This is a genomic window from Priestia sp. D51, from assembly GCF_053345675.1.
The window spans coordinates 1-56,755 of the sequence record NZ_JBLTIR010000010.1; the positions used below are offsets into that span (position 1 = coordinate 1).

The following is a 56,755-nucleotide window of genomic DNA, read 5'->3' on the forward strand; positions in this document are numbered from 1 at the left end:
TTAGTACATGTACCATGTATTAAATAAGTTGTTCGGATAAAAAGAAGGCTTGAGCCGTATGACGGGAAATCTGTCACGTACGGTTCTTAGGGGGGCGGGCGCTCGTGAGAGTGCCTGCCTACCCGACGTAACTAGAAATGAATATAGTATATAACGTCAATTAAATCCATTTTCTGATAAAATAGTAATTAATAGTAATGTTATTGCCTGATGGAGGAGTGGATTAGTATGTCTGATAAAGAGAAAAAGGAATCAGAAATTGAAAAGCCTAGCCTAGATAGAGCAGGGATGAGGTCTTATATGGGGAACCCAGAGAAATTTGAGTTCTCGCTTTATGGAATTTTAATGGCTTGTGTGCCTTTAATAATAGTCGGAATTTTTATTTGGTATAACTGGTAAAGAGCTTGGATCAATTGATCCAAGCTCTTTTTTGCTACTGGTAAGGTACATTATGTGAACTGTATTGGTATCAGGTTACAACTTATTGAAATAAAGACATGTGTATTTAGTACAGAATCTTTTTCATTTACCGTATTCTTTTCCATTCAAAATATAGGATTCCAGAATAACCTTATTGTTTTTAGCGTTTTTGTAATAGTAATATTTCTTTTTGTCACCTTTAATTTTCACATAAACCAACCAATTTTTATCACCCTGGAGATTCCCCATAAAGGGACTTATTTTTTCAATATTATCTTCACTTATATGCTTCTCGTTTACCAGATAATTTTCTACTGCTGCTTTAGCAGAATGTTTTTTGTAATTTATATAACCAGAAAAACCAGCTATTCCAAGTGCTAAAAATAAGATTATAATTACTATCTTTTTCATTACATTGACTCCTCTTTATGATCAAAATAAATACTCCATTTTAGTGTAATTTTACACTAAAATGGAGTATTTGGATACTCTTAATCTAATAATTCAATTTGTTCCGGTAAAATGTTTTATGTTAACTACAATCCTATAGGGTATATACTCATAAAACAGAAAACTACCATCGGGGAAGAAGCGTTTTTTCTGTTTTTGGATGTTATACAGTATTCGCCATATTGGATGCCTCAGGGCGTACAAAGCGTCTTAAGTAGCTTGTTCAAGTGTCACAGCATGTATGCCATTTTCACAGAGCAAATTCGCAATATCTTATTACATAGAATAAAGAAAAAAGACTACCTTCTGAATAGGAAGATAATCTTTTTTTCTGATTTTATTTAAGTGAGTTCTACGAGTATATGCCCTAAAACATCTCGAATAGCTTGCTCATGTTGGTCTGCCTTATTCGTTTTATAAATAAAAACAGCAAATGCTCCTGGTTCCTGCTGAGGAGCGTTTACTGATATGAACGTGACTATTTTTAGACGATGCTTGGAAGCGTAATTTTTAAATTATAGAAATAGTAAGTATCAATGTTATACGTTTTTCTTTATTATACGAGTGGTCTTATGACTCTGAACATTTGGATAAGCAATTCCACTTAGAATGACAATTACACCAATCCATTGAAGGAAGGTGACGGTTTCGTGGAGAACAAGTGTAGACAGAATTACGGCCGTTGGTAACTCTGATGCACTTAGAATCGTTCCTAAGCTTCCGCCTACTTTAGGCATGCCGATATTAAATAAAAGAGGTGGAACAAGTGAACCGAATAGTCCAGTAAGAAGACCGTACATAAATAGCCCACCTGTAAGCTCACCATTTATAAGAAATACTGGTGGTAAACAAATAAAGATAAGTAATGACGCTCCGGTTGTCATAATAGCGCTTTTATAAATAGGGTGCACAGGTATATTGGTGTTTCCACTTATCAAAATAAAAAAAGAAAAGGAAATAGCAGCAAGTATCCCCCAGCCAATTCCAGCCAAAGAAAAAATGATTCCTGTTTGCAATAATCCAGAAGCTAGGACAGAGCCGAAAAGAATAATTATCGTTGACATTAAGCTTTTTCGACTTGGTGCTTCTTTTGTAAAGACATATTGCAAAACCATACTTATCCATGTAAATTGCAATAGAAGAATGATAGCAAATGAGGCATTAATATAATCAAGTGCTTGATTATAAAAAATACCTGTTAGCCCCATCGGTATGCCTCCTATGGTCAAAGTAAGCCATTGTTTACATTTCAAACGTTTCTTTGGAACAAAGATTGCAATAATCCACAACATGATAGCACCAAAGAAGTATTGACTTCCTGTCACTTCACTTAGTCTAAATCCCTTACTGTACCCCAATTTAACAAACGTTGATACGAATCCATAAGAGCACCCCCCTAGAAAAACAAGTAAGGCATAGTTGAAAATCTTCATTATAAAATCCTCCATAAAATACAATAAAGCCACCCATCTCCTATAGGAGATGGGTGGCGAAAAGTAAAAGAATCAATTTAAACGAAAAATCCACCTGCTGTAAACAGACTTTTACAGCTTTTAGTTATTTTAATAACTTATATTATAGAATTACCACTCCTAAGTATCAAGCTGAAATTTAGAGGAGACGATGGAAGAATAATAATTTCCGATAAAAATGTTTCATATTTTAAAAATGTATATAACATACATTTTTAAAATATGAAAATGTGTTGTAAACTAATTATCTAGAAAAAATATCATATTTTGTTATTTTTTGTAGTTTTAAATCAAATTATTCCAAAGGGAAGAGAGTGAGAAAAAATGAGTTTAGATCCAAACAAAACATATCATCTTGTTGATGTACATTCTGGAAAAGGGTTATCTTACGAAGTTTATGCAAGTTACGATTATGTTCGAGAAGTTGAAGGAGCAGGAACAGCATTAAAATTTGAACCTGTGGACGATTTTGGATCATATAAAATTCGAATGACTGGTTCTCATTGGGATAACTATAATTATCTAACAAAATCAGGTAAGGAATGGATTTATCTTGATACAAAAGATAATGCAACTGTTTGGACCTTCCAACGTGATAATGAAGGAGATTTAACTCGTATCTGGCAACAAGGTCATGGACGTACAGCTAATTGGAGATATTACGAAAGTGGTTCGAAAAAATGGCTTGGAACGGATGAAGATACTGACGATATACATTCACCTACAAAAAGATTTAAAATTATTGCAGCAGGTTAATAGAGCTTATTTTTATATTTCTATGTTAATGACAAAGAGCAAACTCATAAAAATATGGGTTTGCTCTTTTTATTTTAATAAACTTCCTAGAGTATGGATTATGGTAATTAGATTTGTAAAGCTTATAAGATATAAGAATCAATCTTCATATTCCACCTCAGCCCCTTTAATATTTTGGGGAAAGGAGCTAATAATTGAATTAGTTGAAGAAAATAAATCGTCATTAGATAGGGAAACAACAGATGCACCATCGTAAAAAATCCAAAACACTGTGCAATCTTTTCGTAATGTAACAATAGGCATTTGAACCTTTTTTCTCCCAAATAAGGTTTTCATATCCCGTTTTTCAAAGCTAAATAAATCTTCCGAAAGAGACCAAGCAGCAAAGCAATTCATACTTCCTTGGCTATATAAAAAAGGCATAACGACTTTAAAGTGTGTATAATCTTCAATTTTAGCTTTAATAAAAGTCTCTCTGTCTACTTTTAGTTTTACATATTCAATATTAGCAGATGAAAATACATTACCTATTTCTTCTGCATCGTAGCTTATATATGTAAAAAGTGCATATATCGGAAAACTGTTTAATTCTTTCATCCATTTATTAATAAAGGTTTCTATGTCTACATCATGACCTTCATACTCTACAATGTAAGGTGCATCGCCATCTATTCCGAAGGGAAACAAACCACCCCATGAGGGAATATCACCTATGTAGCTTTTGGAAAGAAACCCTACTTCAATATCCATTATATATTCTCCTTCAATACTTAAAGTGTATTTTAAGTATAATTATAACTGATATGTAAATAAGTTCCTATAAGCTACGTTATGGTAACTAAAGGTGTATAGCGCATACAAACTGTTTTTAGTGAGAGGGAACCGTTTTAAATACATATTTCAATATAATTGAGCTGATTCCAAAGGGGACTGAGCAACTTAGGGCAAGAATAAGAAATGGTTTAAATTCTAGGAAAATGCTTATACCATCACTTAGCGAAAATATTAATAAAATGATTGAAGTCCCTACAACTCCAGAAAGGACGTACAGTAGGAATTCAAATAAAGCTTTATACTTCTTTGTATCTCTTATAATCGTGTCAATCATTATAGAAAATGGAAGGCCAAATACTATAACAAATGGAATAAGGATCAATCCAGTCACGAATTGGTCAATAAAATCAGTAAAATCTATATATCTGCCTTCCAGGAATAAAATTGAAAAAGCTAAACTACCGCAGATGGATGAAATAATCACTGGTATAATCTTTGTTTTCATAAATGTAGTCTCCCAATAGAGTTTTATTATTTATATTAGGACCTTAAGTAAATAAACATTTTATTTCTATTTACTACCGAGTAATATGGATAATGTTTATCTACTGTACAGAACTCTTTTTTAATCTATAGTTCAATAAAATCGAACAAATCCCGAAGGGAACGGAACAACTTAAAGCGAGAATACAAATAGGTTTGAATGCCAACAGATTTATACCGTTTGTACCATCATCTAATGAGATAATAAGTGAAACTATCGTTGCACCTATCATTCCAAAAATAATGTATAGTGCTATTTCAATTAATTGTTTATATTTCTTATCTCTATTTTTAATTACAATATCAATTAAAATAGATGAGGGGATGCCTAAAACAATAACGACTGGAACAACATACATTAATCCAAGAACTAACCCAGCTATCAAATTACTAAAAGTAAGTTGTTCATAGGAAGAAGTATCAAGGGCTCCTACAGCAACTACTAAACTACCACATAGAGAAGAAATTAGCACTGATATGATTTTTTTAAACATAATATAATCTCCTATTAAATTTCTTAATTTATATATAATAGCATTTTTAGTAAATAAACACTTTATTTTTATTTACTACGGAGAATATGGATTATGGTAATTAACAATCTATTGGATAAATGTGTTAAATTTAATAATATCGGGGGGATATACTTGATTTATTTAGTTTGCACAATTATAGTTTCAATAATTTTTATCTTCAACATTGTTAAAGATAGAAATTTTATATGGTTATGTATGTTTATACCTATGTTGATAGACATTCTTATAGGGAAGATTCACTTTTTAGATTTTATAACCAATGGTTACAGGACTGCTATTTTTATAATTCTTTATATTTCAATATATTTCACTGTATTTTTATATGGCATTGATAAAATAGATCTTGAAGAACAACCTGACAATTAAAATATATTTTAGTTGTCAGGTTGTTTTTTGTGTCGATAAAAAAACATTATGGTAACTAGAAGTAAATGTTCTATACATATAAAATATACCTAACTAAGTACATTAAAAGGAGATGTTCCTATATTGTTGGATTATATACGGTTAGACTGGGATTTACCTATTTTACCTCAATTACCTAATGGCTTTAAGTCTGCTGCTATTCTATTTCATCCTTTTATTCAGATGCCCTATGGTTGGGAAAAAACAAAGAGAGAAAATCCTTATCAGCATATATATCCTAGTGATGAAGAAATGATTAACCTTGGCGAACCAATATCATGGATAGAAGTAATGTCTAACAGTGGCTTAAAGTCTTATAAGGAATTATCCTTAGCGTTGCAAACTTCTACTGGTGCGCTTGGATATAAATATGAAAGGGAGGATTTAGCCAATCTATTAAATTCCTATCTTGAAACTATTCCTGATTTATATTATCCAGATTCTGATTGCACTTCACTATTTATAATAGATAGTTTATTAAAGGTTCTTTGTTCAAAAGGGGCAAATACTTTATATTTTTCTGAACCTATTCATGACACAAATGGTTCATTTAAAGTCATTGATATCTCACCTTTAGAAATAGCTAACTTATCTCCTAACGAGTCAATTATCACAGATGAAAATATGGATTTTGCATTTATGGGGATCTATGATTCGTTTATAACATTGCTTTTAGCTAAGGATACAAATATTGAGGATATAATTAAATCCCACAATCTTGAAGCTTTAATATGTGATAAAGAAGTATCCCCTAGTTTGTTCCTTTAGTAGGGGCCTAGAATAGATTTTATGATAACTAGAAGACTATAGTATATAGGCTTAGGGCTATTACAAAGAAAAGAGTAAGGAGTGCTAAAGTGTCTGTTGAAAGAGATAATATGATTAATTCTTTAAGAAAAAATGTTATTCCTACTTTGAGAGATCGTGGTTTTAAAGGTTCCTTTCCTCATTTTTATCGAAAACTGGAGAATCGTGTTGATTTGTTAATGTTTCAATTTAGTGCTTGGGGTGGAGTGCTCTACGTAGAGGTTTCTAAATGTTCTCCAGAAGGTCATATAGATGTATCTGAAACGTTTTATACACCTAGCAAGGTAAAGGTCTATAATATTGATACCGCCCATAGACAAAGGTTAGGAAAAGAAATAGATGAAATGTTTAAATTTAATAAAGATAACACAGAAGTGATTTCATTGAACGTGAGAGAATCATTGAAAGAAGGGGAAGAATGCTGGAATTCTTCTGCTAATTGGTGGGTTTAATATACATAATTAAGTAACGATAAGAGTTGTTGTGTACACTTAAGTTGTATATGATATTCATAGTTATAAGTGCTTAAAAGGTGGGGATATTGTATGAAAGATAATTTGATAAAGAAGATATATGAACAGGGCTATCCTAATGCACAAACTGCACCTTTAGTGTGTCTAGAAGAGTTTTTTAAAGGTAATGAAGATGAAGGTTCTATTGGCTGTAATCTTATGGACCATCCAGGAATTGATACTTTTTATTCTGTTTTACTGGAAATTAAAAGTAAGCCAAGTGTACAAGACGTACTTGTTGAAATTATGGAAGTGGAAGACGAGGAACATTGGCCATTTTCGGAAAGAATATATATCCTATCAAGCGCTAATCCCGAAGAAATAGAGGAATGGGTTAAAATCTTAGAACCTGACGAAATAGAAGAAGATTATATGTTTGGTCCCCCCCCTATTGCTCCAGAGTTGTATCCTAATCATAAAGTGTTCGGAGTTTGGTGGGATTGATAAATAAAGCTTTATCTAGTGCTTACGAAACTGGTTCTTTTTATGAAGGCAATATGGACTTTAGAGAATCAATTTTTAATTTAGAGCCAAAATTGATAGAACTCGATGATCTTGAAACTTTGAAGTATTTATATTTCAAAGTAAAGGACATTTCTCTACGTCATAAATTACTCTTGGTGTTACGAGATATCTATAATTCTCAGCTTGGTGAATTTTTTCAAAAGGCCTATAAGAAAGAGCGAGATTTAGAAATGAAATTAATAGCTGTACGTGGTTTAGTGAAATACGTTGAAGAAAATGAAATACGTAAAATTATGAATCATTTCATGAAAATCTTGATAAAGAGGCCTAAACACACTCCTTACAATTATAAAGAATATGAATATTTGCGTTCACCAAGTGGATTACCTTATCTAATTAAGGAATATAATTATAACTGCTTTCATCAAGTATTAGAGCAAGTAGAAAAACAGTATGAAGCTATGCCCTTCCAGTTTAAGAATCATTATACGTACGATGAAAATGATAACATAGTCGAACTACGAAGCCCTGATGAGACTAATCAAATAATTGAAGACTTCTTTAAAATAAATTAACTTCTAAAAGACGTTAGACTAATGTTCTAACGTCTTTTGCTACCTAAAATACATTTTATATAAATAAGATATACATATTCAATAGAATTATAGTATCTTAAATAAAGCTGAATAGATGATAGATTAATTGAGGAGCATAAAACATGTTTAATTTTAGAAAAAAAGAGAAGAAATTTTATTTAGATGCAAGCCAAATAAAACAACTTATTGATTCATATGAAGGATGTATTGCAACTGATAGGATTACAGTAGATGGTTGTAAGGTTGGTTATATGTATAGAGAAGAACCCTATGAATATAACGAAGCAGATAGTGGTTGGAGGTTTCTTTCTGGAGATGAAGATGATCGTTACATGAATAACTCTAAAAAACATGGTGTTTATCTGGTAAATACAATATGCAATTATGATCCAGATATAATGCCGTTTCTTGATGCAGAACCTGGTACTGCATATATTCGTGATGAAAAAGGTAATTTCGTCCTTGATGAGGAATAAAACCTTCCTGTTGATACATTACTTTAAATAAGCTTATATATGATAGGTTCTTTTAACGTTCCTTGTTATTCTACTTATACTTACACTTTTAATTGAAAGGAATGACATATATTGAACTCAAAGAGAACCGTGCAAGTAGGAGATATATTTGCTGCTCCATTGCCGATGAATAAGTATGGTGCAGTTAAAGTAATGGATATCATTAATCGCTCTTATCTTTTTGGTATTACAAATTATATAGGTGAACAGATGCCTGCAATCGATGATTAGAATGTTTGTCAGATTTTAATTACAAAGTCTTTACTTAATGAAAAAGAAGAACCTACATTTAAGTGGGTAGATGGAAGATTACCTGAAGAGTTAATCTATATTGGAAACATTCCTTTATCTCAAGAGGAATTAGGTATAGAGTCAAATGTGTATGGAGGGATATGGTCAAAAGAATGTGCGATGGATGTTTACTATAAATGGCGAGAAGAAACAGATCCTCAAGGGTTTAAACTTGAGATGCAGAAGAAAATAGAAGAAGCTGACGCCTATGCTGGTAGAAACAAGATTGTGAAACCAAAGAAAATGATAGATGATCAAGTCTTCTGGAACATTATTTCTTTATTAGACTGGAGTAAAGAAGATGCAGATGAGATTGTAGAGGCTGCTATTAAGGAACTTTCTACTTTCACTGCATGGAAAATAAGACATTTTGAAGAAACTCTCTCTTATAAGCTTTTCTTATTAGATACAGAAGAACATGCAAAAGAAATTGGTGAATACAGTTTTTCTCAACAAGATCAACACTTTTCACCTGACCTTTTCTTATATGCCAGATGTGAAGTCGTCGCTCATGGTAAAGAAGTTTTTGAAGATATCGTATCCAATCCTTCAAAAATGCTTAAGGACACTGAATTTGAAATTTTATTGTCTCTTTCATCAGAAGCTTATTATGTAAAAAAGGGTAAAGAATTCGAATATGAAAGTGGATGTAGTTATGAGACATTTTCGAATAAAGAAGGGTGGTCAAATACTCTTTAAGAACAAAAAGTGGGTGCTTACAATGATAAATAGACCTTATGGACAGCATTGGAAGGGGCATAAAGGCTTTAGAGCTATTGAAGGTAATGATGTTTATAATCATCGTTTTGGAGGACAAGAGTGGAATGTACCAAAATGTCGGTTATGTGGGGAAGATTTACATCAGATTTTATGTTTTGATCTAAAGGATGATCGATTAAGTGAACTTAGAACTTCTAAACTAGAAGAACTACCTTTAACATCATGCCTAAATTGTTCTACTTTATGGGAGCCTCAACTATTTCAATTAAATCCTGCAACAAAAAGTGTTACTGTTTTGATTCAAAATGATAAGGAAAAATGGATTCAAGACGAAGAAGGTAAAATAACTGTTCCTCTTCCTTATGCGAAATTCAAACTTATCGATATGTTAGAAGAAGATATACCAGTCAATGAAGATGCCTACTACGATGCATTTGACTTATTTGGTCAGGAGTACATATGTAGAGTGTTGGGAGCACCTCTATACGTTAACAAGCCAAATGATATAAGCTGTCCAATCTGTAACCATGACATGCAATATGTTTCCAGTATTACTCATGATTTTGAAGTAGATCTTGTATCCGTAGTGGACCTTTTCCTGGGAGAAATGATTATATACTTTTATTTTTGTAAAGAATGTTTAACCCTAAAAACAGAGATACAAGGTACATAACAACTACATAAACCATAAAAGCCCTTTTACGGGCTTTTTGTACTTCTACTTAGATTGATTATGTGAACTTGTTTTGCATATCCTATGCACCTTCATTTAGAGAACTAGATGAATTAAACTATTAGATAAATGGGGGTAAAAATATGAATAAAAAAATATTAGGTTCTTTCGAGGTGAAAGGAAATCAACTTATTGTTTCAGATCCTTGTTATCCAGTAGAGGACGCTTTTGACAAAAGTGACATATTATCTTGGGTATTGGAGCCAGCTAAAAGTGGAGAATGGGAATCGATTGTCTTCTTCACTGAAGATTTTACGATAACTAAATTAATAGCCTGTCACCGTGATGTTGAATTGGGTTCAGAATGGACAGAAACAGGTAAAAATATCGGCGTTGATTCTGCTATGGCGGGTATATTTGATGCATCCGTTTTCGGTAGAGATGAAGCTATTTCATATGAGGTAAAAAATATTTATGAGATAGAAATGGATGAAGAAGGCATGAAATATTATGTTGCGTGCTCAGACATTATCGCTTCTTCTGATGACGAAGCTGGCATCGTAGCAGGTGGTACAGTTTCAATGTCTGGTATAGGTGATGGATACTACCCCGTTTTTGTTCAACAAAATGATCAAAATGAAATTGTTGCTGTTTTATTGGAATTTTACGTAGAAGATGAAGAAGAATGAAGAAGTAAGAGACTTTCAATAAAGGAAGCCTTTTACTTCTTCATAGAGTTTTGTATATGGTAACTAAGGATGTGGATACCATATACAAGTAGAAATTATATTATAAAGGGATATGGACTTCTTTCATCCAACTGCTTGTTTTAGACTTAATAGTAATCAATTGATTGCTTTCCCATTTCAACTGTCCTAAGAATCTAGCATATACAACTTCATTCCCAACTTCTTCTACCAGTAGCTCATTAATTATTCTTAAGCCTCTTTCATTGTACACTTCACACCATAATTGAAATCCAGAATATCTATGTACTCCCCTTAACATTGCTAAGAGCTTGCGATTAGGGCTTTTCTTTGGTGTTTTTGCAACTAAAAAACTGGCTTCATAACCTTGGCTAACTATTTCTTCTAGAGCTTCTTCTACATAATTCTGTGTAGTTACTAAAGAAAATGAAGAGTATTTTTCTAAGACAGGTACTACATAGCTTCTAACTATGTTACAAAATGCTTGATATTTTTCTTCAACAGATTCTAATTCTATAAATAACATATAATCATCTGGAAGAAGGATTTCAACCTCCTGAAAAGCTTTCATTTCTGAGTATGATATGTCCTTATTGGGGTCGGCTAGACAATATAAAGTAATACTGTTAAGTTCGTCTAATTGTAATCCTAGATCCTCTAATTCCCTACAAAAAATCAATTCGAAAACCCTAAGTCCGTGTATATTATTGTAATGCTTTTTAGGTCTTTTCTTTGCCCAATCCATAATATGAATATCAAACATTTAAATGGTGTCCCTTCTTGTTTATAAATAAAAATTAAATATTACTTAGCTAACTACCATTTTAAACATTAATTTTAGAAATGCTACTAATCACTGTGATTACGTTAACTAACTTTGTATGGAATATACATAAGGTAATTGAAGAGTATTAAAGTATATGGGAAAATAATTGAGGAATTTTTGTTTTTTAATATTGTGCAAAGGAATCTATTTAAATAAATAGTTACGACCAAGGAGCAAACAAATGCGAGATTGTCCCGAAGAATTAGACTTTATTTCATTATTTGAATGTATTCCAATTAAAAAGGACCAAAATGAGAGCTTTTTGTACGATGAGTCCACTTTTACCTTTACGAGCGAAATGAACAGGTTTGAAGTGAAAATCTCACCATTCTATAATTTTTTCTCGCTTTCAGTAAAGGATTTAGAAGATGATGAGATCTTTTACTACAGTCTCGAATCGGTTACAAAGATTGAGATCATGAATGATAATAAAGAAAGCAAAGCAATTCGATTATTTATAGATCAAGGAATTGACCGTTTTATAATGATTATGGATTTAGTATTTAGACCCAAATTTAAAGTTGTGCTAAAAGAGGTTTCAGATTCCTAGAAGGAACATAAAATATATAAACTATACACCTTTAGTAAGGAGATTTAATGAGAAAATACATAATATTAGATATGCCTATAAATGACATTAAGAAAGTTATGATAGTGGACATCAAAGATGAAGTAAATATGTTTCTTTATAATACGTCAGATGATGTACCTTCAATCGTAGACTATAGTTTTGAAACATTACAAGAAGCTGAAGACTTTTTTAGCAAGGAATTTTCAAAAGAAAAAGATAGTATAGCTTCCTGGATTTATGTACCAAATCCAACTAAGGATTGTCAGGAAGATATTATTAAACCAGTAAGAATTAAAGCTATAAATACTTGTAATCCTCAATGGGGGACTTATGAGGAATTCGTAAATGGAAAGTGGATAGACATTAAGTTTTAGCACACCTACTACCAATAACGCACTTAGGGCCACTAAGGGGGAGTTTTTCATGAGTTTTTATGAATATCAATCAGTAATGAATAACACTAAATGGCAAAAAATTAGAAATGCAATGAACAATTGTTCTATAAATACAATTTGGAGAATACAGAATTTCAAAACTAAGTATATAAGTAATTGGGATGGAGATTGGTTTTATCATTTCAAAGGTAATTATAAAAACATTGAGTGGTTAGAAATAAAGGTCGAAAATTTAGAAGAGAAGGATCAGGTGATAAATATACTTAGAACAATTAACATACCAGGAGAAACAAAAGATGATGTTATAAAAGTTTATGGCTACGTTCAAAACAATAATCCTATAGATTATTTATAATAGCTAGTGGTTCTTATAATCCTAGTTATGATAACTAGAGTCTCATACTAACTATTTCTTGACCTCCAAATAAGACAAGAATATGAAGAAAGGTATTGTATGATAAAAAAACAAGACCGACAAAAAAGATTAGAGTTTCTATTTGCAATGAGAAAAGAATTAGAGAAAAAAGAGGATAAAGGGCCTCTTTTTTCAGAATGTGTAAATGCCTTAGGTAAAGGCGTTATTATTTATTCTCCTGAAAAAAGTGAAGAAAGATATTACTCGTTTCAAAAAGAGGTCCCATTCACATTTTACGGAAGGATAGAATGGGATAAATTTGATAAATACTGCGTAATCACTTATTTATAAGATGCAAAAAGCTTAATAAATGACGATGATCTTGAGATATATTGGAGTACAAACAATTTTCCTGTACTAAAGACAAACTTTGAGAACATCTTAAGCGTATATGACGATGTTGTAGCTGTAGGTAGTGACACTTTTCTTTATGTAGAAAATAAATACGTAATAGAAATTTATCATGACGGAGAAATGAGAATAGGTTTTTTAAATAATTTCCGATAACACGTTTTATGGTAACTAGGTTTGTATATGGTGTACATAGAAATCTACGTTTTCAGATGTACGTGTATCTTTTTTCTTAATAAACTAACGCTGCAGGATAACCCAATGAATTTGTTGTATAGATATGTAGTGAGAGTTATGACTAAATCAAACGTGAGTTCTTTTTTCATCTAACTGTGATTTAGTAAAGTCTAACTAAAATTTTAAAAGAGGTGTTTTTAATGGTTTTAGGAATTTATCCTTATTTAGTTATGAACGGTAATGGACAAGAAGCTGTTAAATTTTACGAAAAAGCATTGGATGCAAAAGTTATTGGAGTTCAAACGTTCGGAGAAATGCCTGGAAATCCAGAATTCCCTACTCCTATAGAAGCAATAGACCGTGTAATGAATGCGCACTTAAAAGTTGGTGATAATGATTTGATGCTTTCTGATACATTCCCGGGTCAACCATACCAAATTGGATCACAAGTAACGGTAGCTATCACTATAGACAGTGTAGAAAAATCAAAAGAAGTATTTGAAAAACTGAAAGAAGGTGGTCAAGTAGGAATGCCACTTCAAGAAACTTTTTGGAGCCCATCATATGGCCAAGTAACAGATAAATTCGGTGTTACTTGGCAAATTTCCACACAACCTGCTGATAATGAGTAATCAATGAAAAGCTGTTATTCTTATTATCTCAAGAATTCTTCTCATGCAAGCTTTTCTTGGTTGGGTTCCTGAATGTGTTTTATATTAACTAAGGATGTGCATCACATACATTTAAAGAAGAAAAACCCACCTAATTTGAGAGGTGGATTTTTCTTTTAGTTAAATATTAAGGGTGTAATTGCTTGTTACTTACATATCATTTAATATTTTTGTAGGTATTTATTATAACCTATCAAATCATTTTGAGAAAGTAAAAAATGAAAACGATTACTTTTATATTTCCTACCGATAAAATCCATTATGAGAACTTAACATGTATAAAATAGAAGAACACAGACAGTAAGATAATACAGAATAGAACACATGTATAAAGTCAGGAAGTGTTTGTTGTTTCCATTAACATTAGTGAATATTCTTTTAAAAGTTATAGAAAAAAACGCCCCTTATTTGGGGCGTACTCTATTATCATTATAAAACATAACCTAAAAACAGTCTACAATTTCATTTTTTTTTAGGTTATAGTTTGATTACTGAATTCAGTAAGACCCATGGGTACATTTAAATTTGAAAGGAAAATTTCTATGATACACAAACATGTTCCTGTTTTAATAGTAGGTGGTGGTCTTAGTGGACTTACCTCTGCTCTCTTTTTGGCACGTCATAACGTTGATTATTTACTGATTGAAAAACACACTGGTACAGCTATCCATCCAAAAGCTGGAGGGATTACATTTCGTACGATGGAAATATTTCGACAACTTGGATTGGAGGCAGCTATCCGGACTGCTAGCGAACCATTAGATAATATTCGTGGAAGGATTGCTGTAGAGACAATCAAAAGCATAGACCCTGAGAAATTAGAAACTGCGGAGAATTCCCAAAAAGCTCTTGAAAAAGAGAGAATAGAAAATTTTGAAAAGGTGAGCCCTTCAAAGCCAGCATCTTGTTATCAAATTGAACTAGAACCTATCCTTCTTCAAGCTGCTAAAGAGGGAAAAGGGCATATACGCTATAATACTGAACTTATAGAGTATCAACAAGACGATTTAGGAGTTATAGCAACTATAATAAATAGAGAGACAGGAACGAAAGAAAAAATTCGAAGTGATTATTTAATTGCGGCAGATGGTGCTAAAAGCACAATTCGTCAACATACAAAAATTCCAACTACAGGAAGAGGAGTGATCGGCGGACATTATATCAACATCTACTTTCAGGCTGATCTAAGTCGCTTTCTGAAACCGAGCCAGTTTGGCTGGATTCAAATCCTAAATCCAGAAGTATTTGGTGCGCTCATCACTGTTAACAATCGTGATGAATGGATTTATCATGTGGCCTATAATCCCTCAACTGGAGAAAGTCCAGAAGATTTTTCTGAAGAGCGATGCTGTGAGATTTTAAAAAAAGCTATAGGAGTTTCAAATCTTGATATTGTCATCTTCAGTATTTTACCTTGGGCAGCTGCAGAACAGACAGCCACTCGTTTTCAAGATAGTCGAGTCTTTCTAATTGGAGACGCAGCTCATCTTATGCCACCTACCGGAGGATTTGGTTCGAATACAGGTATTCAAGATGCTCATAATTTAGCTTGGAAACTTGCTGCAGTGATACACAAACAAGCTCATCCACGATTGCTCCAAACTTATCATAATGAAAGACACTATGCTGCAGAAGTAACAACGAAATATGCCAGTGATTTGTTATTTAATGTTATAAAGAAAGGTGTAAGCACCCTCAATAGTATGGACCATACTGCAGTTACTGTAGGGTATAAATATAACTCAACAGCAATTATCAAGGAAAACTCCGATACACCGCATAGAATGGATCAATTAGAACTAAACGGAAGGCCAGGTACTCGTGCTCCACATATGTGGTTGAAGTACCAAGGTAAGCGTATATCTACCTTAGATCTAATAGGTGAAAATTTCGTCTTATTTACGGGAAAAGATAATAGCCTTTGGCGCACTGCTACCCGGAATGTATCTTCTCACCTAGGTGTTCCTATTAATGTTTATGGGATTGGTTTACAAGGAGATTGTGTTGAGTGTGAGGATGAGGACGAGGATAGCTGGGAAGCAGTGTACGATGTTACCTCTCAAGGAGCTGTATTAATAAGACCAGATGGTTTTGTAGCATGGCGTACAAAAGAAGGCGAATCAAATCCTCATCTAACTCTTAAGCAGGTCATGACTAGCGTACTATGGTAAATAAACTAATACGCATGCTCCTGACTTAAGATTAGTTAAAAATTAAAGAATATAACACCTCAAAAGGCATACGTGTTAAAACGTATGCCCTGTGAGTGAGCTTTCATAAAAATTACAAAATATCAATATCAGATATTGCAGACAGATAACACATTGTATCTCTTATCTTTTGATCAACTGTTATATTAACTAGATATTAAATTTAAAAGTATTTACCTTTATTATTTACTCTTATCGGCGGCAAATTAGCAATTTTTCTATAAAGTATTACACTTCTAAATTAAAGAGTATGAAAGTTTATTCAACTACAGCTAGTGCAAAGTACACGTTTTTATGCGCCTTTAAGTTCACATTTAATCCTGTCATATATCGTTTCTCAATATCCGTCGGGCTTAAATTCTCAAGCAAATTCAATCCGAGTTCTGCCATTTCTTGCTTCATACTAGCTGGATCAAAACCTGTTTTCATTGGCTCTCCTATCTTATTCATCATTTTTTCTTTCTTTTTCAAATCAGTGGAAGTAGTTTCCTCATCAAATTCATCTACACTGAAGTAATCAAATACTATCATGCTCCCAGAGGGAGTTACTTTAGGTATATTAGTCAGTGTTTTATATACTTCTTTTTTGGATAAATACATTGTAACTCCTTGCCAGCTAAAAAAACTTTTGGATAAGGCAGAATAGTTTAGTGATGAATTGAGTTTATTTACTATATCCTCCCGAGTGAAGTCAATAGAAATGTAATGTAGGTTTTCTGGATGACCCCAACCCACCTTATCGACACGTTGACGTTTAAAACTTTGCGTCGCAGGATGATCTAGTTCAAATACATTAAGACTCTTTAACAAATCAGGATATCTAAATGCAAAAGTATCTAAGCCAGCACCCAAGATTACATACTGTTCTACACCAGTTTCAATCGCCTTCATAAAACAATCTTCTGTGTATCGAGAACGGGTGATAGAGGCTGTAGAATTCATTAAGGCTTCTTTTGGCATAATCTTCTCTATTAATTTTTTTTGTTCTTCAGGAACTAGTTCGTATGCCAAAAAGTCATTGAAAATTTTGTGGTTTGCATATTTTGAGTGAATACCTCGAATATAAGCTGTCATCATCGCGGTAAAACTGATTTGGTTTTCTTTCATCTATGAATCTCCTTTTGCAATTACATTTGATTTTAACATTCAAATACTATTTTACCTTTAAAGGATTATTCCAGAAAATGGCCCGTTGGTGGTATAACCTTATATTACTTTTACTATAGGAAACCCCTTCAGATGGAGGATTTAATAAAATTTGGTAACCAAGTGCTGTAATTTTTTATTCTATAATTTCTACTTCACTAGCTACCTTTAAATTCTCCCCTCATTGCTTTTATATGAATACTAATCATATTCTGTATTTTATTGAAAAAAGATTTAAATACTAGACTAAAAAAAAATACAAAAATGTGGTATTATAGAGGTGGGAAATGAATGATTTTTATTAACAATAATAATTTTCAAATAGATATTTTGAAGAGAAATATGAAAAAACCTGTATTTTTAAATACAGGTTTTTTGTTTCTTATAATTCACATTATGGTGACTAGCTTTGCATATGATATGTCTAACTTTGATTATTGGATTGTTTCTACCGATAGCTTATAACACATATGCTTGTTATGATAAAAATCCTTAGTTATCTAATTTTTATGGAAATTACATATTATAAAAAAGAGCAAAGCGTCATTTGATTTTAGACTTTGTTCTTCTTGTTTATCATTTAAAGTATAGAAGGTAGACAGTTCAGACAGATTAAAAAGTCAAAAAGAGCATCTAATTAACTTTTAGCAAGTCTAAAAAGCTTTGATAGCAAGTCTCTTTGTAATATTGATGGGAATTTATATCTTCGTTCATTAGCCATTGAATGAGCAATCCATCTATAATAGCGCGCATGGTTTTTGAAGTGTTTTCTATATTAATATTTTGTTCAAACACTCCTGTTTTCTGACCAGAAGTAATAATGTCAGATGTAATGCCCCAACAGTTTTGATAAAAATGATGATTAATTTTTCTATATGTTTCATTTTGACCTGCCTGAGACAAGAAATCTAAATAAACTCTATAAAATTTTGCATTTTTCTCAGGGGCGACAAACACTGAGTTTACATAAGCTTTTAATTTACCCAAGGGAGTAGACTCTGAATTCACTGATGCAAGCTCATAGTTATAGATTTTATTTGTAAGCCACTCAAGGAGTTGAGATAAGGTATCTTCCTTATTCTCAAAATAATAATGGACGACTCCTTTACTAACTTCTGCATGATCAGCAATACTCTGTAAGGTAACCGAATTATAACCTTGTACTGACATAGCTTGGAAAGCTGCTCTTAATATTTGATTCTTTCTCTCTTCTGCTTTTTTCTTCATAATAAACCTCCAGCAAACTAAACGTACAAATTAGTATACAACATTTTATAAAATTTGAACAAAAAATTATTCTGACCGGTCAAAAAAGTTTGACCGGTCAGAATAATAATGTATACTAGAAGTAGTTTCACAAAGGAGGAATGACAAAATGAAAGATCAATTCAAAGCGCTAGTAGTAGACAAAGTTAATGATGAATTTTCAATGAATGTAAAAAATATTTCTCTAGAATTTTTGCCTAAGAGTGATGTCTTAATCAAGGTACATTATTCAGGGATTAACTATAAAGATGGGCTAGCAGGTACTCCTGATGGTAAAATCGTAAGAAATTATCCATTTATACCAGGAGTAGATTTAGTAGGTGTAGTCGTTTCTTCTAATGACCCTCGCTTTCATGAAGGAGATGAAGTCATTGCAACAAGTTACGATATAGGTGTTTCCCACTTTGGTGGATACAGCGAATATGCCAGTATTCCAGGTGATTGGATTGTACCTTTACCTGAAAATTTGACTCTTAAAGAAGCCATTGTAGTAGGAACAGCAGGCTTTACGGCAGCCCTATCTATACAACGTCTAGAGGAGAATGGGGTGTCACCAGACAAAGGAAAAGTTCTTGTGACAGGTGCAACCGGTGGCGTTGGCAGTTTTGCGGTCTCATTTTTAAACTCTCTGGGTTATAAAGTAGAAGCTAGCACAGGGAAAGAATCGGAGTATGAGTATTTACGAAAACTCGGAGCTCATTCCATTATTTCAAGGGATATGACGTATGGAGGAAAGGTTAAAGCCTTAGGGGCACAAAAATGGGCTGCAGCCGTTGACCCTGTTGGTGGAGATCCTCTGTCCTCTGTTTTAAGTCAGATTCAATATGGTGGTTCAGTTGCTGTTAGTGGGTTAACAGCTGGGACAAAACTGGCCTCTACTGTTTTTCCATTTATTTTAAGGGGCGTCAACTTACTTGGCATTGACTCTGTATACTGCCCAATGGAAACACGTTTGAAAATATGGAAACGCATAGCAACAGATTTCAAACCATCAAATTTTGAAGATTTTATCTCACAAGAAATTAATTTAAATAAGCTTCCTACTGTTCTTCCTAACATATTAAAAGGGCATGTAAGAGGAAGAACGATTGTAAAATTAGTCTGATAAGAAATTTATATTGAGATTTCTTAATGTCAAAAATCACGCACTATAAAAGATTTTTAAAATATTTGAGAAATACATCCAAAAAAGTTAAGGGTTAAACCCTTAGCTTTTTTGTTGCCTAGAAGCCGTATTATGTGAACTAAACCTATATATATACAGATAAATGTTTTATGTGATATAGGACTTGTGTACTTTGATTTCTTTTGTTATTATATCGCATATGACGACATAATTAGAGGGCATCATTTTTTAATAGAATAAGCGTTAGTATATCTATTTCTCTCGTTATTATGCCTATTAATCGTTAATATATCGTATATAACGATGTATAAGAAAGGACTAAAATATGGATGTTACGAAAATTAATGACTCATTAACCGATATCTATTTTTACTTGCACTATAAACATGAAGAAACGTTAACCCACCAAAATATTCGATGTATGCAAATGATTAAGAAGAAAAAAGAGGTAACGGTAAAGGATTTATCAGAAGTGCTTGATGTTACCCATCATACGGCTTCTGAACATATTAAGAGACTTATTAACAAAGGGATCTTAGAAAAAGAACGTTCTGCTTATGACAAGAGAGTTGTTTATGTAAAACTTACTCCTTACGGCGAAGAAGTCTTGAAACGAAACACAGAATTAGATGAAGAAAAGTTAAAAATGATTTTAGAGCGACTTTCATTGGAGGAACAACAGAAAATTATAAATGCTTTTTCTGTGTTAAGAGAAGAAATAAAACATGTATATTCCACTTAAAACGATTAATTTTTAGCTATACACCAAATGGTATTGGTACAACCGTTAGCAGGAAAGAAAATATATTGTTGACCCATTTTATATGAGATAAGGATGATGAAAAGGTGAAATTTTGTAAAGCCACTGTCAATGAAATTGATCAATTGATTTATTTAAGAAAGAAACAATTAGTTGATGAAGGAATTGAGCCTAATCAAGAGATTGATACGGAACTAAAAGAGTTCTTTACTAATAAAATGAGCGATGGTTCTCTAATTGAATGGATAGTAGAAGATAATGAAGAAATAATTGCAACTGGTGCTATCGTCTTTTATGAATTTCCACCTACCTACACCAACAAGAGTGGCAAAAAGGCTTATATTACCAATATGTATACGAAAGAAAGTTACCGTGGACAAGGAATTGCCACTAAGTTATTAACTAAACTAGTTGCTGAGGCGAAAACAGCAGGTATTATAAAAATTTGGCTTGGAGCCTCAAATTTAGGTAGGCCCGTATATAAAAAGTTTGGTTTTAAAGAGGCTGATGAATGGCTAGAATTAGACATTTAAAAATTAATACTTAGGGTTAAGGTTACCCCTTCAGTATATATAGAAAACTGAAGGGATAGTTCTATAGAGACATTATTTCCAATAAGACGTTTTATGTTAACAAGTATACAAGCAAAGAAATGGGGTGCTAAAAAGGTTGTTTTCTCTGAATGACTGAAGGTTTAGGTTAAGTTAATGCCCTCCTTTTTTAAGACCAGCAAATAACGTTTACTTTCAGATTCTTTATAAAAGTTATCTTTTCATAAGTATTTCTTAAGAATTGTTAAGGTTTTTCCTCGTATCGTATTAAGGTTTTGGCATTAAACTACTGCTTATAACCTATCACCTGAAGAAACGAGGAGAAATAAATGAATGCCATGCATTTCATTCAAGAATATTTGAGACACCCGCGTGCAGTTGGAGCTATTATGCCTAGCTCTAAATCATTAGCTAAGAAAATGATGAAGCCTATACCATTTGAGGAAATAACGTGTATCATTGAATATGGTCCAGGAACAGGCGTATTTACAGAAGAAATTGTTCAAAATAAACGGAAAGACACCATTTTCTTAGCGATAGAAGCCAATGAAACATTCTATAATATATTAAAGAAGAAATATGGACATATCGAGAATGTGTACATTATTCATAACTCTGCTGAAAATATAAGTGCCTATTTAAAACAATATGGCATTGAAAAAGTAGACTATATCGTATCTGGATTGCCTTTTACAAGCTTACCAGGAACTATTTCTACACAGATCTTACATGAGACAGGATCTTTGCTGGGACCAGAAGGCAAGTTCATTACATTCCAATATTCGAAAGTAAAACGCTCTTTCTTTGAATCCTTTTTTACTACGATTCAGTATGAAAAAGTGTATAGAAATGTTCCACCAGCTTATGTATTCGTATGTAATAACTAATCCTATTCATGTTCTCTAGTTTATATTGAATTTAAGAATAGAAAGAGTGAAGAAACATGTCAGAAAGAACCATCCTTATTGTCGACGATGAAGACGAAATCAGAAATCTTATGTCCATTTATTTAAAAAATGAAGGATATCAAGTAGTAGATGTACCGAATGCTGCAACAGCTATAGATATGTTAAAAAAACAAAAAATTGACCTGATTATTCTAGATGTGATGATGCCAGGGATGAATGGGATAGATGCGTGCTTAAAAATTAGAGAGGAATATAACATGCCTATTATCTTTTTATCGGCTAAATCAGAAGACATGGATAAAATTCACGGCCTAGCCAGTGGAGCAGAAGACTATGTTACGAAGCCTTTTAACCCATTAGAACTGATGGCGCGTATAAAATCTCAACTTCGTCGATACTATATGGCGCCTGAAAGAGAGGTTTCTTCCCACTTTTTAGAAAAGGGAGACTTAAAAGTGGACGGAAGAACAAATGAAGTGTTTGTAAGAGATCAAGAGGTTCGTTTAACTCCTAAAGAATTTCAAATTCTCTCTTTATTACTTCAGCATCAAGGACAAGTATTTAGTATTCAACAGATTTATGAAACTGTATGGAAAGAACCTTTTTATAAGTCGGATAATACAATTATGGTCCATATGACAAAAATTAGAGACAAAATAGAAGAGAACCCTAAAAAGCCAATCTATATTCAGACTGTATGGGGCGTAGGCTATAAAGCATGAAAACGAGAAATAATGCAGACAAAATTGGAGGACCATCAGTCAATTTGAACACAAAATTATTCCTTATTTTTATTATCTCCTTGATTGTATCTATCCTTAGCTTTTTTCTTTTTATCTTCATAAATCCCCAATTTGGGGATATCCGTAACCAACAAATAGAGCAACAAAAAGAGGAAGAGACTATTAGAAAGCTCCTTGTTCAGCTCACTCATTCAATCGAAGAGAAGCACATGAACTTAGATGATATAGATAACATTGCTTCAACGCTAAATCCTATAACGGATGCTCATCCTAACTTAGGGTTCTTAGTAGCAAATGCCAAAGGAGACGTTCTTTTTCATTCAAATAACAAAAAAATAAAAAGTACCAATATAAAGTATTTACTCAAACAAAAGCTTACAGCTGAATCTACGGGCAATCAATCATTTAATACACATTATTCTTCTTTTATATCGCTCCTTTCCCTTCAAGATGATATCGGATACCTCGTTATTGAAGGACCTTCTTTTGATCCTATTTTCAGTCCGAATAGATATATTTATCAAGTCTATATGGGACTTGGAGGTAGTGTGCTCATCTTTTTTGTCTTGTTTTTATTATGGACAAGGCCTATTACACGGTACATTAAGCAGATTGAAGAGGGAATCAACAGGATTGTGAACAAGGACTGGACGTATTCCATTCCGGTGAAAGGAAAAAATGAACTGTCATTCTTAGCTAAAAACATCAATTGGATGACCGAACAAATGAGGCAACGTTTTGAAAAAGAACGTAAAGTGGAACAAGCCAAAAATGAATTAATTACAAATCTCTCGCATGATTTACGAACTCCATTGACCTCTATTATTGGATATCTAACACTCTTGAAAGATAAACAGTATAAAAATAGTGAAGAGCTGGAGCAATACATTCAAACCACCTACGGTATTTCATTCAAATTGAAAAATTTATTGGATGAACTATTCGAATATACGAAGTTGTCTCTACCTGACGTAGACATGCAATTTCAAGAAGTCGATTTAAGTGGGGTGTTATATCAGCTTGTAGGAGAGTATACTCCCATGTTTGAAAATCGTGGGCTTTCCGTAAAAGTAGAGATTCCTGATGAGGCTGTTTTTATCTCCATAGATATTGAGAAAATGATTCGCGTTTTCGATAATTTACTTTCGAATGCTGAAAAATACAGTCATGAAAGTGGAGATATTGAGATAGTCCTCTATACTAACGAAAAACAAGTCATTGCACGTATTTCTAATACAACTGATCAAATTGCTTCTGAAGAATTAAGCCATCTGTTTGATAAGTTTTATCGAATGGATAAAGCACGCTCTAGCAAAGTCGTAGGGTCGGGAATTGGCCTTTCCATTGCCAAACGAATTGTTGAACTTCATCAAGGCGAAATATGGGCAGAAAGCGAGCAAAACAAGATAACGATGTATGTTGTGTTGCCTTTGCACCAAGATACAAAGGAGAAAGAGACCATTTATGAAGATTTATGAACTAATGTAGAAATTATGTTTACGCCTATTTCTGATGATGTTCTAATGCTAACTCAAGTCGGTATCTGGGCTTCTAAGGGCATCAACCCTTATGTAGTGTGGGTATCGTCTTGGATTACACTCTTTACAGCTTTTCTATGGTTCTTTCTAGTAGGAAGATTCTTTAGACAGGTGCCTCTAATTGAAAAATGGATGGCGAAGAAATGGTTACAAAAAGCCGAAAAGCTACTTGATCATTTTGGGGCTGGGGCGATTATGTTAGCTTTTTTTGCACCTGGAGTTCGACACCCTATTCATTATATAGCCGGAATTTTAAAGTTTCCGATAAAAAAATATTTGCTAGCTAACTTTTTAGCATCTTCCCTATATTCGGGCGGCTGGACTTTTATGGTTTATAAGTTTAACCAAAAAATTGGGATCAAATTAGTGTTACTTTGGTTACATCAACCCTTGTCTATCGTACTACCATTAGTCGCTATTGCCCTTTTATGCTTCATTTTCTACAAGGTGAAAAGAAATAAAAATGAGTCGTGATATTATTTCTACTTCATACTGCTCATGAAAAAACTTGTTTTATAAAAGACCTAAGTGATACGGGACTTATCTAATTAAAGGAGCAAAGTGATGTAAAATTGATACAACAACTTTTCTCTTCAATTTGTTTATTTTTGTTGATATTAGGCGTGGTATTAGCGATTTGGGAATTTATAAATTTATTATTACATGTTAAAAGTAACTTACGATAACCATTAATTAGGCTTAAGTAGCTATATGCTTGTAAAAGGCTACATACCACAAATAATAAATCTTAATCAGAACCCTAATTTTACAAAGGTTCTTTTTTTATTCCTAAAAGTCACATTATGGTAACTCCACTTGTAGAAGATATACAGTTAAAATAAAGATCTTATGATTGTATTGCTTCAGTCAAATTTAACTTTTTGATCAATTCTTCAGTTGTTAAAACTTTGGCAAACTCATTATCTAAAGTTGCTAATGACACAGTATGTATTTGTTCAGCTGGATGATATGCATTATCTTCTCCTTTTATTGCAAATGTAGCTGTGGCATCTGATACGAGATACGTTTCAAATCCTAAATTATCACTCACTCGAGTAAAAGTTGATACATAATGTGGAGTTGTTAATCCTACTATTACGCTATTACGACTTTTTCTATTTTGTTTTCTTTCAAATGATTCTCAATCTCCTTGTTTTTTCTGAATATTTTAACATTTTTTATAGATATATACCTTTAAAATGGTATAATATAGAGAACGTCAGTTCGGGAGGCTTAATATGCAAACAAAAAAAGTTTATATTTATGTATTTAATACAATGTCAGATTGGGAGTATGGATATTTAATTGCTGAACTAAATTCAGGAAGATATTTCAGACAAGGTTTAGCCCCTTTAAAAGTAATGACGGTAGGAGTTAATAAAGAAATTATTAAAACAATGGGGGGGCTGAGTATACAGCCAGATATTTCTCTTGATGAGTGCACTCTTTTGGATAAAGATCTTTTAATTCTACCGGGAGGAAATACATGGAGTGAGGAGATTCATCAACCTATATTGAAAAAAGTTGGGGAAGTTTTAGAGCTTGGTACTATTGTAGCTGCAATTTGTGGTGCTACTGATGCCCTTGCAAATAGTGGATACTTAGATTCTAGAAAGCATACGCTTAATAACTTAGAATATACACAAATGGTCTGTCCTAATTATAAAGGGGAGAAGTTGTATGAGATTGGACCTGTAGTATCCGATAATAACATGATTACTGCTTCAGGAGTAGCACCTCTAGAATTCGCGAGGGACGTATTAAAAAAATTAGATGTATTTGCATCAAATACATTAGATTCATGGTATAGCTTAAATAAAACTCAGAAGTCCGAATACTTTTTTCAGTTAATGAGCTCAATATAGGTTCCTAATTATATACAAGGTGGATTACAATAATTTTCTTTTTTATTTTTGTAGATACCTATATTCTGTTTTATATTAACTAAATTGATTTTTTGTTTAAGAAAGTAATTGCCTAAAAAGCAATTACTTTTCTTTTTTTATAGAAAAATATGAAATAATTGTATACTTTTTCACTGTTCAGACGTTATAAGACAGGAAGGAGGAAAAACATTTGAAAAATCGGTTATCAAACGATCAACTAAAAATTGTCATGAATCAACTTTACTCATATTTAATTAAACAAGGTGCAAACCAAGAAACAGCTAAAGATATTGTTCAAGAAGCTGTTTGTAAACTACTTCTTCATCTTGAATCGATTGATACCGATAAATATAAATCATGGCTTTTTAAAGTAGCTATAAACTTATATTACGATCACTGTCGAAAGAACAAAAAATCTCAGTACGTGGTAGTAGAAGATTACCTTATTACCAATGAACGATTAATTGAAGAGATAATGATTGTACAAGAAAATCAGCTTCTAGTAAGAAGTATACTTCAAAAGTTGTCTCCCACCTTTAAGCAACTGCTTCTTTTAAAATACGAGCTAGAGTGGTCATATAAACAAATTGCGGAATATGTAGATATGAAACCTGAGGCTGTGAAAACATATTTAGCTCGTGCTAGAAAAACATTTAAAGAGATGTATAGGAGAGAATATAATGAAGAAAACGAATGATGAGTTAGATTCTATTTTTGATGAAAAGTCTTTACATAGAACACTTAGAAAAGCAAAGTATAGAGCAATTTCACGAACAATTTTTATCTCCGCACTCGTAGTCAGCTTTATTATTGGTATATTTGTAAAAGGGAATAATTACTTTATTAACACACAAGGAGAAAAAATTGCTGATCGGTTAATCACAGAAAATTATGTGAGGATGTCTCCAAATACATTTACTAGTACAGATACAATTTCAATTGGAGTTTTAAAGGGGACTATTAAGAGTGAAGTATTTAAAGTTATTAAAAACAAAGTGATACCTTGGGATACAGAAGAAATAACGTATGATTTACTCGGAAACTTGAATGCATCATTCTCCATGAGTAGTACAATTGTCAATGAAACGACAGTTTATCATATTCCTAATGGGCAACGTGAGATGTTATTTTACGTACCCAAATACAAATATAAGTTGTATGCGAATGACTTTGACATGATTAAAAAATATCCAAATGATAAATACATGGAGATGGCCATATCTCTCAATAAAAATTACACATTGAAAGAAGTACAAAAGATGCTGCCTACATCTACTCACCAAACGTGGTATTGGGTAGATAACTATGGAAAGTCTACTGGTTACAGAAACAATCCAGAAAATGGGCGATGGCTATTAGGTATTTCTAAACCATCACCACAACTAGGAGCAAAACTAACGACTACTAAAATTAAAACAGAAGCAGACTTTTTAAATGAGCTCCAAAAAACAGATCCAGGAGAAGTGAAAAATTTAAAAAACAGACAGAAAAATGGATTGATTATAGGCGTAGTTGTTACAGGAACAAAAGAAGAACTGCTTTCTTTGAAAAACAAACCATATGTTAAAGCAGCTAGTTTGGGAGCAGTGGTAGATAAATATTGAATTTTAGGGACTTGAAATGAAGGAAACCCGTTGTATATTAACTGATAGATAAATAAAAAGAATCCTTTTTTTATTCCTTCTAGGTAAAAAAACCTCTAAGTGACTACCTGGTAATTACTTAGAGGTTTTTTGAATTATTTTACTAAAACCGTTGTATTCGCCGGAATCACAAGCTGATTTTTGACCTTTTTAGCACCTTTTTCACTAGCAAAAATCAATTTACCTTTCGCTGCTACAGATACTTTTACAGGTTGATTTGAAATATTATGATACACACTAATGGAGTTGCCTTTATACGTACGGCTATAAGCAACAACTTCTTTACTGTCTACTGAAATAGATTGAAGCGTTCCTTTTACTAACTCTTCGTGCTGCTGACGCACGCGAATCATTTCACGGTAATGATTTAACAAAGAGTCCTTTTGTTTGGTTTGTGCTTCTACAGACACGCCGTTGCCGCCTTTATTGTATACAGGTGTTTCCCAACTAGTTTGTCCAAGTCCGTTTCCTTCGTACCAGCGGAACGGTTCACGGATTAATTCATCAGGCTTTTCACCGGTCATGCCGATTTCTTCACCGTAATAAATATACGGGTTGCCAGGAAGCGTAAGTAAGATAGAAGCAGCTGATTTTGCTTTGTTCACATCGCCGCTCAGCTCACTCATGACGCGATTTTGGTCATGATTGGTTAAGAAAATGCCGTCAATTTTATTTGGATTGTATGATTTGAACAGCTCATCTGTTGCCGCAGCTGCAGTAGCGATTCCTTGATCGTTTCCTGCTTTTACAGAGCTGACAATTTTTCCTGCTAAATCAAAGTTAAATAGGGAATCAAGCGACTGATAATAAGGAGCTACTACTTCCGGCTGATCCCATACTTCACCCGTTAGATATACGTTCGGGTTTTCTTTTTTCATTGCATCTCTAAACTCATTCCACCACAGGAGATTTTTCTTAGCGCCTTCAGGTGTTTGACCTTTAAAGATATGGAGGGCAGCATCTAAGCGGAACCCGTCAACGCCTTGCTTTAGCCAAAACTTTCCGACGTTAATCATTTCTTTTCTTACTTCAGGGTTATCGTAATTTAAGTCAGGCATTCCTTCCCAGAACGTTCCGTAAAAATACTCTCCGTTTGGAGCTTTGTGCCATACTTGTTGTCCCCAAGATCCTTTTTCATTCAAATCGGTATTTTTATCAGCCCAAATATAGTAATCTCTGTACTTGCTGTTTTTATCTTTTAACGCAGCTTGAAACCAAGGGTGTTCACTGCTCGTATGATTCACAACGAGGTCCATAATAACTTTTACATCTCGTTTATCTGCTTCTTTCATTAGCTTGCGAAAATCTTGCAGATTTCCGTACTGAGGATCAATGTTATAATAGTCCGTTACATCATATTTATGATAGCTAGGAGAAGGGTTGACCGGCATCATCCAAATCCCGTTTACTTGAAGATCATTCTTTGTATGAGAATTGCCATCATTTAAATAGTCCAGTTTTTGTGTAAGACCTTTTAAATCACCATGTCCATCTTTATTTGCATCGTAAAAAGAGTTTACATACACCTCATAAAAGACACCGTTTTTATCTGCAGCTGGAGATTTACCTTTATGTACGGTTTCGGCGTGAACGCCTGTTGATAAGCTAGCAGCCAGCGGCAGTGTTAGAGCTAAAGCTGTCCATTTTTTCCCTTTCATCGTTTCATCCCCTTTTTTTGCAATCGTTTGCATAAATTGACTACAATTGAAATATAGCACCTATTTGAAAACGATTACAATGAAAATTTCATTTTGATTATTTTGAACTAGTAATTATTCTGACAACCTAGTTATTTACTGTGTCCAATGACATTAAGAAGCTGCATTATATTAAGGCTATAGATAGAAAACACAAATAAAATAAGGGAGTATTATCCAAATAAAAATAATGACTATGTCAAATATTCTGACAATGTTGTTGTTCAATTCATCATCTCGTGCTAAAATCCAAATATAACTGAAAAACGGTACTACAGTTCCGGAAAACGGAACTTAAAGTATTAATGCAGATAATTCAGCTTGGATTTTATTTACTATCTGCAAATGATTACGCTTACAATGAAGTTTTTAAGGGGGAAGAACGAATTGAATAAAGTAGATTTAAACTGTGATTTAGGGGAAAGCTTTGGTGCTTATCGCATTGGCAATGATGAAGCCATTTTAGAACACGTGACGTCTGTGAACGTAGCCTGTGGATTTCATGCAGGGGATCCAAGCGTCATGAGAAAAACGGTAAAATTGGCCGCTGAAAAAAAAGTGCAAATTGGTGCTCATCCTGGTCTACAGGACCTTATCGGTTTCGGACGCAGAAACATCAATATTTCACCTCAGGAAGCCTACGATATCGTAGTCTATCAAATTGGTGCATTAAACGGTTTTTTGCAAGCAGAAGGGTTATCAATGCAGCATGTAAAACCTCACGGTGCACTATATAACATGGCTGCTAAAAATAAAGCGTTGTCTGAAGCAATAGCAAAAGCTGTTTACAACGTAAATCCTGAGCTGATTTTGTTTGGATTATCTGGAAGTGAGCTGATTCAAGCCGGTAACAGAATTGGTTTGAAAACGGCCAACGAAGTATTTGCAGACCGTACCTATCAGTTAGACGGTTCTCTTACGCCTCGTACAGAACCAAATGCTTTAATTGAAAATGACAACGAAGCTGTTTCTCAAGTTATTACAATGGTGAAAGAAGGGAAAGTCAAATCTCAGCAAGGCAAGGATGTAGAATTGCAGGCAGACACGATTTGTATTCACGGAGACGGGGCTCACGCACTTGAATTTGCTCGTCATGTCAACCGTTCTTTACAAGCATCAGAAGTGGTAGTTAAGGCTATTTCACAATAAAAACTACATACAATCAGGAGGAAGATGATATTGGAGCCAATAAAAAAATCAACACCTCAGCAAAAGCTTTCGGCTGCACCTAAAGTAAACTGGACGTTAATGCTTGGAGCCGCTTTTTTAATGGCCACATCGGCTATTGGACCAGGCTTTTTAACTCAAACTACCGTATTTACACAAAATTTAGCCGCAAGCTTTGGATTCGTTATTTTAATTTCAATTATTCTTGATATCTTTGCTCAAACCAACGTATGGAGGATTATTGCCGTTTCTGAAAAACGCGGACAAGAAATCGCCAATATGGTATTTCCCGGACTAGGATACGTGCTCGCTATTTTAATTGTAATTGGAGGACTTGCATTTAATATTGGAAATATTGCCGGTGCCGGTCTTGGATTAAATGCGATTACAGGTATTTCTCCAACAGCCGGAGCTGCAATTAGTGCAGTTATTGCCGTGCTAATCTTCGTTGTAAAAGAAGCTGGAAAAGCAATGGATCGCTTCACGCAAATTGCAGGTTTTGTCATGATTGGGCTAATGCTATATGTAGCAGCTACTACTTCACCTCCCGTTGGAGAAGCTGTAGTGAAATCTTTTAAACCTGATCAAATCGACATCATTGCGATCGTTACGCTTGTTGGAGGTACTGTTGGTGGTTATATTACCTTTGCAGGCGGACATCGTCTTTTAGATGCCGGGGTAAAAGGCATCGATTCTTTACCTCAAGTCACTAAAAGTTCTGTAACAGGAATTCTTATCACTTCCGTTATGCGAATCGCTTTGTTTTTAGCTGTACTTGGCGTTGTATCTAAAGGGTTACAAATTGACCCGGCCAATCCTCCAGCATCCGTGTTTCAGCTCGCAGCAGGAAACGTCGGTTATAAAATCTTTGGCATTGTCATGTGGTCTGCTGCTATTACGTCTGTAGTGGGAGCTGCTTATACATCCGTTTCGTTTATTCAAACGTTTAGTGAAAAACTTAATAAAAACTCAAACTGGATTATTATTGGATTTATTATTATTTCAACTCTGTCGTTTGTCTTAATTGGAAAACCTGTAAAAGTTCTTCTGTTAGTGGGAGCAATTAATGGATTAATTCTTCCGATCGCCCTTGGAACATTACTAGTTGCTGCATATAAAAAAAGCATCGTTGGCGAATATAAGCATCCTTTATGGCTAACCATTTCTGGTGTACTGGTCGTTATTGTAATGGCTTTAATGGGCGGTTATACGTTAATGGATCAGCTTCCTCAATTATTTAAATAAAACAATGTGCCCGCACGCAAGTTGTGTGCGGGCAATGATGGGAGATAGAAACATGTCAAACCTTTCACAACTAACTCCAGCTGAACTTCGTCAGCAAATCCGTAACAACCAGCTTATTCACCCAACGGCAGGCATGGCAAACGGCTATGCTCAAGCTAATTTAGCTATTTTACCAAAGAAACAAGCCTTTGACTTTCTATTGTTCTGTCAGCGTAATCCTAAATCTTGTCCTCTTTTAGATGTAACGGACGTTGGATCTCCTGTTCCAAAGTTTGCGGCTCCGTCCGGAGATATTCGTACAGACATTCCGAAGTATCGAATCTATGAAAATGGGGAACTGGTAAAAGAAGTAACCGATATCAAAGGCTATTGGACAGAAGATATGGTAGCTTTTCTCATCGGCTGCAGTTTTACATTTGAACACGCACTTTTAAACAACGGCATACCTGTTCGTCACATTGAAGAAAACTGTAATGTTCCTATGTATAAAACAAATATTTCATGCGCTGAAGCGGGAATATTCCACGGCTCGATGGTCGTTAGTATGCGCCCAATTCCTCAGCAAGACGTAGTGCGGGCAGCGCAAGTAACTTCACGTTTTCCAGCTGTGCACGGAGGACCTGTTCACATTGGAAACCCCGCTGCAATAGGTATTGAAGACCTTCACTCTCCGGATTTTGGCGATGCTGTTTCCGTCAAAGAAGGCGAAGTTCCCGTGTTCTGGGCTTGTGGCGTAACTCCTCAAGCTGTAGCAATGGAAACAAAACCTTCTATTATGATTACACATGCTCCTGGGCATATGTTTATCACAGATATTCGAGATGAAAAACTAGGTGTTTTATAAAAGAAAGAGGTGTAGATATGAATCAAACCGTAACAAAAGCGTCGGCTGTTATTTCTCCGCTTGGCGACTCAGCGCTTGTTATAACGTTTGGAGATAGTATTCAGTACGATATTCATAAACAAATCAAAACGTGTAAAGATTCAATAGAATTAAATCCTTTTCCTGGGTTTATTGAATGCGTGCCGGCATTTACGAACCTTACGATCTTTTATAACCCTCTTGAAGTGGTAGCAGCCGTGAAAAAGAAGGAGAAAAAAGAATTTGTGTCTCCTTTTAAAGTAGTGTCTTCTATCCTTCAAAGTAAATTAGAGAACGAACAGACAGAAAAAGAGTTAGACCATCGTACGGTTTCCATTCCAGTTTGCTACGGAGGAGAGTATGGACCTGATCTTGAATATGTCGCTCGTCACCATAACTTAACACCTGAAGAGGTAACAAGTATTCATTCTGAAGGCGAATACTTAGCGTACATGATTGGATTTGCTCCTGGATTTCCGTTTCTCGGAGGACTATCTGAAAAAATTGCTACGCCTCGCCGCTCGTCTCCTCGCACCTCTATTCCTGCAGGTTCGGTTGGTATTGCAGGAATGCAAACAGGAGTGTATCCTATTTCCACTCCCGGAGGATGGCAGCTAATTGGTCAAACGCCGATTAAACTGTTTTTGCCGGAGCAAAATCCTCCAAGTTTGCTGCAGGCTGGAGATATTGTGAAATTTGAGCCTATCTCTAAAGAAGAGTATCAAGAACTACAGGCAAAGGAGGGGGAAAAATGAGTATAAGAGTTAGTAAAGCCGGGTTATTGACAAGCATTCAAGATTTAGGAAGAAAAGGATTTCAGCAGCACGGTGTAATTGTAAGCGGTGCAATGGATTCTTATTCTCTCCGAATTGCTAATTTACTAGTTGGTAACAATGAAAAAGAAGCGGGACTTGAAGTTACGCTAATGGGGCCTACCCTTGAAATAGAAAGTGATTGTTTAGTAGCGATCACAGGTGGAGATTTAACTCCTTCGGTCAACGGAAAGCCAGTCCCGATGTGGAAACCTTTATTTATTCCAAAAGGAGGCACTTTATCATTTGGGCCTTGTAGAACTGGTTGTCGTTCTTATCTATCTGTAGCTGGAGGATTTTCTATTAATGAAGTGTTAAATAGTAAAAGCACGTATTTGAGGGGCGAAATTGGTGGCTATAAAGGAAGAGCATTACAAACAGACGACATTTTACCTGTATCTGTTCCTGCTGCTTCAAAGCCTGCTTTTCTTTCCAATGAACTGATAAACGGAGTATATACTTCTTCATGGTCCGTAAATTATAAAGAATTTGTCCATTTTACAAAGAAACCAAGTGTCCGTGTTATAAATGGGGGTCAATTTGATTTATTTACAGCTGAAAGCCAAAGTCATTTTACTCAAGACCCCTTTAAAGTATCAAATCAATCAGATCGAATGGGTTATCGAATGGATGGACCTTCTCTTCAGCTTCAAGAAAAAAAAGAGCTATTGTCTGAAGCCGTCTCACAAGGTTCTGTTCAAGTCCCGCCAGATGGAAATCCCATTATCCTGTTAGCAGACCGCCAAACTACAGGAGGATATCCTAAAATCGCTCAAGTCATCACAGCGGATTTACCGCTTTTAGCTCAAGTAAAGCCCGGAGAAGCCATCTATTTTTCTCACATTTCGCTTCATGAAGCAGAAAAAATCTATTTAGAAAAAGAACAGCTGCTTCAAGAATTGAAGATTGCTATTAACCTTGCGTCAACTAAATAACATAAAACGGGAGTGACAAGAAATGATAAACGTACGTGAATTGCAAGAAGTTGTTTCATTAATGAATGAATCTGGTATTCAAAAGCTCCATATTGAACATGAAGGAACAAAAGTTGTCATTGATAAAGCGGGAATTCCTTTAGAAGACACAGCTGTTACAGAAGTAAAAACAGAGGAAGTAAAAGCCGCTGCTGCTGAGCAAACGCCTCAAGATTCTATGTCTGTAAACGCAGCAGAGAATAATGAAAAACAAATCTTATCACCAATGGTTGGAACCTTTTACGCCAAGCCAGAAGCAGACGCTGATCCGTTTGTTCAAGTAGGACAAACTATTGAACGTAAAGATGTTGTATGTGTAATTGAAGCGATGAAGCTGTTTAACGAAGTAGATGCAGGAATGGACGGAGAAGTGCTTGAAATTCTTGTGAAAGACGGAGATGTTGTTGAGTTTGGACAGCCTCTATTTACCGTAAAATCATATTAAAGTATACGTATTAAAGTATACATATTGTCAGGAGGAGCCACTATGTTCAAAAAAGTGTTAATCGCAAACCGCGGTGAGATTGCAGTTCGTATCATTCGAGCTTGTAAAGAGATGGGAATTGTAACCGTGGCCGTGTATTCAGAAGCAGACAAAGATGCACTTCACGTAAAGCTAGCAGAGGAGTCATTTTGTATTGGTAAAACGACTTCTAAAGAAAGCTACTTAAATATTCGGAATTTGCTTGCCGTAGCACAAGTAACCAAGGCAGACGCTGTTCATCCCGGCTACGGATTTTTAGCTGAAAATGCTGATTTTGCTGAGATGTGTGAATCCTATGATATTACCTTTATTGGTCCAAAAGCGGAAGCCATCCGTAAAATGGGAGCAAAAGCTGTAGCAAGAGAAACAATGAAACAAGCCGGTGTGCCTATTGTACCCGGCACGGAAGGACTGATTGAAGATAGCAGCACCGCTATTCCAGTAGCAAGAGAAATAGGCTATCCAATCATTGTAAAAGCTACAGCGGGCGGCGGCGGAAAAGGAATGCGGCTAGCTCATAGCGAAGAGGAGCTAGAAAAAGCGATTCGTCAAGCTCAGCACGAAGCAGAAACAGCTTTTGGAAACGGCGGAGTATACCTTGAAAAATATTTAGAAGAACCGAAACATATCGAAATTCAAATTATTGCTGATGAAGAAGGTAATGTAGTTCATTTAGGTGAGCGAGATTGTTCGATTCAGCGACGTCATCAAAAATTAGTAGAAGAAGCTCCGTCTCCTGCAGTAGATGAAAATCTTCGTGCGAAAATGGGCAAGGCGGCAGTCTCGGCAGCTAAAGCAGTCGATTATACAGGTGTGGGAACGGTGGAGTTTCTGTTAGATAAACACGGACATTTTTACTTTATGGAAATGAACACACGGATTCAAGTTGAACACCCTGTTACAGAACTTGTAACAAACATCGACTTAATTAAAGAACAAATTTCAGTAGCAGCAGGCTACCCGCTATCATTTGCTCAGCGGGATGTTCAGTTAAAGGGATGGGCAATTGAATGTCGAATCAACGCAGAAAATCCGGCTAAAAACTTTATGCCTTCTCCTGGAAAAGTCGAGATGTATTTACCTCCTGGCGGCTACGGCGTTCGTGTAGACAGCGCGGTTTACCCAGGCTATGAAATTTCTCCATTTTATGATTCAATGGTGGCGAAATTAATTGTAACAGGGAAAGACCGAAATGAAGCGATTCAACGAATGAAACGTGCGCTAGAAGAATTTATCATTATAGGTATTCACACAACCATTCCTTTTCATTTAGAATTACTGAATCATCCTTCTTTTAAAGAAGGGGATTTTACAACCAAATTTCTAGAAAGTAACCCTATTTCAATTAAAGAACTAGAAACGGTGTAAGAAAGGAAAGTGCTCTTATAAGGGAGTGCTTTCCTTTTTTTCTTCATGTATAATAAAAAGAACATATTGTGATTAGCTAGTAAGCTATACGTCTATCAAATACATGTATTCGCACAAATAAGGGAGAAGGTTTTATGCAAGCTAATAATAAAACAGTCGTTAAATCCATGCAGATTCTCACGCTTTTTATCAACCACCCTAAGCTGACCTTCACAGAAATGATGGAATATTCAGGCGTTCCGAAAACTTCTTTACATCGGATGGTTGGTTCGCTTGAAGAGATGGGATTTTTAACAAAAGACGCGCAAGGATACTATTCGCTAGGACTTTTATTCTTGCAATTTGGTCAGCTAGTGGCTAATCGCTTAGATATTAGACATATCGCAAAGCCTGTAATGGAAACGCTCCGAGACCAAGTAGAAGAAGCGGTTAATTTAATTGTACGAGATGGGAATGAAGCTATGTATATTGAAAAAGTAGATACGCTTCACCCAGTGCGTCTCTATACATCAATTGGAAGGCGTTCGCCTCTTTATGCAGGAGCTTGTTCACGCATTATTTTGGCGCATTTACCCGAAAAAGAACAAGAGGCATATATTAGTCAAACGGAGCTAGCTCCAATAGGTATTGGAACCATTACAGATAAAGAGAAGTTAAGAAATGTATTAAAAGAAGCAAAAGAAAAAGGGTATACCATTAGCACCTCTGAATTAGAAAACTATACAACATCAGTGAGCGCGCCGATTGTAAATCATCAAAATGAAGTGGTTGCAGGCATTAGCGTAGCGGGAATTGAAGCGAGATTTCAAGGAGACAGACTGCCGTTCATTATTCAAAAAGTAACAGAAGCGGCGAGCGTGATTTCTGAAAAACTCGGTTATCAAGGATCATTAAAGTAGCATACATAGAAAAATGGAGGTAGACCATTGAAACGATTAGAAGGAAAAACAGTCGCACTCGTAGGTCAGCGTAAAGTAGAAGAAATCAGCAAAATTGTTGAAAACCTTGGCGGGACCCCGCTTGTACGGCCTGCTCAAGGAACCATCTTTTTAGATGACACACACTTAGAAGCAGATATTAAAGAACTGGTAAAAGGAAATTATGATTGGTTTATTTTTACGACAGGCGTCGGGACGGAAATTTTATATAAAACAGCAGATAAGCTAGGACTAGCTGATGAATTCCTTTCTTCTTTACAAGCAGCTAATATTGCTGCACGCGGGTATAAAACCGTAAATATGTTAAAAAAGCTCGGTGTTACTCCAACCGTTCGAGATGATGATGGAAGTACAGCGGGCCTAGTCAGAGCGCTTCATTCGTTTTCTTTTGAAGGAAAGCATGTAGCGCTTCAGCTTCACGGAGATCCTGCACCAAAATTGATTGATTTTCTTTCGAATCAAAAAGCCCAATTTAAAGAGATTTTACCGTATCAGCATATTCCTCCAAAAGCAGAAGTCATGGAACAGCTTATAAACGAATTAACAAGCGGGAAAGTCGATGCTGTTAATTTCACAAGCGCTCCCCAAGCCCGCTTTTTATTTTCGTTTGCAAGAGAACACGGACAAGCTGATCACATTCGAGAACTCTTTGAAAGCTCTGTAGTAGCTGTGGCCGTTGGGAAAGTAACCGCTGCTGCTTTAAAAGAAGAAGGAGTAGATCGTATTGTTATTCCTGACCAAGAAAGAATGGGAAGCGCAATTGTAGCTTTAGAACACTATTATCAGCAGCGTGATTAAAAAAACCTTCTCGCCTCATGGCGAGAAGGTTTTTTGTATGGCTTCATCCAAGCGTTGTCGAATATTGTTTGAAAATTGCCTATTGTCCTCTTTTTGAACTTCTTCAAACATCGAATAGAAATAAATTCATTGTTATTCCAGAAAATCATTTTCAAATATTGTAAAAATGGTAGATAAAGGGTAAAAATAGACGAATATGTTAAAGAGTTGTTACGTTTCTTTTAGAAATATCATAAATCTAAACAGCTTAAACAATAATAATTATCTACTTTATAACGCTAAAAGCACTGCTGTTTGAAGCTTGATAGATCTTTCACTGGCATGGGGAAATAAAGGTATATTTTTGCAGGCAAGAAGTGAATGTATACACAAGCGTTAAATGTTACATTACTGAAATACAATTGTAATATTGTTATTCTTTTTTTGAACGTTTATCGTGGTATAATTTTCGTAGATTTTCATTAGCATATTTAGCTATTTATCGACAAATACAGTGAACTTTACATAAATTGTCAGACTTTTATACATATTGATACATAATTAGAAATTACTAGTTTAACAGGGCGAGAAAGCGGAGGAATTCATATTGAAAAAGAAAATGCTTTTACTTAACACAACGGTTTTATTAGGCCTAGGAGGAGTTTTATCAACCCCAGCGTATGCCTCTACCATTCAGGATATGGAATCACAAAAATCTCAAATTCAAAATCAACGCCAAGATGTGCAATCTAACATCAAAGCAGCTTCTGATGAATTAACACGCCTTCAAGCAGAACAAGATCAAATGAAAGCACAGCTTGAGCGATTAACATTAGCAGAAGAAGAAAATAATAAAAAAGCCCAAAAAACAGAAGCGGATATTAAAGAAACGTCTAAACAAGTAGATCAGCTTGAAAAAGAAATTAAGCTGCTTCAAGAAAAACTTGAAAAGCGAAATGATATTTTAAAAGATCGTGCACGTTCCATGCAAGAAAGCGGCGGTAACGTAGAGTATTTACAAGTTTTACTCGGTTCTTCAAGTTTTGGTGATTTTGTAGACCGCGCGCTAGCTGTTTCGACGATTGTAGATGCAGACCGCGGTATTTTAAAAGAAACTAAAAATATGCAAGACGAACTAAAAACAAAACAAGCAGATGTTAAATCTAAGCTTGCTAGCTTAGAAGATATGAAGGCAGAACTGGATGAAATGACTGTCCAGCTAGCAGCTCAAAAGAAACAAAAAGATGCGTTGGCAAAAGAACTAAAAGATAAAGAAGCAAAAAATGAAGAACTAAAAGCTTCTCTACAATCAAAAGACAGCTCTCTTGCAAATGAACAGTCTACGCTTGAACAAAATATTAAAGATCAAAAAGCGGCGGAAGAAGCAGCAAGAAAAGCAGCTGAACAAGCAGCTAAAGAGGCAGCTAAGAAAGCAGCCGAACAAGCTCAAAAAGCAGCGGCGGCACCAGCTGAAAAAGCTGATTCGCCTTCTCCTAAAGCAGCACCAAAAGCAAGCAGCAATGATGTTGCACCTACAAGCGCTCCGGCTCCAAAAGCTAGCAATGTTGTAACGGTAGGAAACCGCTGGATTGGAAACTCTGCTTACGTATTTGGCGGAGGACGCAGCCAGTCTGATATTAACCACGGTTTATTTGACTGCTCGTCATTTGTACACTGGGCATATTCTCAAGTTGGTGTTAACCTTGGGCCTCTTGGATCTGTAAGTACAGAAACGTTAAAGCATGCTGGAACGCAAGTGTCTTCTAGTCAAATGCAGCCTGGAGATCTTGTTTTCTTCGATACATATAAAAAAGACGGACACGTTGGTATTTATGTAGGCGGCGGCAAGTTCATCGGTGCTCAAAGCTCAACAGGTGTTGCAATTGCAAACATGAGCAGCGGCTACTGGAAACAAAAATTCAACGGACGCGTAGTTCGTATTTAATAGGGTATAGTAAAAAGAAAACATCCAATTTGGATGTTTTCTTTTTACATTGTAAGGAGCGTATGACTATGAACTCTATTTTTGATCATATACAGCCCAACTTAGATATTTTATTTGTCGGTTTTAACCCAAGCATCCGTTCCGGTGAAACGGGTCATCATTTTGCTAATCCAACCAATCGTTTCTGGACGATTCTTCATAAAGCAGGTTTAACAGATCGTAAATACCATCTCGAGGAAGATCACTCGCTGTTACAGCTAGGATACGGTTTAACAAATATTGTGGAGCGTCCTACAAAGGCAGCTGATGAGATTACAAAAGAAGAATATGCAGAAGGCAGAGAAATCCTAAAGAAAAAAATCGCTACATACACGCCTAAAATCGTTTGTTTTGTTGGAAAAGGTGTCTATCAGCAGTACAGCGGACGCAAGCAAGTGAGGTGGGGCAAACAAGAAGAATCGATGGTATCAGGAATAATGGATTTTGTTGCCCCGTCTTCAAGCGGGCTCGTTCGGATGAAAATAGATGAAGTAGTGGCTATTTACGCAGAACTTCCGAAGTTGCTGCGTACATTAAAATAGAGAAAGCCTTAGGGCTTTCTCTATTTTGTAAATGAAATATCAATTTGAATAATTTCTGACCGGCTTCCGATTCGAAGAGGAGGACCCCAAAAGCCAAATCCTGAAGAGACAATGGTATGCAGCTGATTAGTTTGTTTGTAGCCCCAATCAATTTCAAATAACCGCTTTGTGATCAAATGATTAGGGGCCATTTGTCCTCTGTGAGTATGACCGCATAAAAGTAAATCTACGCCTGCTTGTTCCGCTTCTTTTAAAGAAAGCGGCTGATGATCCATCGCAATGACTGGAAGAGAACGATCCGTTTCACTCGCTAAATCGAAAAAGCTGTCTCGATTTTTATCCGTCTTATCTTTTCTTCCAATTAAGTACAAGCTATCGCCTATGTTTAACACTTCATCCATTAAAATAGGAATGTTCATTTCTTTCATTCTTTCCACAAACTGAGGGATCTTCCCGCCGTAATACTCATGGTTTCCCAAAATTCCATATGTGCCTAAAGGCGCTTTGAGCTGCTTCATCATATAATCCATTTCTTTTTTAAAGAATACGTGGGGATCATCGTCAATAATATCTCCAGGAAGTAAAATAAGATCTGGCTGTATCTTTTGTACATGAGTGATTAGCCGCTGTAAATGTTTTTTGCCGGACAATGTGCCAAAGTGCATATCAGATGCTACGGCAATGCGAAGGTTTTTCCGATTCGTCTTTTTAGGAAGCGAAATTGTATATTTTCTTACTACAGGACTGTAAGCATTATACGTACCGTAAGCAAAAATGAATAAAAAAGCAGCAATCATGAAAAGTCCGATTGAATCGATAGCTGTAGAAAGCGAAGCGCCTAGAAAAGTGAGAATATATACGGCTAGATTACTTATAGGAAGCAAAAGAACTGAATATTGAATAAATCCTAACCAATACGATCCTACAATTTTAAACATGCTCACTTGTTGAAACGCGCGACTGATGATAAAGGAATAAGCAAAAAACACAACGATCACCGTAAGAATCCATTTGTTTTCCACTTCAAACATTGTGTGAAGCCACACCCAAGCGTTCCATCCGATGTACAGAACGAATAAATTATATAAAATAACAACTAAAATAGACCTTACTAACACACTTACTTTCATACGCTAACCTCTTTTCTTTCATCCGTAATTCCACTATAGCTCATTTTTATTGCTTCAACAAAATTTTATCTCTTCTTTCATCAATAAAATTTTTGCCTGTTGCACAAACGAAAAAACACACCTATAAAACAAGGTGTGTTTTTTGTATTAATAATGGTGATGCGCGTGGTGAAGGCTGCTAATCACAAATTCAGGCTCTGGAACGTGGAAATATTGAATCCATACGCCTTCTAAAAATTTCTCGCGTTTATCTAAAACGATATCGATATCTTTATCTGTTTTTACGATTTCATCATGTTCAGTCGGCGTATCGAATTTCCAATCATAATGCGCATGATCACCGTGGTCGATAGTTACATATACACGGATCATTTTTCCTTGACCTTCTGGGCTAGCCAAGGCATTTTTTAACACTTTTGCTGCGTTTCGATTAATTTTTACTTCCATTTTGAAAACTCCATTCTGTAACTTAGTATGTAAAGTATTTTCGCAAACTTAAACGAAAAAGAGAAATTTTTTGCCTGACGCTCCGTATAGAGTTGCTTCATTACAACATAATACGCTACGCTACACTACACCATATTGAATGAAAAAGGAGCGTATCATAAATGAAGATCGTTATTTTAGGTGACACTCATATTCCCAAAAGAGCGAAACATTTTCCAAAAAGACTCCTAGCCGAACTGAAAACAGCTGATGCGATTATTCATACCGGAGATTTTCAAACGATAGATGTCTACAATGAACTGCGCGTTTTTGCTCCTGTACATGGCGTGATTGGAAATGTGGACAGTGAAGAGCTTCAGCAAGTACTTCCAACTTCATTACTTCTTCCGTTTGATGATGTTACGATTGGCGTAGTCCACGGTCATGGCAAAGGAAAAACGACTGAAAAACGTGCACTTTTAGCATTTGAACATCAACAAGTCGATGCAGTAATTTTTGGTCATTCTCATATTCCTGTTCATAAACAAATTGGTGATATTACATTGTTTAATCCAGGTTCCGCTACTGACAAGCGGCGTCAAAAGCAATTTTCGTTTGGACTGCTGTATATACAAAAAGACACGCTGCACTTTGAACATGTTTTTTATGATTCTAAAGACTAAAACAAGAGGGGACTCTTGTTTTAGCACTTTTACGTTTACGTTGTGTGGTCTAAATGAGCGATATATTCGTGAAGCTTATTTTCTTCATAGTCGTTCAAGTCATGCATCGGAATAACCTGCTGAGTTTGAGGATCCGTTCCTCTTACTTCCGCAATTTTTACTCCTTCTTTATAGATATTAAAAATATCTTTTTCTTCTCCGCGCTGAACCTTTTCTGTTTCAAACATTGAAAAAGACTTGCTGTTTTTACTTTCTTCCATTAAAATCACCTACTTTTTTTATCGTACTCTTATCTTTTCACTCCCATTGTTAATTATGTATACACTCGATGACTAAAGGAATATGAAGTCTTGCCGATAGAAAGGAAGTGCACAATCACTTTTAACTACAGAGAGAGAGGCTACATAGCATGGAGAGAGTAAGAAAAAAAAGGTCCCTTAATAACTTTAAGACAAAGCTGGTGCTAGCATTTGCAGCGATCTTATTAGTGCCATCTGTTACGATAGGTGTATCAGCTTACATAACAGCGAAACATGAAATTGAAAACCAAATTATTAACACAGCACAGCAAAATGTACAGTCCATTAATTCGGTGATTGACGATACCATTGGACCAAAAATTCATGATGTAGAGTTTTTTGCATCAGTGGTAAACAACGAGCGCTACAATGAAAAAGATATGGCTACTTTAAGCAAAGATTTTAACTTATATGCTTCGCTTCATCCAGAAGCCGTCAGCATTTTTACAGGAAATCAGCAGGGGAAGTTTATTCAAGCGCCTAAAAAAGTGACACAAGCAGGCTATGATCCCAGAAAACGAGATTGGTACAAGCTAGCCATGCAAAACAAAGGGAAAACAGTTGTCACTGAACCTTATCCCTCAGCCTCTACAGGTCAAACCGTTATTACTGTAGCAAAAACAACGGCTGATGGCACAGGGGTTATTGCTTTAAATTTAGATATAAGCCGCATCAATAAAGCTGTCAGCAAAGTGAAAATCGGAGAAAAAGGATATCCATTTCTTTTAGATGGAGAAAGAAAATATATTGTTCACCCTACGGAAAAAGCAGGTACAAAAGCAACAGATTCTCTTTTTGACAAGCTTTATGCAAAGAGCTCCGGATTCTTTGAATATACCTTTAACGGTGATGAAAAAAAGATGGTCTTTACGACAAATAAAACAACGAACTGGAAAGTTGCAGGCACTATGTATTCATCAGAAGTGAGTGAAGCAGCACAGCCTATCTTTTACAAAACACTATTTATTATTGTAGTTTGTCTGATAATCGGGAGTCTTACCATTTTTGTGGTGTTACAATCGATTATTAAACCGCTCAAACAGCTTAAGAATCAGGCTCTAAGCGTTAGTGAAGGAGATTTGACAACAGCGATTACCGTCAATTCAAAGGATGAAATCGGTGAGTTAGGGTATGCTTTTAGTCAGATGCAAAACAACCTTCGTACATTAATTCAAAATGTTGAAATGAGTGCAGAACAAGTGGCTGCTTCTTCAGAAGAGCTAACGGCCAGTTCACAGCAAACGAGCGCTGCGACTGAACAAGTATCGGTTGCGATACAAGAAGTGGCTTCTAGTGCGGAAAAACAAACGGCTGTTATTGACCAAAATGCAGCTTCTTTAGATGAGATTGTCCAAGGAGTTTCTACCATTGCCAAGCGTACAGAAACTGTTTCTCAGCTATCAAATCACACAACGTCTGAAGCTGTAGAAGGCGGAAAAGCCGTGAGAGAAACGGTCGAACAAATGGAATCCATTTCTCAATCCGTCGAGCTATCTAATGCAACGATTCGCACTTTGTTTCAACGTTCAAAAGAAGTTGGAACTATTTTAGAAGTAATCAGTGGCATTGCTGCTCAAACAAATTTACTAGCCTTAAATGCTGCAATCGAAGCGGCACGAGCTGGAGAACATGGAAAAGGGTTTTCCGTTGTAGCAGCAGAAGTAAGAAAGCTGGCAGAACAATCACAAGTGTCCGCGTCTCAAATTTCTGAGCTTATTCAAGCTATTCAACAAGATACTCAGGAATCTGTACATACAATGGAGCAAGTTACAAACAAAGTTGAAGAAGGACGAACAATATCACAAACGGCTATTCAAAAATTCGAACAAATTCTAAGCAGCATGAATGAAACGACTCCGCAAGTAGAAGAAGTGGCTGCGACTGCTCAGCAAATTTCAGCAGCGGTTGAAGAAGTGGCTCGTACAGCAGGTGAAATGGCAATCCTTGCTAAAGGAAATGCAGCTACATCTGAAGAAGTGGCTGCATCAACTGAAGAGCAGCTGGCTTCAATGGAGGAAATTGCTGTTTCCGCACAATCTCTGTCTCAAATGGCAGAACAATTAACAGCGCTCATTAGCAAATTTAATTTGTAAACTTTCGTCAAATCGTCATAGACCTCTTTTATATTGGAAAAAGTAGAACATACACATATGAAAGAGGTGACAGTATCCGATGGAGCAAACAAAAATGACCTTTGAGCCAGCTTCAATTAACGATGATATGCATGCGAAGCTTAAACAACTAGAAGAGCAGTTTCAACAAACGTTGGGAAAAAGAGTAGCTTTAGTTGCATACGAAGCTGAAAAATAAAAAAACAAAAAAAGAAAAGACCTAGTGTCTTTTCTTTTTTTGTTTCAATAAGGTTAACATACATTAAATTACAAGCTTTTTTCATATACTTTCTCAAAATAAGTTATAATATAGTGTAAAAATACACTATATTAGTGTTATTTCACTTTTTGTATGGTATAATTTCACAGAAATAAAGAAAGGAGCTTACAGTTTGTGATGAAGAAAAACCTGTTGTTAGGATCTTTTTTATCTTTTTATCTAGTAGGTTCGTATACCTCATATCATATCTATAAACAGCAGCAAACCCGTCCTGTAACGGAGGATGTTGCACAGCTTCTTCCTACAAAAGTCAAAGAAATAAAGCATGGAACCACTGAAAAACAGCTGAAAAATTGGGTGAAAACTGCTTCACAGCATCATGAAAAAATAGCGATTTCAGGGATGCAGCACAGCCAAGGAGGGCAGACGTACTATCCTAATGCTATTTTACTTGATATGAAGCAGTACAATAAAATTATAGATTACAAGCCCCGTCAAAAAGAAATTACGGTTCAAAGCGGGACAACGTGGAATGATATTCAGCAATATATACATAAAGACGGCCTTGCTCTTCAGGTTATGCAATCACAAAATATTTTTACCGTTGGAGGTTCTATCAGCGTGAACGTACACGGCAGAGATATTCGATACGGTTCTTTAATGGATACGGTCAAATCTATGCGTCTCCTGCAGGCGGACGGATCTATTATCGAAATTAGCCGGACGAAACACCCCCAGCTGTTTTCTTTAGTAAACGGAGGCTACGGGTTATTTGGGGTCATTTTAGATGTGACGCTTCGTTTGACGGACGATGAATGGTACGAAGATGAAATTATTCGCTTAGATTATAGACAGTATACAGCGTATTTTAAAAACTACGTACAGCAGAACCCTGACGTTCGTATGCATATGGCGCGTATTTCTGTTTCTCCTAATCAATTGCTAACAGATATGTACGTCACAAACTACCGTTTATCTTATCAAAATACTTCTACTGCAAACGAACCGCTCAAGACAGAAAAAATAGTGGCACTTTCTAAATTTATGCTAGGGCTGTCTCGGTATAGCGACTGGGGCAAAGATATGCTGTGGGAAACACAAAAGGCTTATTTCTTAAAACAAAATGGACGGCTTGAAACAAGAAATAATGTTATGCGTTCTGAAAGTGATTTTATGGAATACGAAAGTGCTAGCCGGACGGAAATTTTGCAAGAATACTTTGTTCCAGTTGATGAATTTGCTTCTTACATCGATGATTTACGTCAAGTGTTATCAACTGAGGAATTAAATTTATTGAACATTACCGTTCGCTATGTAGAGAAGGATAATAAAGCCGTCATGTCTTATGCAAAAGACGATATGTTTGCTCTTGTTTTACTTATTAACCAGAAAAGAGACAATCAAGGCATCTCTGATACACAAAGAGTTGTCCGAAAAATGGTGGATGTGACGCTGCAGCATCAGGGAAGCTATTACTTGCCTTACTACGGCTACCCAAGCAAGAAGCAATTAGAAGAGGCTTACCCTCATACAACCGCCTTTTTTAATTTAAAAAGAAAATATGACCGGAACGAAACGTTCGTTAATTTATTTTATAAGGAGTATGGAAAATGACGTACAAACAACTCTTACATTCACAAAGCCTGATGATTACCGCAAGCAGTATTGTGTTTCCTTTTTACCTTTTACTGCTTCGAAATCTTGGCGATAGCTATTCACAATTTGGCTTAGCTTACGGAATTTTTGCTTTAACCGCAGCTTTGAGTCATCCGTTGATCGGTTCATGGAGTGACAGAGTAGGAGAAAAGCGCTTGCTTCTTTTATATACGTTTGGGATGGCCGTTGTTATGATTGTGATTCCTGTTTTAACAACGATCACACAGGTGTATATCATTCAAATTATAATGGGTCTGCTTGGAGCTCTTCAAAAAACAGCAGAAAAAATAGCGTTATCTAGGCAGACAGATCGTGATCACACAGGAAAACAAGTAGGACACTATCATTTATGGACCTCTATATGGGCAGCCTTGGCCGTTATTGCAACAGGGTATATCATTGATTTTCTGACAATCGGAAGCCTTTTTTACATCACTTCGTTTATGTACGTAGCGGCAGGGGTATTAATATGGCAAAAACCAAAAACAATCGAGCTTGAACGCCACCATTCGCTGTAAAAGCATATATGGACAGGTCACCTGAATTTTTTAGTTCGTACAGTAAGATACTATAAAAAATTTATGTTCTCCCGATATAAGTACTGAAAGGAGAAACGTTTATGCAAGGTATAAGTATATCAGGGCAAGATGCATGGTCTTCTATTATAGTATCGTTCGCTATTTTCATCATTATATGGGGTCTGATTCCAGGCTTAACTATAAAGTATTTATGTAAAAGTCAAACACTAGGTATAGCAAGTTTTTTTATCGGTATTGTCTATGGAGTTAAAGCGGGTCATTTTCTTATTTAAATACGGTTTAGGTTAAATAAGGAAGCTTGGACCGCTATTAGCTAAGTGGGAGTCCCTTTTGTTTCCTGTTATTTTTTTAGAGCAATTCTCCATAATAACAGTTAAAGAGGTGAATCCGATGACAGATAACAATGTTGGGTTTGGAGTTAACGGAAGCGAAGAGACTAGAAAAAAATCTACTGTTTCTAGTAAACCTCCTATATCTAATGATGTACAACAAAATCAAAAACAAGATAACTACGAAAAGCTTAGCCATCAACTAAATTCATTATCTGATGATGAATTTAGAGCAGATCGTGATGAAGATTAAGGGCTACCTATCAAAAAAGAATATTTAAATTAAATAAAGTATTATGAAAGTAAACTAAGTGGATTCCATGACTTTAACGTGATAGCATTAAGTACTGGTACAAACATACCACTTGACTATTTTGACATGCTATCTTGTCAAAGTTCTTAGTTATTTCTTTAATAACTGAGAATTCATTTGTAACCTTTAAGTAGAGATATAAAGGTAATCCTTCACTTTAATAAGTGAAGGATTTTTTTTATCATTTCGTAATGATTTTGCGATTGTTTGGATTAACGGGGATAAAACAGATACATTGTATACAATGTAAACGTCGTCATGTATAATGTAACTTATTCTTAGTTGAAAACTTGAATGAGCAGGACAGACATACTCGAGATAAGCGGAGGCATACACCGGTGTCTAAAAAAATACATGATTTTAATGATATTATCCGAAAGCTGCGCAAAAAACTTTTTGGAAAAGGTCCAGAACGAATTCATACTGTATTCGTTCAAAACATGGCTATTTCAACTTTGTACGGCAACTTAACGCCAGCTGAACAATTTATCGCGAGAACAACCGAAGGTAAAGAGACGGTACATATGGCAAGAACGAAGCTTATTCAAAACCTTTATGCTTCATCTCCTCCAGAAGGACTTGAAGACTTGTTAGGAGCTAAGCTTAACTATTTATTTTCCGATATCAAAGTGGAAGAAGATATCGCCGTTTCCGTATTTGTGTTCGAAACCAATATTCAGTAGAAGAACAACGCAAAATACATAATTTAATTAAATGAAAGAGAAGTAGGATCTGCTTGTTTTTTATTTAGTTTTATTATAAATAATGATGACTGATATACTGTAAAGAAAGTGCAGGATTATTAGGCAGCATTCAAAAACCTTGTGTAAAAGGTGTTTTTGAGTGCTGCCTTTTTTAATTAAGGAGGAGTTTTATGGCATTTCACAAGCCGGATAAAATGTTAAACATCGCTTTAGAAGCGGGGGTTTCAAAGACAAAGTTATCCCTTTCTTCTATTCTTATGCTTGGGTTTCTAGGAGGCGCATTTATTGCGCTTGGTTTTTTACTAGATGTGCGCGTCATTGGTAATTTACCAGCTGAATGGGGAAGTTTATCAAATCTTTTAGGAGGGGCCGTCTTTCCTGTAGGTCTTATGCTGGTAGTACTTGGCGGAGCAGAGCTCATTACGGGGAATATGATGTCTGTCTCCATTGCCCTGTATGCAAAAAAAATTCCGCTTCGCCACTTGCTTCATAACTGGTTTTGGGTCACGCTTGCAAACTTTTTAGGAGCCGTATTTATTGCGTATTTCTTTGGACATATTGTCGGTTTAACAGAAACGGGGCCTTTTTTAGATAAAACGGTAGCAATTGCTCAAGCTAAAATTGACGACTCATTTTTTAAAACGCTTATTTCTGCCGTGGGCTGCAACTGGCTTGTATGTTTAGCTATTTGGCTTTCATACGGCGCTGACGACGTTACGGGGAAAATTCTTGGTATTTGGTTTCCGATTATGGCATTTGTTGCGATTGGCTTTCAGCACGTTGTAGCCAATATGTTTATTATTCCCGCCGCTATTTTTGCAGGTCACTTTACATGGATTGATTTTATGACAAATATTATCCCTACCTTTATTGGAAATATGATAGGTGGAGCTGTATTTGTAGGCCTTATTTATTTTTCTTCTTATCAACAGAAACAAAAAGAACGATTAAAAAAAGCTTCTTAATCAGGATTTATCAGTTGTCATTAAAAAAGCAGTCTCTTAGTAAAGAGGCTGCTTTTTTGATAGTGAAAGGTGAAAAAATGTATTTTTAACAATTTATGTATGATAACATATAAATCGATTAGAATATGGTACCATGAGCGTTTGAATCCACACTATTATTTTCATAATAATATTATGGTTAACTAGACGTTGATTAATACATTCGCAATCGAATATCTAGTACTACTTACTGTTTTATATGATTCATATGCAAATCATATTTAATAACTTACTAACGATAACGGAGAGTGAAAAAATGAAGTTCATGCTTGCTGTTTTATTGATTATACTTGGTAGTATTTTAGTTGGTTTGACTAGTAACAGTCTAGGCGCAACAGGTAATAACATCATGCATTTAGCTGGAATTGGATGCCTTATAGCAGCTATTTTTATAGCAAAAGGCAAAAAAGATATCAAACACCGTACAAAAAAGGAATGCGATGTTTAATCACGCATTCTTTTTTGATGTGAGCAGCTCTAGGCCTTTGTCGTCCACTTTTTCTTACGATTATTATAAAATAGAGAATAACAGCTATACATACAGCAGTAAGGTGGTATCTAACAATGAAACAATTCAACAAAACAATCGGTATTGCAGCGCATGTGGATGCAGGGAAGACTACGTTTTCCGAGCAGCTTCTTTACCACACAAAAAGTATTAAACAGCGAGGAAGAGTTGACCACAAAGACTCGTTTCTTGATACTCATACGATTGAGAAAGAACGGGGCATTACGGTATTTGCTGACCAAGGAACTTTTTCATATAACGGTTCTACTTATTACTTAATTGATACGCCTGGCCACGTCGATTTTTCACCTGAAATGGAACGTTCTATTCAAGTGATGGACTATGCGATTGTTATCTTAAGTGCAGTAGAAGGAGTTGAAGGCCATACAGAAACGGTTTGGCAGCTGCTTCAAAAACATCGTGTGCCCGTATTCTTTTTCATCAATAAAATTGATCGTGTAGGAGCAGATCCTGAACGTGTTATAAACGATATTAAACATAACTTAACCGCTGATGTTTTTGACATAACATCAGATCTTATAGATGGTTCGTTAAGTGAGGAACTTATTGAATTTATAGCTGAAAAAGATGAAGAGCTTTTGGATGCATTTATGGAAGGCAAGAATGATCAAGCTTATTGGAAAGCGGCTATGCAAAAGCTTATTCAAGCCAATCAGATTTTCCCGTGTGCTTGTGGCTCAGCTTTGCAAGACATCGGTATTGAAAGTTTTTTAGAAAAGCTCGATTTGCTATCAGAAACTCACTACTCGCAGGAAGAAGCATTTTCAGGGCGTGTATATAAAATTCGGCACGATGAAAACGGCATGCGCATCACGTTTATCAAAGCTCTAAGCGGGACACTGCAAGTGCGTGATGAAGTGGCTTATGAAAAAAACGGAGAGCTATACGAAGAAAAAATCACTCAAATTCGTGCTTATAACGGAAGCACATTTAAAAACGTAAATGAAGGTTCAGCCGGCGAACTTTTTGCAGTTACAGGATTGACTTCAGCATCCGTTGGAGACGGTCTTGGAACGTTAAAAGAAAGCCGCTCCTACGAACTTTTGCCTACGTTAAAATCAAAAGTTGTTTTTGAGCCTTCTGTTCATCCAAAAGAAGGAATTAAACTTTTTCAACTATTAGATGCCGAAGATCCTTCTTTACATGTGACGTGGGAAGAAAGGACTCAAGAGCTTCATATTCATGTGATGGGAGCCATTCAGCTTGAAGTTCTCGAAAAACTGATAAAAGAACGTTTTAATATAAACGTACAGTTTGAAGAACCAGAAATTTTGTACAAAGAATCCATTGAAAATACAGTGATGGGCTACGGGCATTTTGAACCGTTGAAACACTATGCAGAAGTTCACTTGAGAATAGAAGCAGCGAAACAAAACAGCGGAATTACCTTTGAAAATGCTTGTCATGCCGATGATTTATCCGCTGGGTATCAAAATCTAGTCCGTCAGCATATATTTGAAAAGCCGCATCACGGTTTGCTAACGGGGTCGCCTATTACTGATTTAAAAGTGACGTTGTGTACCGGACGAGCTCATAACAAGCATACAAGCGGTGGAGATTTTAGAGAAGCAACGTACCGAGCATTACGACAAGGGTTAGAAAAAGCCAAAAGTATTGTGCTAGAACCGTATTATGACTTTAAAATTAAAGTGGATATTGATCAAATGGGGAGGGTATTAGCTGATGTTCAAAGCGCACACGGCCGCTTTGATTCTCCTGTAACAACCGAAAACAAAGCGATTATTACAGGGAAAGTTCCTGTTGCTACTTTTATGAACTACGGTTCGACGCTAGCATCTTTTACGCACGGAAAAGGAGCGATGTCTCTATTATTCGGAGGGTATGAACGTTGTCATAATGAAGAAGAAGTTATTGAACGAATCCGCTACAATAAAGAGGCAGATCCGGAATACAGCTCATCCTCTGTCTTTTGCGCCAAAGGACAGGGATATACGGTTCCTTGGAAAGAAGCAGAAGAAAAAATGCACTGTTTATAACAAGCACTGTAGCAATCGCTACAGTGTTTTTTTCGTCATATGCTTTCATCAGCTGCTTTCTCCATACCTTTACAATAAAAACCACATTATAGTATAGTTTACTTATATTTCTAGAAATGAGGTGATAGAAGCATGGATACTACTGTTAAAACAACTAAAAGCGGGATAATAGGTGGAATTCTCGGAGGAATTTCACTTTTATATGTCATTATTAATACTTTATTGATCCTTAACTTTTTTACAGGACTTATTGCGGCTGAAAAGCTTCAAGGTCTTCCTATTATCGCACCTATCTTTTTAGTTCCGCTCATGGTTGTTCCTGCAATTATTGGTTTTTTTATAAAAAAAGACAAGCTCTGTCTATGGGCGATTATTTTAAATATCATCTTGTTTCTTGTACCAATTGGCTACCATGTCATCGGTACGTTAGTATTCGGTCCTTAATCAAAAAACGAACAAACTTCAATATAAAGTTTGTTCGTTTTTTGATATCACATAACCACTATTGAGCCGGAGCAGTAGCTGTACTGCTGTTTTCGTCTTTTACCATCATCCTTACACCTTGTACAACCGCAATTCCTTCCCACTTATCAAGATCAGGTTCGAGAAATTCTAAAGCAAACGTGTGTGGACGTAATGACAGAAACGAAGAAAGTGTGCGGACTTGAATGACAGGAACGCCGGAACGCAAAACGTCAAATTTACGATCTGTTATATTCCCCGTAATTTCATATGTATCGCCGTCGTTTCTAATATAAAGATACTTCTTTTTAAAAAAAGTGAATTTCCGTTGAATCATTCCAACTTCATTTCCGTGGTGATCTGAAATAATCAGCTTTGGCATAAGGGCAAACATTTTAGATTTACCTGTAAACACGGTCTCTTCGTTTTTCAAAATCTCAAATTTATTAGCAATAGATAACTTATATGCGACATTTCCAACAATGTCTTGTGATTCATTATAAATAGGAGATTCACCTAATTCGAAAAACTTGTCTTGCAAAATAATTCCTTGTTTCTCCATCTAAAAACCTCCTTTGGAATATATTACCATATCTTACACCTTTTGAGTTTGATAAGACTATTTTCATGGGTATTATTAAATAAAGTTCGTCCTTACGTGCTGCGAATAATGAAAAGAATGAAAATAGGTTTCAAAGCTCATAATGTGTAAAGGAGACCTGCTTGTTACAACACCAGGTGGAACGTAAAGCAATTTGTTAGATATACATAAGGAGATGATACTTTATGCCTCAATGGCATCCGCATCGTGAACAAAAAAATTTACCTGATGAATTTCCTGTTAATCCGCTTTTTTCTCCACAAGGAGAAGTGACGATTCCAAGGCTTCGTATTAGTGATCAAGGTATGCTTCCCGAAACAGCTTATCAAATCATTCATGACGAAATTGCTTTAGACGGGAATGCCCGCTTAAATTTAGCTACCTTTGTTACTACGTGGATGGAGCCTGATGCAAAGCGTTTGTACGGCGAATCTTTTGATAAAAATATGATTGATAAAGATGAGTATCCGCAGACAGCGGCTATTGAAGAGAGATGCGTACGTATTTTAGCGGATTTGTGGAATTCTCCTAATCCAGATACAACGATGGGCGTTTCAACTACGGGTTCATCTGAAGCATGTATGCTTGGCGGACTTGCGTTAAAAAGACGCTGGCAAAAACTGCGTAAAAGTAAAGGGCTATCAACAGAACGGCCGAACATTGTATTTAGTTCATCCGTTCAAGTGGTATGGGAGAAATTCGCAAACTATTGGGACGTAGAGCCTCGTTATGTGAACATTAATGAAGATCATCCTTATTTAGATGCAGAAGGCGTCATTAATGCGGTTGATGAAAATACAATTGGTGTCGTACCGATTCTTGGAGTCACATATACAGGAGTTTACGAACCAATTGCTGCTATTGCAAAAGCATTGGATGAGTTGCAGGAAAAGACAGGATTAGATATTCCTATCCACGTAGACGCTGCTTCTGGAGGTTTTATCGCTCCGTTTCTTCAACCAGACCTTATCTGGGATTTCCGCTTGCCGCGAGTAAAGTCCATTAACGTATCGGGACACAAGTACGGTTTAGTCTATCCTGGCTTAGGATGGGTGATTTGGAGAGAAAAAGAAGACTTGCCTGAAGATCTTATTTTCCGCGTTTCTTACTTAGGAGGCAACATGCCAACTTTTGCACTTAACTTCTCTAGACCAGGAGCACAAGTCCTTTTACAGTACTACAATTTCTTACGTTTAGGTAAAGAGGGCTATTATGCCGTGCAAAAAACCTCCCAAGAAAACGCACTGTTTCTCAGCAAAGAAATTGGAGAAATGGAAGCATTCGAAATTATCGCAGATGGTTCAGATATCCCAGTGCTTGCTTGGAAGCTAAAAGAAGGATACACGCCAAACTGGACTCTTTATGACCTGTCTAGACAACTGCGAACGTATGGATGGCAAGTGCCTGCTTATCCACTCCCAGCAGACATGGAAGAAATCACAATCATGCGCATTGTTGTTAGAAATGGATTTTCAAGAGACCTTGCTCATTTATTTATGGTTAATTTCAAACAAGCCGTTGAATTTCTTAACTCATTGGATAGACCTGTTCTTAAAGACACGAAATACGACAATGGATTTCATCATTAACATCGATTACAAAAACACAAAGCCGTGTTATGAAAAGTACATGGCTTTGTGTTTTTTTATGCATAAAAAGATAATCTTTTCAAAAAAATACCATAAATCAAACAAGAAAATATTCTTATATTTTCTTAATTTTGGTATAATAACCCCTAAGGTTTTATAGTTCTTTAGAATTATATAAAACCTAAAAAAACCTAAAAAAAGGGGATAATAGTCTATGAAAATGTTGAAAGTTGCTTTTGGTATTCCGTTGTTAGCCGTATTGCTAGCAGGGTGTAGTGATGAGTCCAGTGAAACGGTATCGCAAAAAGAAGAGTCTGCAGAGAAATCAACAGCGGTTCATACGAAAGAAAACGGCAACAAAACGGCTGTAAAAGAATCATCGCCAAATACATTACAAACAAAAGCATCAACCATTAAAAAAGCCGTTAATTCTAAAGAAGCTGATCGCGACTACTTATTAAACGTAATGAATGGTTATCAGTATATCCAAGTAGGTGACAATCAGTATATTTACTACGGGATTAATCAAGAGCAAAATGTTTTTTGTATGATGGAAGTTAATTTTGACGCCAGTGGTGATTATGTAGAAAACATCAATTTTGTTGATAATGCTTCAGAAGAACAAATTGCTTTGCTTCAAAACCAAATACAAGAACAACAAAAGCAATTATCAGACCTTGAGCAGCAGCAAATGGAAAAAGAATTAGATGATTACTACGCGCAGCTAGAAGAAGACCGACAAAAAGAAGAAGAGGCGCAGGCCAAGGCTGATGCAGAAGCTGAAGCTCAGGCTGATGCAGATCGCGTAAAGCGGAAGAAGAACGTTTAGCAGAAGAAGAAAAGAAACAGCAGGAGGAAGCTCAGGCAAAAGCGGATGAGGAAGAAGCTCAGGCTGATTCGGAAGATGAGGCGCAAACAGAATCAGAATCAGAATCAGAGCAAGAAGAAGATACAGGAACCCTTGAGGAAGAGGAACCAGCCGAACAAACAGTTTCCCAAGAGCAAGCTATCCAGCTAGTTCGTAATCAGCAAGGCATATCTGAAGATTCACCTCTTCTTGTAGAATACGATCACCTTGACGATTCAGGAAACTATATTATCCATGTTTATGAAAATGTTGTGGATAATGAAGATACAGGAGAGGAACATACAGCTACACAAGGTTGGTATCAAGTAAGTCCTAGTGATGGGTCAATTACTGATGTTACGGTAGATGGTTACTAATACTGTAGTAGGTTTTTAGATGATAGATGAATACCTTTAAAATTAAATTACAAATGAGGGATAATTTATGAGTGAGTTAAAAAATATAGTAATCAAACCTTTACACGGAATTCCAAATGACCAAAATACGTATCATTTTATGCAAGAGACAATTACGATATTAGCTTCAGGAGAAGATACTAATGGTGCCTTTTCAGTTGTTCACCTTGTAGAACCTCCCAAAATGGGGCCTCCTTTGCATGTCCACGAAAATGAAGATGAAAC

The 56,755-nt window shown here is 35.6% G+C and carries 65 protein-coding genes and 1 pseudogene (1 of these 66 cut by a window edge); 53 read left to right on the forward strand and 13 right to left on the reverse strand.

Annotated elements, in window-relative coordinates; translation table 11 throughout:
- Positions 1–228 precede the first annotated feature (228 nt).
- Entirely contained in the window at positions 229–399 is a 171-nt protein-coding gene (locus ACNHOZ_RS24895; protein WP_155404454.1) for a hypothetical protein, read from the forward strand.
- Positions 400–522: 123 nt separating this feature from the next.
- On the opposite strand, the gene ACNHOZ_RS24900 is transcribed toward ACNHOZ_RS24895, so the two are convergent.
- Positions 523–831, reverse strand: a complete 309-nt coding sequence (locus ACNHOZ_RS24900) for a DUF3139 domain-containing protein (protein WP_048019283.1) — start codon at positions 829–831, stop codon at positions 523–525.
- Between the two features lie 578 nt (positions 832–1,409).
- The gene (locus ACNHOZ_RS24905) at positions 1,410–2,303 is read right to left on the reverse strand and encodes an EamA family transporter (protein WP_048019284.1); all 894 of its coding nucleotides are present in this window, start codon (positions 2,301–2,303) and stop codon (positions 1,410–1,412) included.
- A gap of 363 nt (positions 2,304–2,666) precedes the next feature.
- Here ACNHOZ_RS24905 and ACNHOZ_RS24910 point away from each other — a divergent pair, with 363 nt between their 5' ends.
- Positions 2,667–3,098 carry a hypothetical protein gene (locus tag ACNHOZ_RS24910; protein ID WP_048019285.1) on the forward strand — a complete coding sequence of 144 codons (432 nt, stop codon included), beginning with the start codon at positions 2,667–2,669 and terminating at the stop codon, positions 3,096–3,098.
- A gap of 138 nt (positions 3,099–3,236) precedes the next feature.
- Here the strand turns inward: ACNHOZ_RS24910 and ACNHOZ_RS24915 are convergent, their stop codons facing one another.
- The 3 genes from ACNHOZ_RS24915 to ACNHOZ_RS24925 form a co-directional block, all read right to left on the reverse strand.
- A complete protein-coding gene (locus tag ACNHOZ_RS24915) occupies positions 3,237–3,848 on the reverse strand; it encodes a hypothetical protein (protein WP_048019286.1) in 612 nt (203 codons plus the stop codon).
- Between the two features lie 118 nt (positions 3,849–3,966).
- Positions 3,967–4,377, reverse strand: a complete 411-nt coding sequence (locus ACNHOZ_RS24920) for a hypothetical protein (protein WP_048019287.1) — start codon at positions 4,375–4,377, stop codon at positions 3,967–3,969.
- Positions 4,378–4,477: 100 nt separating this feature from the next.
- Positions 4,478–4,909 (reverse strand): hypothetical protein, encoded by a 432-nt coding sequence (locus tag ACNHOZ_RS24925; RefSeq protein WP_048020711.1) that lies wholly within the window; start codon positions 4,907–4,909, stop codon positions 4,478–4,480.
- 531 nt (positions 4,910–5,440) lie between these two features.
- On the opposite strand from ACNHOZ_RS24925, the gene ACNHOZ_RS24930 reads away from it, so the two are divergent.
- The 9 genes from ACNHOZ_RS24930 to ACNHOZ_RS24970 all read left to right on the forward strand — a co-directional run bounded on the left by ACNHOZ_RS24930 (position 5,441) and on the right by ACNHOZ_RS24970 (position 10,624).
- Positions 5,441–6,124 carry a DUF2711 family protein gene (locus ACNHOZ_RS24930; protein ID WP_255901069.1) on the forward strand — a complete coding sequence of 228 codons (684 nt, stop codon included), beginning with the start codon at positions 5,441–5,443 and terminating at the stop codon, positions 6,122–6,124.
- An 89-nt stretch (positions 6,125–6,213) separates the two neighbouring features.
- Complete coding sequence (locus ACNHOZ_RS24935) at positions 6,214–6,615, forward strand: DUF4304 domain-containing protein (RefSeq protein ID WP_048020720.1); 402 nt, start codon at positions 6,214–6,216, stop codon at positions 6,613–6,615.
- Between the two features lie 93 nt (positions 6,616–6,708).
- The gene (locus ACNHOZ_RS24940; RefSeq protein ID WP_447697338.1) at positions 6,709–7,119 is read left to right on the forward strand and encodes a hypothetical protein; all 411 of its coding nucleotides are present in this window, start codon (positions 6,709–6,711) and stop codon (positions 7,117–7,119) included.
- Positions 7,116–7,715, forward strand: coding sequence for a hypothetical protein (locus ACNHOZ_RS24945; protein WP_230683501.1), 600 nt, complete (start codon positions 7,116–7,118; stop codon positions 7,713–7,715). The genes ACNHOZ_RS24940 and ACNHOZ_RS24945 overlap by 4 nt, the downstream gene beginning before the upstream one ends.
- A 143-nt stretch (positions 7,716–7,858) precedes the next feature.
- The gene (locus ACNHOZ_RS24950) at positions 7,859–8,212 is read left to right on the forward strand and encodes a DUF2185 domain-containing protein (protein WP_048020727.1); all 354 of its coding nucleotides are present in this window, start codon (positions 7,859–7,861) and stop codon (positions 8,210–8,212) included.
- Positions 8,213–8,323: 111 nt separating this feature from the next.
- Entirely contained in the window at positions 8,324–8,482 is a 159-nt protein-coding gene (locus tag ACNHOZ_RS24955; protein WP_155404477.1) for a hypothetical protein, read from the forward strand.
- A 180-nt stretch (positions 8,483–8,662) separates the two neighbouring features.
- Positions 8,663–9,241: a DUF4240 domain-containing protein gene (locus tag ACNHOZ_RS24960; protein ID WP_053074076.1), complete on the forward strand. Its 579-nt coding sequence runs from the start codon at positions 8,663–8,665 to the stop codon at positions 9,239–9,241.
- Positions 9,242–9,263: 22 nt separating this feature from the next.
- Positions 9,264–9,935: a hypothetical protein gene (locus ACNHOZ_RS24965; RefSeq protein ID WP_048021464.1), complete on the forward strand. Its 672-nt coding sequence runs from the start codon at positions 9,264–9,266 to the stop codon at positions 9,933–9,935.
- A gap of 143 nt (positions 9,936–10,078) precedes the next feature.
- Positions 10,079–10,624 carry a DUF4241 domain-containing protein gene (locus ACNHOZ_RS24970; protein ID WP_048020729.1) on the forward strand — a complete coding sequence of 182 codons (546 nt, stop codon included), beginning with the start codon at positions 10,079–10,081 and terminating at the stop codon, positions 10,622–10,624.
- Positions 10,625–10,724: 100 nt separating this feature from the next.
- On the opposite strand, the gene ACNHOZ_RS24975 is transcribed toward ACNHOZ_RS24970, so the two are convergent.
- Positions 10,725–11,405, reverse strand: a complete 681-nt coding sequence (locus ACNHOZ_RS24975) for a hypothetical protein (protein ID WP_048020730.1) — start codon at positions 11,403–11,405, stop codon at positions 10,725–10,727.
- A gap of 244 nt (positions 11,406–11,649) precedes the next feature.
- Here ACNHOZ_RS24975 and ACNHOZ_RS24980 point away from each other — a divergent pair, with 244 nt between their 5' ends.
- From ACNHOZ_RS24980 to ACNHOZ_RS25005, 6 genes and pseudogenes are all read left to right on the forward strand, one after another.
- The gene (locus tag ACNHOZ_RS24980) at positions 11,650–12,018 is read left to right on the forward strand and encodes a hypothetical protein (RefSeq protein WP_048020732.1); all 369 of its coding nucleotides are present in this window, start codon (positions 11,650–11,652) and stop codon (positions 12,016–12,018) included.
- Positions 12,019–12,065: 47 nt separating this feature from the next.
- Positions 12,066–12,413, forward strand: a complete 348-nt coding sequence (locus ACNHOZ_RS24985; RefSeq protein ID WP_048020733.1) for a hypothetical protein — start codon at positions 12,066–12,068, stop codon at positions 12,411–12,413.
- A 49-nt stretch (positions 12,414–12,462) separates the two neighbouring features.
- A complete protein-coding gene (locus ACNHOZ_RS24990; RefSeq protein WP_048020735.1) occupies positions 12,463–12,789 on the forward strand; it encodes a DUF6678 family protein in 327 nt (108 codons plus the stop codon).
- A gap of 147 nt (positions 12,790–12,936) precedes the next feature.
- Positions 12,937–13,356, forward strand: a pseudogene (locus ACNHOZ_RS24995) (CDI toxin immunity protein).
- 221 nt (positions 13,357–13,577) lie between these two features.
- Positions 13,578–14,009, forward strand: coding sequence for a VOC family protein (locus ACNHOZ_RS25000; RefSeq protein WP_013084307.1), 432 nt, complete (start codon positions 13,578–13,580; stop codon positions 14,007–14,009).
- Positions 14,010–14,590: 581 nt separating this feature from the next.
- A complete protein-coding gene (locus ACNHOZ_RS25005; RefSeq protein WP_048020738.1) occupies positions 14,591–16,219 on the forward strand; it encodes an FAD-dependent monooxygenase in 1,629 nt (542 codons plus the stop codon).
- 297 nt (positions 16,220–16,516) lie between these two features.
- On the opposite strand, the gene ACNHOZ_RS25010 is transcribed toward ACNHOZ_RS25005, so the two are convergent.
- Positions 16,517–17,365: a class I SAM-dependent methyltransferase gene (locus ACNHOZ_RS25010; protein WP_048020740.1), complete on the reverse strand. Its 849-nt coding sequence runs from the start codon at positions 17,363–17,365 to the stop codon at positions 16,517–16,519.
- A gap of 672 nt (positions 17,366–18,037) precedes the next feature.
- Positions 18,038–18,631: a TetR/AcrR family transcriptional regulator gene (locus tag ACNHOZ_RS25015; RefSeq protein WP_168760813.1), complete on the reverse strand. Its 594-nt coding sequence runs from the start codon at positions 18,629–18,631 to the stop codon at positions 18,038–18,040.
- 148 nt (positions 18,632–18,779) lie between these two features.
- Here ACNHOZ_RS25015 and ACNHOZ_RS25020 point away from each other — a divergent pair, with 148 nt between their 5' ends.
- From ACNHOZ_RS25020 to ACNHOZ_RS25065, 10 genes are all read left to right on the forward strand, one after another.
- Positions 18,780–19,775, forward strand: a complete 996-nt coding sequence (locus ACNHOZ_RS25020) for an NADPH:quinone oxidoreductase family protein (protein WP_048020743.1) — start codon at positions 18,780–18,782, stop codon at positions 19,773–19,775.
- Between the two features lie 346 nt (positions 19,776–20,121).
- Positions 20,122–20,538, forward strand: coding sequence for a MarR family winged helix-turn-helix transcriptional regulator (locus ACNHOZ_RS25025; protein WP_048020744.1), 417 nt, complete (start codon positions 20,122–20,124; stop codon positions 20,536–20,538).
- A gap of 104 nt (positions 20,539–20,642) precedes the next feature.
- Positions 20,643–21,089 carry a GNAT family N-acetyltransferase gene (locus ACNHOZ_RS25030; RefSeq protein ID WP_048020746.1) on the forward strand — a complete coding sequence of 149 codons (447 nt, stop codon included), beginning with the start codon at positions 20,643–20,645 and terminating at the stop codon, positions 21,087–21,089.
- A 347-nt stretch (positions 21,090–21,436) separates the two neighbouring features.
- Entirely contained in the window at positions 21,437–21,994 is a 558-nt protein-coding gene (locus tag ACNHOZ_RS25035; protein WP_255901055.1) for a class I SAM-dependent methyltransferase, read from the forward strand.
- Positions 21,995–22,050: 56 nt separating this feature from the next.
- A complete protein-coding gene (locus tag ACNHOZ_RS25040; RefSeq protein WP_048020749.1) occupies positions 22,051–22,737 on the forward strand; it encodes a response regulator transcription factor in 687 nt (228 codons plus the stop codon).
- Between the two features lie 230 nt (positions 22,738–22,967).
- Entirely contained in the window at positions 22,968–24,236 is a 1,269-nt protein-coding gene (locus ACNHOZ_RS25045) for a sensor histidine kinase (RefSeq protein ID WP_196299091.1), read from the forward strand.
- Positions 24,237–24,251: 15 nt separating this feature from the next.
- A complete protein-coding gene (locus ACNHOZ_RS25050; protein ID WP_255901051.1) occupies positions 24,252–24,770 on the forward strand; it encodes a DedA family protein in 519 nt (172 codons plus the stop codon).
- A gap of 764 nt (positions 24,771–25,534) precedes the next feature.
- Positions 25,535–26,161 carry a type 1 glutamine amidotransferase family protein gene (locus ACNHOZ_RS25055; RefSeq protein WP_048020755.1) on the forward strand — a complete coding sequence of 209 codons (627 nt, stop codon included), beginning with the start codon at positions 25,535–25,537 and terminating at the stop codon, positions 26,159–26,161.
- Positions 26,162–26,372: 211 nt separating this feature from the next.
- Entirely contained in the window at positions 26,373–26,879 is a 507-nt protein-coding gene (locus ACNHOZ_RS25060) for an RNA polymerase sigma factor (protein WP_053074078.1), read from the forward strand.
- Positions 26,863–27,786, forward strand: coding sequence for an anti sigma factor C-terminal domain-containing protein (locus ACNHOZ_RS25065; protein ID WP_048020757.1), 924 nt, complete (start codon positions 26,863–26,865; stop codon positions 27,784–27,786). The genes ACNHOZ_RS25060 and ACNHOZ_RS25065 overlap by 17 nt, the downstream gene beginning before the upstream one ends.
- A gap of 134 nt (positions 27,787–27,920) precedes the next feature.
- Here ACNHOZ_RS25065 and ACNHOZ_RS25070 read toward each other — a convergent pair whose 3' ends face one another.
- The gene (locus tag ACNHOZ_RS25070; RefSeq protein WP_308215479.1) at positions 27,921–29,516 is read right to left on the reverse strand and encodes an alpha-amylase family glycosyl hydrolase; all 1,596 of its coding nucleotides are present in this window, start codon (positions 29,514–29,516) and stop codon (positions 27,921–27,923) included.
- 393 nt (positions 29,517–29,909) lie between these two features.
- On the opposite strand from ACNHOZ_RS25070, the gene pxpA reads away from it, so the two are divergent.
- From pxpA to mug, 11 genes are all read left to right on the forward strand, one after another.
- Entirely contained in the window at positions 29,910–30,671 is a 762-nt protein-coding gene (gene pxpA / locus ACNHOZ_RS25075; protein ID WP_028413248.1) for a 5-oxoprolinase subunit PxpA, read from the forward strand.
- Between the two features lie 24 nt (positions 30,672–30,695).
- Positions 30,696–31,934: an NRAMP family divalent metal transporter gene (locus tag ACNHOZ_RS25080; protein ID WP_033579076.1), complete on the forward strand. Its 1,239-nt coding sequence runs from the start codon at positions 30,696–30,698 to the stop codon at positions 31,932–31,934.
- 52 nt (positions 31,935–31,986) lie between these two features.
- Positions 31,987–32,778 (forward strand): putative hydro-lyase, encoded by a 792-nt coding sequence (locus tag ACNHOZ_RS25085; protein WP_255901044.1) that lies wholly within the window; start codon positions 31,987–31,989, stop codon positions 32,776–32,778.
- A gap of 17 nt (positions 32,779–32,795) precedes the next feature.
- A complete protein-coding gene (gene pxpB, locus ACNHOZ_RS25090) occupies positions 32,796–33,551 on the forward strand; it encodes a 5-oxoprolinase subunit PxpB (RefSeq protein WP_255901041.1) in 756 nt (251 codons plus the stop codon).
- Complete coding sequence (locus tag ACNHOZ_RS25095; RefSeq protein ID WP_338705475.1) at positions 33,548–34,543, forward strand: 5-oxoprolinase subunit C family protein; 996 nt, start codon at positions 33,548–33,550, stop codon at positions 34,541–34,543. The genes pxpB and ACNHOZ_RS25095 overlap by 4 nt, the downstream gene beginning before the upstream one ends.
- A 22-nt stretch (positions 34,544–34,565) precedes the next feature.
- Positions 34,566–35,027: an acetyl-CoA carboxylase biotin carboxyl carrier protein gene (gene accB, locus ACNHOZ_RS25100; RefSeq protein ID WP_033579072.1), complete on the forward strand. Its 462-nt coding sequence runs from the start codon at positions 34,566–34,568 to the stop codon at positions 35,025–35,027.
- Between the two features lie 42 nt (positions 35,028–35,069).
- The gene (gene accC, locus ACNHOZ_RS25105) at positions 35,070–36,434 is read left to right on the forward strand and encodes an acetyl-CoA carboxylase biotin carboxylase subunit (RefSeq protein ID WP_255901036.1); all 1,365 of its coding nucleotides are present in this window, start codon (positions 35,070–35,072) and stop codon (positions 36,432–36,434) included.
- A 134-nt stretch (positions 36,435–36,568) separates the two neighbouring features.
- Positions 36,569–37,333, forward strand: a complete 765-nt coding sequence (locus ACNHOZ_RS25110; protein ID WP_048020769.1) for an IclR family transcriptional regulator — start codon at positions 36,569–36,571, stop codon at positions 37,331–37,333.
- Between the two features lie 27 nt (positions 37,334–37,360).
- Positions 37,361–38,170: a uroporphyrinogen-III synthase gene (locus tag ACNHOZ_RS25115; RefSeq protein ID WP_033579069.1), complete on the forward strand. Its 810-nt coding sequence runs from the start codon at positions 37,361–37,363 to the stop codon at positions 38,168–38,170.
- A 586-nt stretch (positions 38,171–38,756) separates the two neighbouring features.
- A complete protein-coding gene (locus tag ACNHOZ_RS25120; RefSeq protein ID WP_168760806.1) occupies positions 38,757–40,094 on the forward strand; it encodes a coiled-coil domain-containing protein in 1,338 nt (445 codons plus the stop codon).
- A gap of 68 nt (positions 40,095–40,162) precedes the next feature.
- Complete coding sequence (gene mug / locus ACNHOZ_RS25125) at positions 40,163–40,675, forward strand: G/U mismatch-specific DNA glycosylase (RefSeq protein ID WP_255901031.1); 513 nt, start codon at positions 40,163–40,165, stop codon at positions 40,673–40,675.
- Between the two features lie 20 nt (positions 40,676–40,695).
- Here mug and ACNHOZ_RS25130 read toward each other — a convergent pair whose 3' ends face one another.
- Both ACNHOZ_RS25130 and ACNHOZ_RS25135 read right to left on the reverse strand, forming a co-directional pair.
- Positions 40,696–41,805, reverse strand: a complete 1,110-nt coding sequence (locus tag ACNHOZ_RS25130) for a metallophosphoesterase (protein WP_033579066.1) — start codon at positions 41,803–41,805, stop codon at positions 40,696–40,698.
- Between the two features lie 147 nt (positions 41,806–41,952).
- A complete protein-coding gene (locus ACNHOZ_RS25135; RefSeq protein WP_255901028.1) occupies positions 41,953–42,252 on the reverse strand; it encodes an iron-sulfur cluster assembly accessory protein in 300 nt (99 codons plus the stop codon).
- 161 nt (positions 42,253–42,413) lie between these two features.
- Here ACNHOZ_RS25135 and ACNHOZ_RS25140 point away from each other — a divergent pair, with 161 nt between their 5' ends.
- Positions 42,414–42,914 (forward strand): metallophosphoesterase family protein, encoded by a 501-nt coding sequence (locus ACNHOZ_RS25140; RefSeq protein ID WP_033579065.1) that lies wholly within the window; start codon positions 42,414–42,416, stop codon positions 42,912–42,914.
- A gap of 35 nt (positions 42,915–42,949) precedes the next feature.
- Here ACNHOZ_RS25140 and ACNHOZ_RS25145 read toward each other — a convergent pair whose 3' ends face one another.
- On the reverse strand, positions 42,950–43,174 hold the full coding sequence (locus ACNHOZ_RS25145; protein WP_014459961.1) for a hypothetical protein: 225 nt from the start codon (positions 43,172–43,174) through the stop codon (positions 42,950–42,952).
- A gap of 149 nt (positions 43,175–43,323) precedes the next feature.
- Here ACNHOZ_RS25145 and ACNHOZ_RS25150 point away from each other — a divergent pair, with 149 nt between their 5' ends.
- From ACNHOZ_RS25150 to ACNHOZ_RS25200, 11 genes are all read left to right on the forward strand, one after another.
- Complete coding sequence (locus tag ACNHOZ_RS25150) at positions 43,324–45,306, forward strand: methyl-accepting chemotaxis protein (protein WP_255901025.1); 1,983 nt, start codon at positions 43,324–43,326, stop codon at positions 45,304–45,306.
- A gap of 79 nt (positions 45,307–45,385) precedes the next feature.
- Positions 45,386–45,523, forward strand: a complete 138-nt coding sequence (locus tag ACNHOZ_RS25155) for a hypothetical protein (RefSeq protein ID WP_014459963.1) — start codon at positions 45,386–45,388, stop codon at positions 45,521–45,523.
- Positions 45,524–45,721: 198 nt separating this feature from the next.
- Positions 45,722–47,158 (forward strand): FAD-binding oxidoreductase, encoded by a 1,437-nt coding sequence (locus tag ACNHOZ_RS25160; RefSeq protein ID WP_255906635.1) that lies wholly within the window; start codon positions 45,722–45,724, stop codon positions 47,156–47,158.
- Positions 47,155–47,718 (forward strand): MFS transporter, encoded by a 564-nt coding sequence (locus tag ACNHOZ_RS25165; RefSeq protein ID WP_048020783.1) that lies wholly within the window; start codon positions 47,155–47,157, stop codon positions 47,716–47,718. Before ACNHOZ_RS25160 ends, ACNHOZ_RS25165 begins: the two co-directional genes overlap by 4 nt.
- 101 nt (positions 47,719–47,819) lie before the next feature.
- Complete coding sequence (locus ACNHOZ_RS25170) at positions 47,820–48,011, forward strand: hypothetical protein (RefSeq protein WP_033579061.1); 192 nt, start codon at positions 47,820–47,822, stop codon at positions 48,009–48,011.
- A 118-nt stretch (positions 48,012–48,129) separates the two neighbouring features.
- Positions 48,130–48,321: a hypothetical protein gene (locus tag ACNHOZ_RS25175; RefSeq protein WP_048020785.1), complete on the forward strand. Its 192-nt coding sequence runs from the start codon at positions 48,130–48,132 to the stop codon at positions 48,319–48,321.
- Positions 48,322–48,719: 398 nt separating this feature from the next.
- Positions 48,720–49,064, forward strand: a complete 345-nt coding sequence (locus ACNHOZ_RS25180; protein WP_048020788.1) for a DUF2294 domain-containing protein — start codon at positions 48,720–48,722, stop codon at positions 49,062–49,064.
- A 191-nt stretch (positions 49,065–49,255) separates the two neighbouring features.
- Positions 49,256–50,050, forward strand: coding sequence for a formate/nitrite transporter family protein (locus tag ACNHOZ_RS25185; RefSeq protein WP_255901020.1), 795 nt, complete (start codon positions 49,256–49,258; stop codon positions 50,048–50,050).
- A 295-nt stretch (positions 50,051–50,345) separates the two neighbouring features.
- Positions 50,346–50,537, forward strand: a complete 192-nt coding sequence (locus tag ACNHOZ_RS25190; RefSeq protein ID WP_165636089.1) for a hypothetical protein — start codon at positions 50,346–50,348, stop codon at positions 50,535–50,537.
- A 116-nt stretch (positions 50,538–50,653) separates the two neighbouring features.
- Positions 50,654–52,615, forward strand: coding sequence for a GTP-binding protein (locus ACNHOZ_RS25195; protein ID WP_255901015.1), 1,962 nt, complete (start codon positions 50,654–50,656; stop codon positions 52,613–52,615).
- A 132-nt stretch (positions 52,616–52,747) separates the two neighbouring features.
- Positions 52,748–53,059: a hypothetical protein gene (locus tag ACNHOZ_RS25200; RefSeq protein ID WP_048020795.1), complete on the forward strand. Its 312-nt coding sequence runs from the start codon at positions 52,748–52,750 to the stop codon at positions 53,057–53,059.
- Positions 53,060–53,117: 58 nt separating this feature from the next.
- On the opposite strand, the gene ACNHOZ_RS25205 is transcribed toward ACNHOZ_RS25200, so the two are convergent.
- Positions 53,118–53,639, reverse strand: coding sequence for a hypothetical protein (locus ACNHOZ_RS25205; protein ID WP_034266323.1), 522 nt, complete (start codon positions 53,637–53,639; stop codon positions 53,118–53,120).
- A 224-nt stretch (positions 53,640–53,863) separates the two neighbouring features.
- On the opposite strand from ACNHOZ_RS25205, the gene ACNHOZ_RS25210 reads away from it, so the two are divergent.
- The 3 genes from ACNHOZ_RS25210 to ACNHOZ_RS25220 all read left to right on the forward strand — a co-directional run.
- Positions 53,864–55,267 carry a glutamate decarboxylase gene (locus ACNHOZ_RS25210; RefSeq protein ID WP_447697339.1) on the forward strand — a complete coding sequence of 468 codons (1,404 nt, stop codon included), beginning with the start codon at positions 53,864–53,866 and terminating at the stop codon, positions 55,265–55,267.
- Between the two features lie 214 nt (positions 55,268–55,481).
- Positions 55,482–56,096 carry a hypothetical protein gene (locus tag ACNHOZ_RS25215; protein ID WP_447697340.1) on the forward strand — a complete coding sequence of 205 codons (615 nt, stop codon included), beginning with the start codon at positions 55,482–55,484 and terminating at the stop codon, positions 56,094–56,096.
- Between the two features lie 462 nt (positions 56,097–56,558).
- Positions 56,559–56,755: the 5' end (the start) of a cupin domain-containing protein gene (locus ACNHOZ_RS25220; protein WP_255901010.1), read on the forward strand. Its footprint extends 298 nt past the window's final position; only the first 197 of its 495 coding nucleotides appear in the window; it begins with the start codon at positions 56,559–56,561; its stop codon lies beyond the right edge, outside the window.

Excerpts from the sequence above, each read along its gene's own strand:
- ACNHOZ_RS25055 (WP_048020755.1), top strand. The coding sequence starts at position 25,535 with ATGCAAACAAAAAAAGTTTATATTTATGTATTTAATACAATGTCAGAT.
- ACNHOZ_RS25210 (WP_447697339.1), top strand. The coding sequence starts at position 53,864 with ATGCCTCAATGGCATCCGCATCGTGAACAAAAAAATTTACCTGATGAA.
- ACNHOZ_RS25020 (WP_048020743.1), top strand. The coding sequence starts at position 18,780 with ATGAAAGATCAATTCAAAGCGCTAGTAGTAGACAAAGTTAATGATGAA.
- ACNHOZ_RS25010 (WP_048020740.1), bottom strand. The coding sequence starts at position 17,365 with ATGAAAGAAAACCAAATCAGTTTTACCGCGATGATGACAGCTTATATT.
- ACNHOZ_RS25150 (WP_255901025.1), top strand. The coding sequence starts at position 43,324 with ATGGAGAGAGTAAGAAAAAAAAGGTCCCTTAATAACTTTAAGACAAAG.
- ACNHOZ_RS25175 (WP_048020785.1), top strand. The coding sequence starts at position 48,130 with ATGACAGATAACAATGTTGGGTTTGGAGTTAACGGAAGCGAAGAGACT.
- ACNHOZ_RS24960 (WP_053074076.1), top strand. The coding sequence starts at position 8,663 with ATGGATGTTTACTATAAATGGCGAGAAGAAACAGATCCTCAAGGGTTT.
- ACNHOZ_RS25070 (WP_308215479.1), bottom strand. The coding sequence starts at position 29,516 with ATGCAAACGATTGCAAAAAAAGGGGATGAAACGATGAAAGGGAAAAAA.
- ACNHOZ_RS25135 (WP_255901028.1), bottom strand. The coding sequence starts at position 42,252 with ATGGAAGTAAAAATTAATCGAAACGCAGCAAAAGTGTTAAAAAATGCC.
- ACNHOZ_RS25195 (WP_255901015.1), top strand. The coding sequence starts at position 50,654 with ATGAAACAATTCAACAAAACAATCGGTATTGCAGCGCATGTGGATGCA.
- ACNHOZ_RS24950 (WP_048020727.1), top strand. The coding sequence starts at position 7,859 with ATGTTTAATTTTAGAAAAAAAGAGAAGAAATTTTATTTAGATGCAAGC.
- ACNHOZ_RS25200 (WP_048020795.1), top strand. The coding sequence starts at position 52,748 with ATGGATACTACTGTTAAAACAACTAAAAGCGGGATAATAGGTGGAATT.
- ACNHOZ_RS24965 (WP_048021464.1), top strand. The coding sequence starts at position 9,264 with ATGATAAATAGACCTTATGGACAGCATTGGAAGGGGCATAAAGGCTTT.
- ACNHOZ_RS25000 (WP_013084307.1), top strand. The coding sequence starts at position 13,578 with ATGGTTTTAGGAATTTATCCTTATTTAGTTATGAACGGTAATGGACAA.
- ACNHOZ_RS25040 (WP_048020749.1), top strand. The coding sequence starts at position 22,051 with ATGTCAGAAAGAACCATCCTTATTGTCGACGATGAAGACGAAATCAGA.
- ACNHOZ_RS24900 (WP_048019283.1), bottom strand. The coding sequence starts at position 831 with ATGAAAAAGATAGTAATTATAATCTTATTTTTAGCACTTGGAATAGCT.
- ACNHOZ_RS25205 (WP_034266323.1), bottom strand. The coding sequence starts at position 53,639 with ATGGAGAAACAAGGAATTATTTTGCAAGACAAGTTTTTCGAATTAGGT.
- ACNHOZ_RS24925 (WP_048020711.1), bottom strand. The coding sequence starts at position 4,909 with ATGTTTAAAAAAATCATATCAGTGCTAATTTCTTCTCTATGTGGTAGT.
- ACNHOZ_RS25110 (WP_048020769.1), top strand. The coding sequence starts at position 36,569 with ATGCAAGCTAATAATAAAACAGTCGTTAAATCCATGCAGATTCTCACG.
- ACNHOZ_RS25045 (WP_196299091.1), top strand. The coding sequence starts at position 22,968 with ATGAACTTAGATGATATAGATAACATTGCTTCAACGCTAAATCCTATA.
- pxpB (WP_255901041.1), top strand. The coding sequence starts at position 32,796 with ATGAATCAAACCGTAACAAAAGCGTCGGCTGTTATTTCTCCGCTTGGC.
- ACNHOZ_RS24970 (WP_048020729.1), top strand. The coding sequence starts at position 10,079 with ATGAATAAAAAAATATTAGGTTCTTTCGAGGTGAAAGGAAATCAACTT.
- ACNHOZ_RS25160 (WP_255906635.1), top strand. The coding sequence starts at position 45,722 with ATGAAGAAAAACCTGTTGTTAGGATCTTTTTTATCTTTTTATCTAGTA.
- ACNHOZ_RS24910 (WP_048019285.1), top strand. The coding sequence starts at position 2,667 with ATGAGTTTAGATCCAAACAAAACATATCATCTTGTTGATGTACATTCT.
- ACNHOZ_RS24990 (WP_048020735.1), top strand. The coding sequence starts at position 12,463 with ATGAGTTTTTATGAATATCAATCAGTAATGAATAACACTAAATGGCAA.
- ACNHOZ_RS25025 (WP_048020744.1), top strand. The coding sequence starts at position 20,122 with ATGGATGTTACGAAAATTAATGACTCATTAACCGATATCTATTTTTAC.
- ACNHOZ_RS24980 (WP_048020732.1), top strand. The coding sequence starts at position 11,650 with ATGCGAGATTGTCCCGAAGAATTAGACTTTATTTCATTATTTGAATGT.
- ACNHOZ_RS25015 (WP_168760813.1), bottom strand. The coding sequence starts at position 18,631 with ATGAAGAAAAAAGCAGAAGAGAGAAAGAATCAAATATTAAGAGCAGCT.
- ACNHOZ_RS25080 (WP_033579076.1), top strand. The coding sequence starts at position 30,696 with ATGATATTGGAGCCAATAAAAAAATCAACACCTCAGCAAAAGCTTTCG.
- mug (WP_255901031.1), top strand. The coding sequence starts at position 40,163 with ATGAACTCTATTTTTGATCATATACAGCCCAACTTAGATATTTTATTT.
- ACNHOZ_RS24920 (WP_048019287.1), bottom strand. The coding sequence starts at position 4,377 with ATGAAAACAAAGATTATACCAGTGATTATTTCATCCATCTGCGGTAGT.
- accB (WP_033579072.1), top strand. The coding sequence starts at position 34,566 with ATGATAAACGTACGTGAATTGCAAGAAGTTGTTTCATTAATGAATGAA.
- ACNHOZ_RS25215 (WP_447697340.1), top strand. The coding sequence starts at position 55,482 with ATGAAAATGTTGAAAGTTGCTTTTGGTATTCCGTTGTTAGCCGTATTG.
- ACNHOZ_RS24940 (WP_447697338.1), top strand. The coding sequence starts at position 6,709 with ATGAAAGATAATTTGATAAAGAAGATATATGAACAGGGCTATCCTAAT.
- ACNHOZ_RS25170 (WP_033579061.1), top strand. The coding sequence starts at position 47,820 with ATGCAAGGTATAAGTATATCAGGGCAAGATGCATGGTCTTCTATTATA.
- ACNHOZ_RS25050 (WP_255901051.1), top strand. The coding sequence starts at position 24,252 with ATGTTTACGCCTATTTCTGATGATGTTCTAATGCTAACTCAAGTCGGT.
- accC (WP_255901036.1), top strand. The coding sequence starts at position 35,070 with ATGTTCAAAAAAGTGTTAATCGCAAACCGCGGTGAGATTGCAGTTCGT.
- ACNHOZ_RS25095 (WP_338705475.1), top strand. The coding sequence starts at position 33,548 with ATGAGTATAAGAGTTAGTAAAGCCGGGTTATTGACAAGCATTCAAGAT.
- ACNHOZ_RS25005 (WP_048020738.1), top strand. The coding sequence starts at position 14,591 with ATGATACACAAACATGTTCCTGTTTTAATAGTAGGTGGTGGTCTTAGT.
- ACNHOZ_RS25035 (WP_255901055.1), top strand. The coding sequence starts at position 21,437 with ATGAATGCCATGCATTTCATTCAAGAATATTTGAGACACCCGCGTGCA.
- ACNHOZ_RS24895 (WP_155404454.1), top strand. The coding sequence starts at position 229 with ATGTCTGATAAAGAGAAAAAGGAATCAGAAATTGAAAAGCCTAGCCTA.
- ACNHOZ_RS25130 (WP_033579066.1), bottom strand. The coding sequence starts at position 41,805 with ATGAAAGTAAGTGTGTTAGTAAGGTCTATTTTAGTTGTTATTTTATAT.
- ACNHOZ_RS24905 (WP_048019284.1), bottom strand. The coding sequence starts at position 2,303 with ATGAAGATTTTCAACTATGCCTTACTTGTTTTTCTAGGGGGGTGCTCT.
- ACNHOZ_RS25145 (WP_014459961.1), bottom strand. The coding sequence starts at position 43,174 with ATGGAAGAAAGTAAAAACAGCAAGTCTTTTTCAATGTTTGAAACAGAA.
- ACNHOZ_RS25065 (WP_048020757.1), top strand. The coding sequence starts at position 26,863 with ATGAAGAAAACGAATGATGAGTTAGATTCTATTTTTGATGAAAAGTCT.
- ACNHOZ_RS25085 (WP_255901044.1), top strand. The coding sequence starts at position 31,987 with ATGTCAAACCTTTCACAACTAACTCCAGCTGAACTTCGTCAGCAAATC.
- ACNHOZ_RS25165 (WP_048020783.1), top strand. The coding sequence starts at position 47,155 with ATGACGTACAAACAACTCTTACATTCACAAAGCCTGATGATTACCGCA.
- ACNHOZ_RS25190 (WP_165636089.1), top strand. The coding sequence starts at position 50,346 with ATGAAGTTCATGCTTGCTGTTTTATTGATTATACTTGGTAGTATTTTA.
- ACNHOZ_RS24975 (WP_048020730.1), bottom strand. The coding sequence starts at position 11,405 with ATGTTTGATATTCATATTATGGATTGGGCAAAGAAAAGACCTAAAAAG.
- ACNHOZ_RS24915 (WP_048019286.1), bottom strand. The coding sequence starts at position 3,848 with ATGGATATTGAAGTAGGGTTTCTTTCCAAAAGCTACATAGGTGATATT.
- ACNHOZ_RS25155 (WP_014459963.1), top strand. The coding sequence starts at position 45,386 with ATGGAGCAAACAAAAATGACCTTTGAGCCAGCTTCAATTAACGATGAT.
- ACNHOZ_RS24985 (WP_048020733.1), top strand. The coding sequence starts at position 12,066 with ATGAGAAAATACATAATATTAGATATGCCTATAAATGACATTAAGAAA.
- ACNHOZ_RS25185 (WP_255901020.1), top strand. The coding sequence starts at position 49,256 with ATGGCATTTCACAAGCCGGATAAAATGTTAAACATCGCTTTAGAAGCG.
- ACNHOZ_RS25140 (WP_033579065.1), top strand. The coding sequence starts at position 42,414 with ATGAAGATCGTTATTTTAGGTGACACTCATATTCCCAAAAGAGCGAAA.